A 57,671-nucleotide genomic window follows, 5' to 3' on the forward strand; every position below is an offset into this window, starting at 1 on the left:
AGCTTCCACGCGATGTCCGCGGCGTCGCCCGCCGCCGTGTTGCCGCCCATCCCGCCGGTCGGCGGCGTCACCTTCGCGGCGTCGCCGATCAGGAAGACCCGTCCGTCGCGGAACCGGTCGGCCAGCCGCGCGGCGACTTCCCAGGACCCGGTCCAGACGATCTCCGGCTCGAGGTCCGGCAGGTCGGTGGCGCTGCGGATCATCGCGACCAGCCGCTCGGGGGTGAAGTCGGCCGGGCTCTCGCCCTTCTCCGGGAAGTAGTCCGGCGCGAAGACGTACCGGTTCGGGACGTCGGTGTTGACCAGCCCGGCGGTGAACTCGGGGTGCTGCAGGTAGAACAGGTCGGTCACGCCGGCCTGGACGCGGTCGCCGAGGTCGGCGTCGAAGACCACGCCGAGGCAGTGGCTCAGCGCGTCCATCCCGGTGGTCCCGATGCCGAGCCGGGCCCGGATGCCGCTGCGGCCGCCGTCGGCCGCGACGACGTAGTCCGCGCGCACCACCGTCTCCTCGCCCGAATCGCGGTGCCGCAGCGTCGCGGTGACGCCGTCGTCGTCCGGCGCCAGGTCGGCCAGTTCCGTCCGGAAGCGGACGCGCGCGCCCGCCTTCTCCGCGTGCGCCAGCAAGATCGGCTCGACGACGTCCTGCCCGGCCATGCCCGCGGGCAGCGTGGTCGACGCCGAGACGTCGAACTCGCTGCCGTCCTCGACGAGCCGGTGCAGCACGCGGCCGGCCAGGCTGGTCGCGACGGTGATCCGCAGCCCTTGCGACGCGCGCGGGCTCACCGCCCGCACCTCGCGGTCGATGCCCGCCCAGTGGAACAGCTCCATCGTGCGCCAGTTCTGCCCGGCGGCCCGCGAGTGGACCGACGTCCCGGCGTGCCGTTCGACCGTCAGCACGTCCACTCCGGCCTGCGCGAGGAACAGCGACGCCGACAGCCCGCCCAGTCCGGCCCCCACGACCAGCACCTGTACCCGCTCCGTCATGACTACCTCCATGTCCGTGAATCTCCCTGGAAAAGTATCTTAGCCACAGAGAGATTAGTTTGCCAAGCCGGTGGTACTCCCAGGGCGTGGGAACGGTTGGGTGCTCCGTTCGGCCCCAGTAGCTTCGGCCTGGCAGCCCACCTGAAGCCTTTGAGCCGCAAGGAGAAACCGATGAGCGCGGACGACACCTCGGCGTGGTCCTTCGAGACCAAGCAGATTCACGCGGGCGCCGCGCCGGACCCGGCGACCGGTGCGCGGGCGACCCCGATCTACCAGACGACGTCGTACGTCTTCCGCGACAGCCAGCACGGCGCCGACCTGTTCAGCCTCGCCGAGCCCGGCAACATCTACACGCGGATCATGAACCCGACCCAGGACGTCCTGGAGCAGCGGCTCGCGGCGCTCGAGGGCGGCGTCGCGGCGCTGGCGTTCGCGTCCGGCTCGGCCGCGACCACGGCGGCGATCCTCAACCTCGCGGGCGCGGGCGACCACTTCGTCTCGAGCCCGTCGCTCTACGGCGGCACCTACAACCTGTTCCACTACACGCTGCCGAAGCTCGGCGTCGAGGTCACCTTCATCGACGACCAGGACGACCTGGAGCAGTGGCGTGCCGCCGTCCGGCCGAACACGAAGCTGTTCTTCGCCGAGACGCTGGCCAACCCGGGCAGCAACGTCCTCGACATCCGGGGCGTCGCCGACGTCGCGCACGAGGCCGGCGTCCCGCTCGTCGTCGACAACACGGTGCCGACGCCGTACCTGCTGCGCCCGATCGAGCACGGCGCCGACGTCGTCGTGCACTCCGCGACGAAGTACCTGGGCGGCCACGGCACCACGGTGGCCGGCGTCCTGGTCGACGGCGGTACGTTCGACTTCGGCAAGGACCCGGCGAAGTTCCCGGGCTTCACCGAACCCGACCCGAGCTACCACGGCCTCAAGTACTGGGAGGCGCTCGGCCCGGGTGCGTACGCGGCCAAGGCGCGCGTCCAGATCCTGCGCGACACCGGCGCGGCGATCTCGCCGTTGAACAGCTTCCTGATCCTGCAGGGCATCGAGACGCTGTCGCTGCGCCTCGAACGGCACGTGGCGAACGCGCAGGCGCTCGCCGAGTGGCTGGAGCAGCGCGACGAGGTCGAGAAGGTCTACTACGCGGGCCTGCCGTCGAGCCCGTTCTATTCGGCGGCGCAGAAGTACCTGCCGCGCGGCGCGGGCGCGGTCCTGTCGTTCGACCTGCGCGGCGGCGTCGAGGCGGGCCGCAAGTTCGTCGACGGCACCGAGCTGCACAGCCAGCTGGTGAACATCGGAGACGTCCGCAGCCTGATCGTGCACCCGGCGTCGACCACCCACAGCCAGCTGAACCCCGAGGAGCAGCTCTCCAGCGGCGTCACGCCGGGCCTGGTCCGGCTCGCCGTCGGGCTGGAGGGGCTCGAGGACCTCAAGGCCGACCTGGAGGCCGGATTCCGGGCGGCGAAGGCGGAACTGTGACGGCTGACCCCGTCACCGGGGCCTGGCGGATCGGTGATCCGCCGGGCCGCCGTCAGTTCGTCACCGGCCCCGGCGCGCTCGCGCTGGAGGCCGGTGGCGTGCTGCCGTCCTTCACACTCGCGTACGAGACGTGGGGGACGCTGAACTCCGGCGCGTCCAACGCGATCCTCGTCGAGCACGCGCTGACCGGCGACAGCCACGCGGCCGGTCCGCTCGAACCCGGGCACCCGAACGCGGGCTGGTGGGACGCGCTGATCGGGCCCGGGAAAGCTTTGGACACCGACGAATACTTCGTCGTGGTCCCGAACGTGCTGGGCGGCTGCCAGGGTTCGACCGGCCCGTCGTCGCCGGCGCCGGACGGCCGGCCGTGGGGCAGCCGGTTCCCGGTCGTGACAGTGCGGGACCAGGTGGCGTCGGAGGCGGTGCTGGCCGACCACCTGGGCATCGACCGCTGGGCGGCCGTCGTCGGCGGCTCCATGGGCGGGATGCGCGCGCTGGAGTGGGCGGTTTCGCTGCCCGAACGCGTGGCTTCGGTGCTGGTGCTGGCGTCCACCGCGCAGGCGTCGGCCGAGCAGATCGCCTGGGCGGCCCCGCAGCTGCACGCGATCCGCAGCGACCCGTTCTTCCACGGCGGCGACTACTACTCGGAGGCGTCGGGGCCGGTGGCCGGGCTCGGCGTCGCCCGCCGGATCGCGCACGTCACCTACCGCAGCGAGCCGGAGCTGGCCCAGCGGTTCGACCGGACTTACCAGGGCGACGAGGATCCCTTGCGCGGCGGGCGGTTCGCCGTCGAGTCCTATTTGGACCACCACGCCGACAAGCTGGTGCGCCGCTTCGACGCGAACAGCTACCTGGTGCTGACGGAGTCGATGAACACCCACGACGTCGGCCGCGACCGCGGTGGGGTCGCGGCCGCGCTGAGCCGGGTAACGGCTCGCGCGGTGATCGGCGGCGTCGACAGCGACCGGCTCTACCCGCTGTACCAGTCGGCGGAAATCGCCGCCGGGATCCCGGGAACCGTGGAGCCGTCGGTGGTTTCCTCACCGTACGGCCACGACTCTTTCCTCATCGAGTCCGGCCAGATCGCTTCCCTGGTGAAGGCGCTGCTGGGGTAGTCACGCGTTCTCCCAGGCGCACCAGGGTGTTCGCGACCCGCCGGGACGTCTGGGCCGCGTAGTCGCCGAGCCGTTCCGCGGCGCGGTCCGACAGCTTCGCCACCCGCCAGGCGACGTCGTCCGCGCGGTCGCCGGCCTCGTCGCCAGCGGTGGCGATGCGGTCGGCGAGCCGGCCGGTGCCGGCGGCGAGCAAGTCCTTGAGCGCCATGGCTTTCCCTTCGTCTAGAGCATCCCGGCGCGGCGCCACAGCGCCGCGCTCGGGCCGCCGATCAGGTCGTTCTCCTTGAGGAACCGGACGAGCTTCCGGGCGCCGAAGGCCAGCGTCTCCCGCCGGTGCGGGCTCGTCCGCGCGGCGGCCACCGCGACGCCGGGGTCGATCCCCGCGCGCAGGTACTGCCGCGGGCGGGACAGCAGCCGGGACATCAGCAACGCGCCGATCGCGACCACCACGCGGGCGAACTCCTTGCGCCACCAGGGCGCGCCCGCCAGTTCGCGGACCAGGTCGTCGCGCGCGTACCGGACGTGCCGGGCCTCTTCGGTGACGTGGATGCGCATCACCGCGCGCACCACCGGCTGCACCGATTCGTCGTCGAGGTGCTCGCGCTGCAGCGCGTCGAAGATCTCTTCACCGATCAGCGTCGCCACCCACATCGCCGGTCCGTGCAGGATCGTCGGCAGCGCCTGCGCGGACCGCTGCAGCCAGCGGTTGTTGCGGTACGGCCGCCCGTCGACGTGCTCGATCAGCCGGGCGAACATCGTGGAGTGCCGGCATTCGTCGGCGACCTCGGTCAGCGCGTAGTGCACGTGCCGGGTCGTCGGGTCCTGGTGGTAGGACGCGCGCAGCAGCATCTGCATGAGGATCAGCTCGAACCAGATCCCGACGCTGACGGTGTTCACCAGTTCCTGGCGCGACAGCTCGATCCGCTGCTCGCGGCTCAGCGTGTCCCACACCGGCGTGCCGTACAGCGAGACGAGCTTTTCGGGGATGAAGAACCGGTCTTCGTCGAGCGGCGCGTCCCAGTGGACGTCGACGTCCGGGTCGTAGGAAAGCCGGGCGCTCGAGCGGAGCAGCCGTTCGGCGGTGGCTTCGCGATCACCCATGCTGGCCTCCTGTGTCTTGTAACACTAGAACGCATGAAACAATCTCCGTCAAGATGTAAAGTCAGGGCATGCGCGACCTCCTGAAGCACGCGCTCGAAGCCGAACTGCCCGGCGACGAGACCTCCGAACGGATCATGGGCGCGGCGCTCACCCAGGCCGAGGACTTCGGGCTGCGCCGGTTCACCGTGGACGACGTCGCGCGCCGCGTCGGGCTGTCGCGGGTGACGATCTACCGGTACTTCCCGAAGAAGGACCAGCTGCTGGGCGCGCTGATCCTGCGGGAGATGAAGCGGTTCTTGACGAAGGTCGACGCCGTCGTCGAAGCGCAGGCCACCCCGGAGGAGAAGCTCATCGAGGGGTTGAGCTTCTCCCTGGGGTACCTGCGCGGCCACCGGCTGCTCAACCGGCTGCTGCGCACCGAGCCGGAGCTGATCCTGCCGCACCTGACGGTCCAGGCGGGCGGCCTGTTCGCGGCGGCCCGGGCGCGGATCGCGGCGCACTTCCACGCGGAGATCGCCGCCGGACGGCTCAGCCTGCCCGCCGAGGACATCGACGGCATGGCCGAGCTGCTGATCCGGATCGTGGTGTCCCTGGTGCTGACCCAGGAGACGGTCCTGCCGGTGGACGACGACGCCCAGCGCCGCCGGCTGGCCGAGCTGTACCTGGCGCCGATCGTCCGCTCACTGCGCCCGTGACTCAGCCTTGCCGGGTGGGCCGGATGGTGAGGTCGCCGATCTCGACGTCGTCGGGCTGCTCGATGGCGAACGCGATCGCCCGCGCGACGGCGTCGGGGCTGATGCCGAGCGCCGCCATCGCCTGCTGGGCCTGCTCGCGCTGCGCGGGATCCTCGACGTAGTCGACGAGTTCGGTGCGCACGTACCCCGGCGAGATCGACGTCGTGCGCAGGACGCCGTCGGTGGACTCCTGGCGCAGCGCCTCCAGCAGCGTGCGCACGGCGTTCTTGGTCCCCGCGTAGACGGCCTGCGTCGGCACGATCTTCAGGCCCGACGTCGAGACGGTCGTGACGAAGTGGCCGCGGCCCTGTGCGCGGAACACCGGCAGCGCGGCGGCGATGCCGTGCAAGACGCCGCGGAGGTTGACGTCGATCATCGCGTCCCAGGCGTCGACGTCGAGGTCGCCCACCGGGGCGATCCGGGCGACGCCGGCGTTGCCGACCAGGACGTCGAGCCGCCCGAAGCGGTCGACGGCTCGCGCGACGAGGCGCTCGAGGTCGGCGCGCCGCGTCACGTCGACGTCCAGCATCTCCGCGCGGCCGCCGTCGGCGCGGATCTTCTGCGCGAGCGCTTCCAGCCGGTCGGTGCGCCGGGCGCCGAGCACCACCGCCGCCCCGCGGCCGGCGAGTTCCCGCGCGGTGGCTTCGCCGATCCCGCTGCTCGCGCCGGTGATCGCGACGACCTTGTCCAGTCCGTTCGTCATGGGGTCCTCCGTTAAACTGACAACTGTCCGGTTAACTGTAGCGGACACTTGTCCACTTATGCGAGGAGAGTGCCGTGGCCGGTCGTGAGCGCCGTTCGGACGCCGTCGCCAACCGCGACCGGATCGTCGAGGCCGCGCGGGCGGAACTGAGCGAGTCCAACGGGGCGGCCGGCGACCTGAAGCTGCACCGGGTCGCCAAGGCCGCGGGCGTCGGACAGGGCACGCTCTACCGGCACTTCCCGACGCGCGAGCACCTGCTGGCGGAGGTCTACCGGGCCGAGCTGACCCAGCTCGTCGACACGGTGGCGCCCCTGCTGGCGAAGCATTCCCCGCTCGAGGCGCTTGCCCGCTGGCTGGAGCGGCTGGTCGAATACGCGCGCGTCAAGCGTGGTGTGATGGCGGCGATCGAGGTGCCGGCGTGGCAGGACCTCTACTCGAGCCAGCACCACCGGCTCGACGAAGCGCTCGAAACGCTGCTGGACCGGGGAAAGGCCGAGGGCGAGATCCGCGCCGGGGTCGACGCCGCCGACGTCATCCTGCTCCTCGGAGCGCTTTCCCGGATCCCGGGAGCCGAGTGGGACGAGCGGGCGCCCCGGATCGTGGCCGTGATCGTCGACGGCCTCCGCGCCTAGTCGGAGACGGCTTCCGAGATCCAGGGGGCCACCGGCAGGTCGCGGTCCAGGCATTCGACCGACAGCCGGATCGTCCAGCGCAGAGCCTGCAGCACCAGGCTGTCCACCTCGTCGGGCGCCGCGTTGGCGAGGGCGATCTCGACCTGCTCCTGCGCGGCCTCGGTGTTGCCGTGGACCTCCGCCAGCAGCGTGCGGACCGCGGTCCGCACCGGCGGGTCGGCCTGGTCGATCGAGACCTCTTCGCCGTCCTCGTCGAAGACCTGGACCTTGACGGGCGCGCTGCCGCCGTCGCCGAGGGTGGCGACCATCGTGCTGCACTCGCCGAACAGCAGCAGCATCAGCGCCTTGGTCTCGTCCGCGCGGGCCTGCGGCTCGGCGGCCGTCGGCGCGACCTCGACGAGGGCTTCCGCGTCGTCGCCGAGGCTCAGCGCGGTCAGTGCGCGCTGTGCCTTCTCGACGAGCTTTTGCTCGTTCCAGTCCGCTTCCACGTGCCCCATCAAACACCAGCCGCGCCCCTTGTGGGGATACCTTGATCCGGGACGGTCATCCCACCGCGCGAAGGGCACCCAGCGCGAGCCGGGAGAGCAGTTCGGCGAGTTCGCCGTCACCGAGATGGCGGTTGTACGGGGTCGAGTTGATCAGGCCGAACACGGCGTGTGCCGCCGACCGCGCCTGCCGTTCTCCCAGCTCCGGCATGGCTTCGCGGATCGCGCGGACCCACACTTCGACGTACTGGCGCTGCAGCGCGCGCACCTGCTTGCGGTCGGCGTCGGTGAGGTTCGCGAGGTTGCGCTCCTGCACGGTGATCAGCGCTGGGTGCGCGAGCGCGAAACCGACGTGGAACGCGACGAGCCCGGCCAGGATGTCGTCCGGCGTGCCGGGCCGGGCCGCCCACCTCGTGCCGCCGTCGAGCAGGTAGCGGCTGATCGAGTTCAGCATCTCGCCGAGGATCGCGTCCTTGCTGCGGAAGTGCCGGTAGAGCGCCGGGCCGGAGATGCCGACCGCGGCCCCGATGTCGTCGATGCCGACGCCGTGGAAGCCGTGGTGGGCGAACAGTTCGGCGGCCGCCGACATGATCTGTTCGCGTCTGTTCGCCTTCTCGCCGTTCACGAGCGGCGTGGAGTTGGCCGGCATCCGGCCATATTACGGCGCGAAGTTAGCGACCGCTAACACCCGTTCCATCCTTCCGACGTGGGCCGAGTGGGTTACCTACGGGTAACTAGGGGTTCCTTGTGGGGCTTCCACCTGCTGTCCTATTTGGGCTGGCCCTGTCACAAAGGAGTGACCCATGGCTGTTCCCACCCGTAACTTACGGCGATCCCTTCTACGGTTGAGCACGGCCCTGGGGGCCGTTGTCCTTGCTTCTCTCGGCGTGACGGGCCTGGCCCAAGCCGCCGGGACCGTGTACGCCGCGGTCGGCGACTCCTACTCCTCGGGAGTCGGAGCCGGCAGCTACGGCAGTTCCGGGAGCTGTTACCGCAGCTCGAACGCGTACCCGCAGCTGTGGGCCAACGCCCACAGCGGCACCTCGTTCACCTTCCTGGCCTGCTCCGGCGCCAAGACCGGCGACGTGATCAGCCAGGCGAACTCCATCCCGTCCAACGCGACCCTGGTCACCGTCACCGTGGGCGGCAACGACGCCGGCTTCAGCGACGTGATCCAGACCTGCACCCTCGGCAGTGACTCCGACTGCACCAACCGCGTCAACACGGCGAAGACGTACGTCAACAACACGCTGCCGCCGCTGCTGACCAACACCTACAACGCGATCAAGGCCAAGGCGCCGGGCGCCAGGCTCGTCGTCCTGTCCTACCCGCGCTTCTACACCGTGCCCGGCTCCTGCTGGGTCGGGCTGAGCGACACCAAGCGCTCGGCGATCAACTCGGGCGCCGACACCCTGGCGTCGGTCATCCAGTCACGGGCGTCCTCGGCGGGCGCGACCTTCGTCGACGTCCGGCCGTCGTTCGTCGGGCACAACATCTGCTCGTCGGCCGACGACTACCTGCACAGCCTGACCTGGCCGGTGATCGAGTCCTATCACCCGACCGTGGCCGGGCAGTCCGGCGGCTACTACACGCCGCTGCGTGCCGCGATCGGCTGATCTCCGGCGCGAGTTCGTGAAGGCCACCTCCGGGAAGCACAACTTCCCGGAGGTGGCCTTCACGGCATTCCGGCGACTGGACACCCACGTTAGCGGTCGCTAACATCGGGGCGGAGGTTAACGCCTGCTAACTTCGAGGGAGCCCATGGACACGCCGGCACTGGGGACGTCTGCTGCCCCGGACAGCGAGGCCTACGCCCGCAACGCGACGTCGCACGCGGAGCTGGTCGAGGACCTCCGCAAACGGTTGGGGAGCGCCCGGCTGGGCGGTCCGGAGAAGGCGCGCACGCGGCACGTCGAGCGCGGCAAGCTGCTCCCGCGCGACCGCGTCGACACGCTGCTGGACCCGGGATCGCCGTTTCTCGAGCTGTCGCCGCTGGCGGCGACCGGGCTCTACGACGACGAAGCGCCGTCCGCCGGGATCATCACCGGGGTCGGGCGCGTCTCGGGGCGCGAGTGCGTGGTCGTCGCCAACGACGCCACCGTCAAGGGCGGCACGTACTACCCGATGACGGTCAAGAAGCACCTGCGCGCCCAGGAGGTCGCCCTCCACAACAACCTGCCGTGCGTCTACCTGGTGGACTCCGGCGGCGCGTTCCTGCCGCGGCAGGACGAGGTCTTCCCGGATCGTGAGCACTTCGGCCGGATCTTCTACAACCAGGCGACGATGTCCGCGCGCGGCATCCCGCAGATCGCCGCGGTGCTCGGCTCCTGCACGGCCGGCGGCGCGTACGTCCCGGCGATGAGCGACGAGGCCGTGATCGTCCGGAACCAGGGCACGATCTTCCTCGGCGGCCCGCCGCTGGTGAAGGCCGCGACCGGCGAGGTCGTCACGGCCGAGGAGCTCGGCGGTGGCGACGTCCACGCGCGCCAGTCCGGCGTCACCGACCACCTGGCCGACGACGACGCGCACGCGCTGCGGATCGTCCGGCAGATCGTCTCGACGCTCGGCCCGCGCACGCCGCGCCCGTGGGACGTGCTGCCGACCGAAGCTCCGGCGGTCGACCCCGCGGAGCTGTACGGCGTCGTCCCGACCGACCCGCGCACCCCTTACGACGTAAGGGAGGTGATCGCGCGCATCGTCGACGGGAGCCGCTTCGGCGAGTTCAAGAAGGAGTACGGGTCGACGCTGGTCACCGGCTTCGCCCGGATCCACGGCCACCCGGTGGGGATCATCGCGAACAACGGCGTGCTGTTCGCCGAGTCCGCGATGAAGGGCGCGCACTTCATCGAGCTGTGCGACAAGCGCTCGATCCCGCTGCTGTTCCTGCAGAACATCACCGGCTTCATGGTCGGGCGCGCGTACGAAGCCGGCGGCATCGCCAAGCACGGCGCGAAGATGGTCACCGCGGTGGCCTGCGCGCGCGTGCCGAAGTTAACCGTCGTTATCGGCGGCTCCTTCGGCGCCGGCAACTACTCGATGTGCGGCCGGGCCTACTCGCCGCGGTTCCTGTGGATGTGGCCGAACGCGCGGATCTCGGTGATGGGCGGCGAGCAGGCGGCGTCGGTGCTCTCGACGGTCCGCCGCGACTCGATCGAGGCCCGCGGCGGCGAGTGGTCCGCCGAGGACGAAGAAGCGTTCAAGGACCCGATCCGCGAGCAGTACGAAGCCCAGGGCAGCCCGTACTACTCCACCGCGCGGCTGTGGGACGACGGCGTCATCGACCCGGCGGACACCCGCACGGTGCTCGGGCTCGCGCTCTCGGCCGCGGCCAACGCACCCCTTTCCGATGTCAACTACGGCGTCTTCCGGATGTGATGATGTTCGACTCAGTACTGGTCGCGAACCGGGGCGAGATCGCGGTCCGCGTCATCCGCACGCTGCGGGCGCTCGGCATCCGCGCGGTCGCGGTGTACAGCGACGCGGACGCCGAGGCCCGGCACGTCCGCGAGGCGCACACCGCGGTCCGCATCGGGCCCGCCGAGGCGGCGAAGAGCTACTTGTCGATTCCCGCCATCGTGGACGCCGCCGTTTCGTCCGGGGCGCAGGCCGTGCACCCGGGGTACGGCTTCCTGGCGGAGAACGCCGAGTTCGCGCGTGCCTGCGAGGCCGCCGGTCTCGTGTTCATCGGCCCGCCGGTCGCCGCGATCGACGCCATGGGCGACAAGATCCGCGCCAAGGCCACGGTGTCGAAGGCCGGGGTCCCGGTCGTGCCCGGCGCGTCCGATGTGGACATCCCAGAAGGCGGCTTCGCGGAGGCCGCCGCGAAGGTCGGCTACCCGCTGCTGCTCAAGCCGTCCGCCGGGGGCGGGGGCAAGGGCATGCGGCTGGTGCACGAAGAGTCCGAACTGGACGCCGCCATCGAGTCGGCGCGGCGCGAGGCCAAGGGTTCCTTCGGCGACGACACCCTGTTGATGGAGCGGTTCGTCACCACGCCGCGGCACATCGAGATCCAGGTGATGGCCGACCGGCACGGCAACGTCATCCACCTCGGCGAGCGCGAGTGCAGCCTGCAGCGGCGGCATCAGAAGATCATCGAGGAAGCGCCGTCGGTGCTGCTGGATCCCGCGACGCGCGAAAAGATGGGCTCCGCGGCCGCCGAGGCCGCGCGGTCGGTCGGGTACGTCGGCGCGGGCACGGTCGAGTTCATCATGTCGGCGCACAACCCGGACGAGTTCTTCTTCATGGAGATGAACACCCGGCTGCAGGTGGAGCACCCGGTCACCGAGCTGGTCACCGGCCTCGACCTGGTCGAGTGGCAGGTCCGGGTCGCGGCCGGGGAACACCTGACCGTCAAGCAGGAAGACGTCGTCCTCAACGGACACGCCGTCGAAGCGCGGGTGTACGCCGAGGACCCGGCGCGCGGGTTCATCCCGACCGGCGGCACGGTGCTGGCGGTGCACGAGCCGTCCGGCGACGGCGTCCGCGTCGACTCGTGGATGACGCGCGGCGCGGTGATCGGCTCGAACTACGACCCGATGCTGGCCAAGGTCATCGCGTGGGGCCCGGACCGCGCGGCGGCGCTGCACCGGCTCGACCTGGCGCTGGCGGACACGGCACTGCTGGGCGTCGGCACGAACACGGCGTTCCTGCGCGGACTGCTGGCGGACGCCGACGTCCGCGCCGGCAAGCTCGACACCGAGCTGGTCGACCGTCGGCTGTCCACTTTGGTCTCTTCGGACGTGCCCGCGGAGTTCTTCGTCGCGGCCGCCATGGACCGGTTCCTGGAACTGCAGCCGTCGGGCCCGGTCGTGGACCCGTGGGACGTGCCGGACGGCTGGCGGATGGGCGGCTCCGGCGGGGTGACGTTCCGGCTGAAGTCCGGTGCCGCCCGCGCGGTGGTCCGGGTGCAGGGCACGCCGGCCGCGGCGACGGTGTTCGTCGACGACGCCGAGCCGGTCGAGGTCTCGGCCCGGCGCGACGGCGACGTCCTGGAGATCCGGCACGACGGCGGCTTCCACCGCTACCGCCAGGCCTGCGGTCCGGACCGGACGGTCTGGCTGGCCCGCGACGGCCTGAGCTTTCCCTTCGGGGAGCAGGAGTTCGTGCTCTCGTCCCGCGGCGAGGCCGCCGGGGCCGGGCCGGTCACCAGCCCGATGCCGGGCACGGTGCTCGTCGTGAAGGTCGCCGCCGGCGACGTCGTGAAGGCCGGGACGCCGCTGCTGGTCGTCGAAGCGATGAAGATGGAGCACACGGTCACCGCGCCGGTCGACGGCGTGGTCAGCGAACTCCCCGTCCGGGCCGGCCAGCAGGTCGCGCTGGACGAAACCCTTGCCGTAGTGACGCCCCAAGAGGAGCAGCAGTGATCGACTTCCGCCTGGACGAGGAGTACGAGGCCCTCCGCAAGACCGTCGAGGACTTCGCGCACGCCGAAGTCGCGCCGGTGATCGGCGAGCTGTACGAGAAGGAAGAGTTTCCGTACGCGATCGTCGCGAAGATGGCCGAGATGGGCCTGTTCGGCCTGCCGTTCCCGGAGGAGTTCGGCGGGATGGGCGGGGACTACTTCGCGCTGTGCCTGGCCTTGGAGGAGCTGGCCCGGGTCGATTCGTCGGTGGCGATCACCCTGGAGGCCGGGGTTTCGCTGGGCGCGATGCCGATCTTCCGGTTCGGGACGCAGGAGCAGAAGGAGAAGTGGCTCCCCGATCTCTGCGCCGGCACGGCGTTGGGCGGCTTCGGCCTGACCGAGCCGGGTGGCGGTTCGGACGCGGGCGCGACCCGCACGCGCGCCACCCTGGACGGTGACGAGTGGGTCATCAACGGCAGCAAGGCGTTCATCACGAACTCCGGCACGGACATCACGCGGCTGGTGACGGTCACGGCGGTGACGGACGTGATGGAGAACGGCCGCAAGGAGATCTCGGCGATCATCGTCCCGTCGGGCACGCCGGGCTTCGAAGTGGCGCCGAAGTACTCGAAGGTCGGCTGGAACTGCTCCGACACGCACGAACTGTCCTTTTCGGACGTCCGGGTGTCGGTCGAGAACCTGGTCGGCACCCGTGGCCGCGGGTACGCGCAGTTCCTGTCCATCCTGGACGAAGGCCGAGTCGCGATCGCCGCGCTGTCGGTGGGTCTGGCGCAGGGGTGCGTGGACGAGTGCCTGAAGTACGTGAAGGACCGGGTCGCGTTCGGCAGGCGGATCGGGGAGTACCAGGCGATCCAGTTCAAGATCGCGGACATGGAGGTCCGCACGCACACCGCGCGCCTGGCGTACTACCAGGCGGCGTCGAAGATGCTGCGCGGCGAGCCGTTCAAGAAGGAGGCGTCGATCGCGAAGCTGGTCGCGTCGAACGCGGCGATGGACAACGCGCGCGACGCGACCCAGATCTTCGGCGGGTACGGCTTCATGAACGAGTTCCCGGTCAGCCGCTTCTACCGCGACGCCAAGATCCTCGAGATCGGTGAGGGGACGAGCGAGGTGCAGAAGATGCTGATCTCCCGGCACCTCGGCGTCGCCTGACGTAACGCGCGGGTCGTCGCCGGCGAAGTCCCCCACGGGAGCGAGGGGGTCCGGTGAAACGGTTCGCGGTGATCGTGGCGGTTCTGTGCCTTGCGGCGGGGTGCTCGCCCGCCGCGCCGGTCGACGACGGCTCGGAGTTCGACGAGCCGTCGCCGCCGGTCACCACGGTCACCCTGCCCTCACCCAGCCCCACGCCGACGGCTTTCCCGGCCGGCTACCCGAAGGTCGTGGCCGTGGCGTCGCTCCCGCCGCGGCTGCGGGACAAGTACCGGGCCGACGGCGCCGCCGAAGCCGTCCAGGTCGCGCCCGGTGTGTGGACGCCGGTGCAAGCTGCCGCGGCCGTCGTCGAACCCCGCGTGCTCGACGGCTACTGCGCCTCCGTCAAAGCGTTCGAACAGCGGTACCGGGCCGGCCTCGAGTACCCCGGTACCTGCTGGTGACCGCTACTGCTGTGGCTGCTGCTGTTGCTCCTTCTTGTCTTCCTCGGCCCACGCGGCTTCCGCCTGCATCTGGATGTCGGTGAGGCCGCGGTCGACCTGAACGATGTCCTTGCCGGCCCAGCCCACGAAGTTCTTCGAGCTCTTGGCGTCGGAGAGGGCCTTCAGCATCGGGTAGTAGTCCGGGTGCTTGGCCTTCAGCCAGTCGTCGACGAACTTCATCTTCTTGTAGCTGTCGCCGAACTTGGTCTTCAGCCAGTCCTCGTGCTTCTTGATGGTCGAGATGTCGTGGTCGCTCAGGTGCGACTTCGGCGGCGTCGGCTTCGGCGGCTCCGGTGGCTTCGGCAGCGGCCTCGAGAAGTTGGGCGTGGTGCCGTCGCCCGGGGGCCGCGTGCTCGGTGTGGCCCCACCGCCCGGGCCGTCGTGCGTGATCGCCGTGCCCGGCGGTGGTAGCGGCCGGGAGAAGTTGGGGGTCGTGCCGTCGCCCGGCGGCCGGGTGCTGGGCGTGGCGCCGCCACCCGGGCGGTCGTGCGTGATCGCCGTGCCCGGCGGCGGCATCGGCGTCATCTCGTGCCCCGCGCTCGAGGAGGAGCCCGGCTTCCCCTTGACCAGCTTCGAGAGCCCGGTGAGCCGGGCCAGCGTGCGGCCGGCGTAGGCGACGACCTTGGCGAGCTTCGCCATCATCGCCGCGACCTGCACCGAGACGGTCGCGACGCACTTGGTCACGCCGACGGCGATCGACGCGCCGAAGGTCGGGATGGCGAGCGCGAGCGCGATCAGCATCGTGGAGATGATGTCGCCGAGGATCGTGGTGATGATGTCGCGCAGCAGCGAGCGGACCGCGCCGATCAGCGCCCCGGTGGTCTCGACCATGTAGCCGGCGACGTCGGCCGCCTTGGCGTTGGCGTCGATCCAGCCCTTCCGGTCGTTGATCGACTTGAGGAAGCTGTCGTACCCCTTGCCCTGCCACTGGGTGATCGTCGACTTGAGGGTCTCGTCGAGCTCGGTGCCGGTGTTGCGCAGCGACTCGCCGATCTTGTGCAGCTCGTTGGCGACCTTCGTGACTTCGGACGGGTTGCCCGCCACCTGGTCGAGCGGCCACTTCAGGAACGAGACGTGCTCGATCAGCCAGCCCAGCCCGGCCGCGATCAGCTTCGCCAGCGGGTCCATGGCGAACGCGACGGTGTCGAGCACGGCGCTGATGACGTTGATGCCCAGCTCGACGCTGACGGCCGCGAGGTCACCGCCGTGCTCGGTCTGGACCTTGCCGATCGAGTCGCCGACCTGCTTCCAGCTGTCGAAGACGCCCGCGCCCGTGGTGGAGTTCGCGGACGTGATGGGGACGGTCACTTGCCCAGCTCCGTTTCGAAGGTGCTCAAACCCTGCGCCGTGTTGGTGTCGTGGGTCGCGTACGTCTCGGCGGCCTTCTTCACGTCGGCCGCGGACTTGCCGATGTCGCCGACGAGGTTGTTGATCTCGCCGGTGATCGCCGCCATCGTGATCCGCGAAGGCACGGCGAGGACCTGGGCGAGCAGGATGCCGAACGCGGCGTTGTCGAACCCGTTCGCGGCCTGCATCCGGTTCGCGGCCTCCTGCACCGCCGGCTGCGTGGTGCCCGACAGGAACTGGCTGAACTTCTGCAGCTCGGCCGGGTCGACCGAGAAACCTTCTCCGGTAACCACCGGTTCTCCTCCGTACTACCAGGGGTTGCTTTCGCCGTCGTCCTCGTCCGGCGCGGGCCGGGGACGACGGCGTGGCGGACCTTGCTGAGGCGGCGCCGGCGGTGGCGGGCGGTGCGGCGGCCGCGGCGGGCGGTCGTCGGCCTCCTGCTCGGGCATGAACACGTCGCTCTTGCCCGGGGGCGGTCCCTCGTCCGGCTCGGGGGCGGGCAGGAACTCGTCCAGCAGTTCGCGGGCGGCCGAGCTTTCGCCGACCATGCCCTCGAACGCACTGGCGACCTGGGCCGAAACCTTCTGCTGCGCCTTGCCGATCAGCTGCAGCACCAAGCCGGACAAGGCTTGCGGCGGCCGTTCGTACGCGCGGGGGCCGAACCGGAGGTCCTGCAGCACGCCGCTGGGGCCGACGGTCACCGAGACCGCCCCGTCCGGCGACTGCACGCTGGCGGTGGCGGACCGCAGCGTTTCCTGTGCTGTCGCGGCTTTTGCCCGGATTTCTTCGAGTTCGACGGTGAACGCGGCCAACGGATCGCCCGGGGGCACTGACTGAGTCAATTGGTCCTCGTCGCGCGAGAGAGGTGGGGAACGGACGAAGTCAATCAGCGCTCTTTGAAGCTCGGATGACACGAAGCGAGCCGCCGGCTTAACGCGGTGTGGATCGGCGAAGTCGGCCCGCGCGTACCCGGTGTGCGGTAAACAGGGGCATGGACAACACCGTCATCCGATCGGGCGATTCCGGGGACGTCGACATCCTGCTGGGTTTCTTCGACGAAGCCGTCGAATGGCTGGTCGCGCGAGGCAGCTCGAAGCAGTGGGGAACCGAGCCGTGGAGCCGCGTCCCGAAGCGCGTCCAACGCGTCAAGGGCATGGCCGCCGACCCCGGGCTGCGCATCGCGGTGGTCGACGGCGAACCGGCCGGTGCGCTGATCGTCTCCGAGGAGCGCGACCCGCACGTGCCCGCGGTTAACGAGCGTGAACTGTACGTCCGGCTGCTGATCGCGTCCCGGCGGTTCACCGGGCGGCGCGTCGGCGGACGGCTCATCGAGTACGCGCTCGACGAGGCGCGGCGGCGCGGCATCGACCTCGTGCGCGTCGACTGCTGGGCCGGCGGCGACGGCGCCTTACAACGTTATTACGAGAGTCAGGGCTTCAAGCCGACCGAGCGGTTCCACGTCGAGGAGTGGGTCGGGCAGGTTCTCGAGCAACGCGTGGGGTAGCGCGATCGCGGGCCAGGGGTGACACTGTTGACGCCGTGCCAACAGACGAAGGAGTCGCCATGGCCGAGGAGCTCGCGGGCAAGGTCGTCGTCATCACCGGCGGCGGGCAGGGGATCGGCGCGGCGACCGCGTCGGCGCTGTCCCGCCTGGGCGCGAAGGTGGTGATCGGAGACCTCGACCAGGTCAGGGCCGAAAAGACCGCCGGCGAGCTCGACGCCGAGGCGCTCCCGCTGGACGTCACCGACATCGCCGGCTTCACCGAGTTCCTCGACGAGGTCGAGCGCCGCCACGGCCGCATCGACGTGCTGATCAACAACGCCGGGATCATGCCGCTCGGCGAACTCGAGACCGAAAGCGACGCGACGACCCGGCGGCAGCTCGAGATCAACCTGCACGCGGTCATCCACGGCACGCGCGAAGCGATGAAGCGGATGCGCCCGCGTCGGTCCGGGCACATCGTCAACGTCGCTTCCTTCGCGGGCAAGGCGGGTTTCCCGGGCGCGGCGACGTACTGCGCGACGAAGCACGCCGTCGTCGGGTTGTCCGAGGCGGTGCACCTGGAACTGCACGGGTCCGGCGTGCACGTCTCGTGCGTGATGCCCGCGATCGTGCGGACGGAACTCGCGAGCGGCCTCGGCGAAGCGAAGCTGTTCAAGTCCTCGCGGCCGGAAGATGTGGCCGACGCCATCGTATCCACGCTGCGCAAGCCTCGTTTCGAGGTCTTCGTGCCCCGGTCCGTGGGAACTATGGGGAAGCTCACCCGGCTGCTCCCGCGGCGAGCCGGCGAAGCGATCGCCCGTGCGTTGAAAGCGGACCAGCTTTTGGCTTCAGCGGCCCATTCCCCGGCTCGCGCGGAGTACGAGGCGCGCGCCGCCGAGAGTGCCCCCGGAGCGTCCCAGGAGTAACTCGGACGGCCTAGCGACTGTCCGATTTGGACGTGGGCGGTGTTGAGTCCACCGGCCTGACCGGGCAAGATTGACCGGAAGTGCCCGGGACGTCGCAGGAGGCTCGAGGAAATGGTTTCACCGCCCGCACGGCTGGCCGCCGCCGCGTCGAACGTGGTCGGCAAGGTGCTGCACGGCGGTGTCGCCGACCTGCGCCCGATGCCGCGGGTGCTGGTCGACCAGGGCCCCAACCGTTCGCTGTACCGGATGACGCACAGCAGCCGTCCGGTGTCCGGGCCGCCGGTCCTGCTGGTGCCCCCGCTGGCCGCGCCGGCGATCTGCTTCGACCTGCGCCGCGGCTGCAGCCTGATCGAGCACCTGGTCGAGGGCGGCCGCAACGCCTACCTCGTCGACTACGGCATGGTGGCGTTTTCGGACCGGCGCCTGGGCATCGAGCACTGGATCGACGAGGTGCTGCCGCGCGCGATCCGCAAGGTGAGCCAGGATGCGGGTGGCCAGGACGTCCACCTGGTGTCGTGGTCGCTCGGCGGTATCTTCTCGCTGCTGGTGAACGCCGACCAGCCGGACCTCCCGATCGCGTCGATCACGGCGATCGGCTCCCCGGTCGACTTCACGGCGATCCCGATCGTGGCGCCGTTCCGCCCGCTGGTCGACCTGACGAACGGCCACCTGCTGACCCCGATCTACCGCGCGTTCGGCGGCGCACCGTCCTATTTGGTCAGCCGCGTGTTCCGCGCGACGGGCATCAGCAAGGAGATCACTAAGCCGATCGCGATCCTGAAGAACCTCGACGACCGCGACTACCTCGCGCAGATCGAGGCGGTCGACCACTTCATGAGCAACATGTACGCCTACCCCGGGCGCACGTTCGGGCAGCTGTACCACCGGCTGTTCCGCACGAACGACCTGGCCGAGGGCAAGGTCGACCTCAACGGGCGCATCATCTCGCTGTCGTCGGTGCGCGTGCCGACGCTGGTGGTGGCGGGCGAGAACGACACGATCGCGCCGCGCCCGTCGGTGGAGCGGGTGGTGGAGCTGCTGGACGGCGCCCCGGAGGTCCGCTTCAAGACCGCGCCGGGCGGCCACCTCGGGGTCTTGACCGGCCGCAAGGCGCGCGGCACGACGTGGCGCTACCTGGACGAATTCCTCGACGACCAGGCGTCAGCCGACTAGGTCGATCTCGAACGGCTCGGCCGCGCTGTACCGGACGTCCGCCCACACCGCGCCGGGCACGCCGTAGCGCCGGTGCGTCGTCAGCTTCGGGTCGTAGCCCGGCAGCTGGCGCGGGTTGTAGCCGATGCCGGTCCGGTCGGAGCCCCACGCGAAGATGTCGGGCACCCACAGGGGTTTCGCGGAACCGTCGCCCGCCAGCCGCGGCCGGACGACGATCGCCGCGCCCGCGCTGCCGGACAGGAAGACGCGAACGGTGTGCTCGCCGTCGTCGGGCGGGGTGACGGTGATGCGTTCGAGGATTTCGACTTCCGCGCCGGATGTTCCGGCGCCGGCCGGGTTGGCGGCGCGCTCGCGCAGCCACCCGGTGTCGATGCCGACCGGGTCGATCTTGCGGCCGGCGGGCAGGCAGACGTCCTTGTGCCCGGCGTACCGCTCGACCCCGCGCGACATGTACCGCAGCAGCGCGGCGACGAGCTTCGGGTAGGCGTCCCGCTGCGCGTCCGTCCAGCCACCGGCACCGGCGGACTCCGCTTCGATACCGAGGAATTCGTCGTTGATGTCGAGGAAGTCGAGCCAGCGCGACGCACCGGCGTGGTAAGCGCACCCGGCGGCGACGACGTAGACGGTCCCGCCGCGCCCGAGCCCGAGGTTGCACAACGGCCCGGCGAGATCGGCACGCCCGTTGGTGACGATGTCGAGCGAGGGGTAGTCCCCGGGCGCGGAATCGGCGGTGGCGGTGTGGTGCCCGACGACGCCTTCGACGACGCGCATGCCGCCGTGCCCGCGGGTCTGCCAGCCGGGCACCTCGACCACGGGATAACCGGTGCTGCGAGCGGCGTCGACGAGCCAGGGAACGTACACCGCTCAGCCCTCCGCGACGTCGTCGTAGGCACCGGCTTCGGCTTCGGTGTCGGGCGCGTGGGGATCCGCGATCCGCCCGGCGAGCGAGGCACGGGCTTCGTCGACGTTCTTCGGGCCCTGCCGATCGGCGTCCCAGCCTTCGGCGTCCCATTCCTCGGGTGACTTGATGGGCGTTTCATCGCCGGGCCTGTGCACGACGGCGCCGGCGAGGAGCGTGGTCTCGATGTGTTCGGTCACGATCGGCCTCCGGCACCCGAGGGTACCGGAGACCGACCGCCGGTGACCTACTTCAGTTCGGCGCTGGACTTGCCGAGGATCCGCCTCGCGACAATGAGCTGCTGAATCTGCTGTGTCCCCTCGAAAATGTCGAGGATCTTGGCGTCCCGGGCCCACTTTTCGAGCAAAGACTCTTCGCCGTACGCGCCGGTCAGCTCGACGCACTTCAGCGCGATCTCCACCACCGAACGCCCGGCCTTCGCCTTCGCCATCGAAGCCTGCAGCGAATTCGGTTTCCGGTTGTCCGCCATCCACGCGGATTCCAGCGTCAGCAGGTACGCCGACTCGTAATCCGCTTCCAGGCGGAGGAATTCCGCCGCCGCGGCGTGCTGGGTGTTCGCGGGCCGGTCGTAGTCGATCGCAACGCCGGCCTTGGTCAGGATCTCGCGGGTCTCGTCCAGTGCCGCCCGCGCCACCCCGATCGCCATCGCCGCGACCAGGGGGCGCGTGTTGTCGAACGTCTGCATGACGCCCGCGAAGCCCTTGGCCGTGTCGATTTCCGGGCTGCCCAGCAGGTTTTCCGCCGGGACGCGGCAGTTCTCGAAGCGCAGCACCGCGGTGTCGGAAGCGCGGATGCCGAGCTTGTGCTCGACGCGCACCACCTCGAAGCCCGGCGTGCCCTTCTCCACCACGAACGACTTGATCGCCGCGCGGCCCTTGGACTTGTCCAGCGTCGCCCAGACGACCACCGCGTCCGCGCGCTCGCCCGACGTCACGAAGATCTTCTCGCCGTTGAGCACGTAGTGGTCGCCGTCGAGGCGGGCCGTCGTGCTGACCGCCGCGGAGTCCGAACCGAACGCCGGCTCGGTGATCGCCATCGCCGCCCACATGCCGGAGAAGCGCTCCAGCTGCTCGTCCGTCGCGACCGAGCCGATCGCCGCGTTGCCGAGGCCCTGGCGGGGCATCGACAGCAGCAGGCCGACGTCGCCCCAGCACATCTCGATCGTGCCGAGGACGACGTTCAGGTTGGCGCCGTTGCGGTTGCCCTTCTCCTCCTTGTCGGAGCCGGAACGGCGGACGCCCGCCGCGCCCGCGCCGCCCTCGCCGGAGGAGTTGAGGCCGTCGAGCAGCGCCGCGAACATGTCCAGCTCGGCCGGGTAGGTGTGCTCCGCGCGGTCGTACTTGCGCGAGATCGGCCGGAACACCTCGGCCGCGGCCTGGTACGCCTGGTTGATCAGGGCGCCGGCCTTCTTGGGAGCTTCCAAGTTAATCATCGTTAACGCCTTTCGCGAAGCTTAGAGAAGGACGGCGCCTTCCATGACGCCGATGGCACGCAGGTCGCGGTACCAGCGCTCGACCGGGTGCTCCTTGACGAAGCCGTGCCCGCCGAGCAGCTGCACACCCGCGTTGCCGATCTGCATGCCCTTGTCCACCGCCAGCTTCCGCGCCAGCGCGACCTCGCGGGCGTAGGACTTGCCCTGCTCGGCCCGCGCGGCGGCGCGCAGCGTCACCAGGCGCAGGCCCTCCAGCTCGATCGCGATGTCGGCGACCGAGAACGCCACCGCCTGCCGGTGGCTGATCGGCTCGCCGAACGCCACCCGCTCGTTGACGTAGGGCACGACGTAGTCGAGGACGGCCTTCGCGGTGCCGGCGGCCAGCGCCGCCCAGCCCAGCCGCGAAAGCCGGACGAGGTCGGTGAAGACGTCGAGCTTGCCGCCGCCGAGCAGCGCGCCCGCGGGCAGCGACACCTTCTCCAGGTGCAGCTTGCCGGTCGCGGCGCCGCGCAGGCCCATCGCCGGCTCGGCCTCGATGGTCACGCCGGCGTTCGACGACTCGACCAGGAACAGCGCCGGGCCGCGGCCTTCGAGGTCGGCCGACACGATGAACAGCTCCGCCTGCGCCGCGCGCGGGACCAGCGACTTCACGCCGTCGAGCTGGTAGCCCTTCGGCGTGCGACGCGCCTTCGTCGCGGGCTTGAACGGGTCGTAGAGCGCTTTCTGCTCCTGCAGCGCCAGCGCCGCAGCAGGGACGTTCTCGCCGACGAACGCGGGCAGGTAGTCGGCCTGCTGCTGCTCGTCACCCCAGCTGACCAGCGCGGTGCTGACCGCGGACGGCGCGAGCACGGCCACGGCCAGGCCGAGGTCGCCGTGCGCGAGCGCCTCCGCGACGAGCGCGTTGGTCACCACCGAGCGTTCGGTGCCGACGCCGCCGAGCTCCTCGGGGATGCCGACCAGGCTGATGCCCAGCTCGGCGGCCCGGCTCAGCAGGCCCTCCGGCGCTTCGAGCTTGGCGTCGGCGTCCGCGGCGGCCGGCCGCAGCTGCTCGGCGGCGAACTCCGTCACCGTCTCGACGATGAGCTGCTGGTCCTCGCTCGGCGTGAGGTCGAACAGCCCCGTGTCGGCGGACGGCGCGAGCCGGGCGGGCTTGCCCAGCTTCTGCACCGACTTGAATGACCGGGTCGCCGCGCCGGCGACGCGGAAGCCGTTGCGAGTCCCCGCGGTGACCAGGTCCTCGAGGGGCTTGCGCAGCCCCGCGCGGTCGACGACCTTGCTCCCGGCCAGCCGGGTCAGCGCGGACAGGCCCCAGCCCATCGCGTCCCGTTTCCTTGGCGCAGCCATGTGGCCCTCCATCCCGTTACCTACTCGCCAGTAGGTTAACCCGGGATGCCGCGCCGCGCCAGTGCGGGGGCTGACCTTACGACGTAAGGCGGGTTGAGAGCTCCCACAGCTCTCGCGCGCCGGCGTGCGCCTTACGCCGTTCCAGCCGGGGCCGCTCGCCGTTGCGGCCGCCCGGCCCGACGTAGGCGTTGCCGGGAACGTCCTCGGTCGCGGCGAAGAGGATCGGCAGCGCTCCATACTCGGGCTTCTTCTGGGTGATCAGCGGGTAGAGGGCCTTCAGCGCGACGGCCTGGACGCCGCCGAAGTGCCGGTCGATCCCGGTGCGCGCGACGCCGGGGTGGGCGGCGACGGCCAGGACGGTGCTCCCGGACTCGGTCAGCCGCCGCTGCAGTTCCTGGGTGAACAGCAGGTTCGCCAGCTTCGACTGGTTGTAGGCGCCGAGCGCGGAGTAGTGGCGGTGCTCCCAGTTCAGGTCGTCGAGACGGAGCCGTCCCGTCCGCGCCAGCCCGGACGAGACGGTGACGACCCGGCCGGTGAGGTGCGGCAGGAGCAGGTTCGTCAGCAGGAACGGGCCGAAGTGGTTGACGGCCAGGTGCGTCTCGAAGCCGTCCGCGGTCTTCGCGTACGGCACGGCCATCACGCCCGCGTTGTTGATCAGGACGTCGAGTTCGTCGGACCAGCCGGCGGCGAACTCCCGCACCGACGCCAGCTCGGCGAGGTCGAGACGCCGGACTTCGGTGTCACCCGGCGGCGGCGTGACGCGGGCGGGGTCGCGGACGGCGAGGACGACGCGGTTGCCCCGGGCGGCGAGTTCGCGGGCGGCGAGGGCGCCGAGGCCGCCGCCGGCGCCCGTGATCAGATAAGTGGTCATGGCGTCGAGCGTCGTTGTGCCGGCGGGGGCGCGGCAGAGCGCGCCGATCGGGGGATCGGCGATCCCTGGGTACGCGTGCCCGGACCGTCGATAATCGGCCGGGTGAACCGCGCCGAGCTCGCCGACTTCCTGCGCCGCCGCCGGGAGGCCCTGCGCCCGGACGACGTCGGGCTGCCGCCCGGGCAGCGCCGTCGCACCGCCGGGCTGCGCCGCGAGGAGGTCGCGACGCTCTCGGGGATGTCCACCGACTACTACACGCGGCTGGAGCAGCAGCGCGGGCCGCGCGCGTCGGAGCAGATGCTCGCCGCGATCGCCCGCGGCCTGCGCCTGACGCTCGACGAGCGCGACCACCTGTTCCGACTGGCCGGGCACACCGCGCCGAGCCGCGTGTCGCGCGCCGGCCACGTCAGCCCGGCGCTGATGCGCGTGCTGGACCGGCTGCACGACACGCCCGCGCAGGTGATGTCGCACCTCGGCGAAACGCTCGTGCAGAACCCGCCGGCCCGGGCGCTGCTCGGCGACGAGACCGGCCACACCGGACCGGCGCGCAGCGCGAGTTATCGATGGTTCACCGACCCGGCGGAGCAGCTGCTCTACCCGCCGCCGGACCGGGCGCGCCACGGCCGGTTCCTGGTCGCGAGCCTGCGCGCCGCCAGCGCGAGCGACACCCGGGCCGCCGACCTGGCGCGCCTGCTCGCGGCGAAGAGCGAGGACTTCGCGCGGCTCTGGGACGCGCACGAAGTCGCGGTGCCGTTCGAACGCCGTAAGACGCTCGTGCACCCGGGCCTCGGCGAGATCGCGCTCGACTGCCAGCTGCTCTTCACCGACGACCTCGCGCAGCTGCTGCTGGTGTTCACCGCCACGCCCGGCACCGAGGACGCCGAGAAGCTGCGGCTGCTGTCCGTCGTCGGCCCGGAGCTACTGTGAGTGCGCGGCGTGCACCTGCTTGCGCCACTCGGCGAACCGCAGGCGCTCGAAGGCGATGAGCCCGAGCACGACCCCGGCGACGATCAGCAGCAGCACCGCGGCGGGGACGTGCTCCAGCAGCGGCGTCGCCGCGACCAGCAGCACGCCGACGACCAGCCGCTGGTGGTTCCAGCTGCCCAGGTTGCGCTTGCGCAGCGCGCTCAGCGCGATCAGGTAGAGCCCGAGCCCGCCGGTCAGCGTCCAGATCGGCACCCCGTGCAGCGCTTCGCCGGGCGAGTGCTGCTCGGTGTCGGCGAGGTAGAGGAAGGCTTTCTTCAGACCGAGCGCGACGAGCACGATCCCGGCGATCAGCGGCAGGTGCAGGAACGTGTAGGAGTCGGTGGCGAGCTTCGTGCGCTCGGTACCGGTGGCCTGGGTGAGCCGGTGCTCGGACACGCGCGCGACGACGTCGAAGTAGGTCCACCACATCCCCGCCGCGAGCGCCAGCCCGCACACGGCCCCGCCGGCGACGAGCCACGACATCGGCAGCGACCCGATCCCGATGCCGATCGCGACGATCGACTCCCCGAGCGCGATGATCACGATCAGTCCGAACCGCTCGGCGAAGTGCGCGGGCGCGTTCAGCCGCCACCCCTCGGGCCCGGCGAGGTAGACGTTCAGGTAGTCGGCCAGCAGCGCGGCGACCCACAGCCCCAACTGCCACGGCCCGTTCAACGCCGTGCCGACGGCGAGCAGCCCGACTGAGGGCAGCAAGCCGACGAACATCTTCAGCAGGACCTTGCGCAGCCCGGGGTCGTGCTGCGCCGCGCCCAGGTAGGCGACGAGGTGCAGCAGCCGCACGAGCGCGTAGCAGACGACGAACAGCACGGGCGCGTACAACCCGCCGGGGCGGTCGGTGAAGGCCTCGGGGATGGTCAAGGAGACAAGGAACATCACGGCCATCGCCCCGAACATCGCGAGCCGCGCGATCCCGTGGTCGACGTGGATGGTGTTCCCGAGCCAGGCGTAGCTGCACCAGCACCACCACAGGACCGCCAGCATGGCCAGCCCCTGCCCGACCCCCACCGGGCTCAGGTGGTCGGCCATCAGCTGGGTGGTCTGCGTGATGGCGTAGACGAAGACCAGGTCGAAGAAGAGCTCGATGGTCGAGACGCGGTGGTCCTCATCCGCGCTCACCAGGTGCAGGCGTCTCGTGGGCACGCCGAATTATGGACGTCGGGACCCCGCGAGCGTCGCGTTTCGGGGTAACGCCCTGCGCGAACATGGCCGAGCGTGCATGTGTCTGGGACAATGAGCGAGGGACGTGGGGAGGTGGGTCGTGCATTCCTATGCGGCCGCGCTGCACCGGACGATCATGGCCGTGGACGTCGCGGGGTACAACAACCCGAGCCGCACCCTGGCCCACCTGCGCGAAGTGCACGACGGCCTCTGGCAGGTCCTGCGCACGACGTTCGCCGAAACGGGCATTCCGTGGGACTCCTGCTACGTGGAGAACACCGGCGACGGCGCGATGTTCCTGCTGCCCCCGGACATCGCGAAGGCGGACCTGGTCGCCCAGTTCCCGGCCCGCATGCGCGACGAGCTCCGCCGCTACAACCACGTCCACGCGGAGGAAGCCCAGATCCGCCTCCGCCTGGCCATCCACGCGGGCGAGGTGGCGGAGGGCAGCCACGGCCGCGTCAGCAAGGCGGCGAGCTTCACCTTCCGCATCCTCGACGCCCCGGAAGCGAAAGCCGCGCAGCGGGAGGCGCAGGCCGACCTGGTGCTGATCACGTCGGAACTGCTGTACGAAGACGTCGTCGTCCAGGACGCGGCCGCCGATCCGGACGCGTTCCGGCGGATCCCGGTGAAGGTCAAGGCGGGGGAACACCCCGCCTGGGCGTGGCTGCGCGTGTTCGGCCGAGTGAACGGCGTGGTGGCCGCCGCACCGAAGGTGCCAGCGCGGGGAACGTTCCCGGCGCTGATCGACGCGCTGCTCGCGGTGCCCTGCGTGCGCAAGCCCGAAAGCCGGCGGCTGCTGCTGGAACTGTTCCCCCGTCGGGAGATCGCCGACGTCGTGCCGTACCACGCCGAGGACCGCCTGCATGTCATCGCGCTCGCCCGCACCTGCCAGCGCTTCGACCGCGGCTTGGTCGACCTGCTCGACGCGGTCCGGACCATCGAGCCGGAATCCCCGCAGGTCACCGCTCTGGCCGCGATCATCGGCGATTGGCCGGAACAGCAAGCGCAGTAGTGCTTGTCCAGCTTTTGCCCCTTTTTCCCCCGGATCCGGTCGGTAAACTCACGTTCCCGAGCCACGCGCACGCCGGGGGAGGTGGTTCGTCACGTGTCGGCCGGTGAACGGGTTTACGGGCCCGGACGCGAGTTCCGCTACCGGCCGGGCATCACGGTCACGGTCCGGGAAGCGATCGTCAACGTCCTCGCCGGCGCCGGCTTGGCCGTCGATCCGGCTGGGCGCGCGTTGCTGCTGGAGCTGATCCACGACAACCTCGGCTTCCCGTTGACCGTTCCGGATCAGGTGACCGGCCGCGATCACCTGATCGAAGTCGTCAGTGCCTGCGCGAAAACCGAAGGCGGAATGCTCGCGCTCGCCGATGCCGTCCGGATGATGCGGCCGGAATCGCCGGAATCGGATCAGGTGCGGCGGCTCGTGCACCGGCCGCGCATGCACGATCTGCTCCCCGAGCCGGAACTGTGGTGGCTGCGCGCGAGATTGGCCGGTGTCGTCCCGCCCCGGCTGACCGCCTTGCTCCGGAAAGCGGCCGGACCGGCGGAGCCACCGGCCGACGTCCGCGACGCGTGGGACGGTTTTTGTGCCCTTTCGGACTTCAACACCGCGGCGAACGGCCTGCCGCCCGCGCTCGCTTTCGTCGAGTTCGTGGCCGCGAAATGCGCGCCGGCGCTCGCCGGTGAACTGCGGCACTGGAACTCCGGGCAAGCGCGGCGGCTGCAGGCCGAAGCGGCTTTGGAAGCGTTGCGCGCGGAGCGGGAACCGGATTCGCCCGAGCAGGCGCGGCTGCACCTCATGATCGTCGTCCAGCCCGACGGCATCGACCCGGGCCGGCACCTCGTTTCCTATTGGCGCCAGGACGATCCGGAAGAATGGCCACCGGCGCGCGGCGGTCTCGACACGGTGACCGGGGACGAGCTGGAGCGCCACGTCGACATGCTCGTCGTCGAAGCGGAAAACGCGTGGGCGGAGTACCGCGGTGAAGTCCGCCTCGAGTTCGTCCTGCCAAGATCGCTGCTGAACCTGCCGGTGCACCTCTGGTGCAAAGAACACGAAACCGGTGACCCGCGGCCGTTGTTCCTCGATTATCCGATTGTCGTGCGGTCGCTGGAACGGATGCGGTCGCGGCATTGGCACCGGGCCTGGCGGCTGCGGTGGGAAGCGATGATGACCGATCCCTCGGCCGAACGGGTGTATTTCTGCACGGCCGAAGACACCGGTGAACGGCATCGGCTCGACGCGATACTCAGCGAAGACCAATGGGTGGTCATGGTGCTCGCGGCCGCGCCGGCATCGCGGCCGAGACCGGGGGAAGACGAACTCGCGGCGGGATTGCGGTCCGGGCTCCCCGCACTACTATGGCATCCCGAGGCGTCGCTGGATCTCTTGCGAGAGGTGGTCACGTGGCTGGTCGACGGCGGTGCTCTCGGAGATCTCCCCGCCCGGGTGCAGAAATCGCGGTGCGCCGCATTCCGGAAAATGACCATCCCGGTGGACCTGAGCGTCGTCCGGAATCTGGTCGTCCTCTGGGACGACCCGGCGCGCGTGGTTTTCCTGGACAGCCCGCCGTTCCGGCGGGGCCCGCCGCAAGGGAGCGCCGATGAACGAGGTCGAGCTTCCTGAACAGCGGCCGGACTGGTGGGTTTACCTCGGTACCGGAGTTCCGCCGGGCGGGCAGGCGAAGCCGCTTCCGCCACCGCCGCCGTGGCGGGAATTCGACGGCGGGCCGTTGCTCGACGACGTCCCGGTACCGCCCGAAGACGGGGAGATGAAGCGGCGGCTCGGCGCCGCCAGCACCGAATCGGTACCGCGGGCCGACGTCCACGAAGTCGACATGGTCAACGCGGCGATCTACCTGCGCCGCCCGCTGCTCGTCACCGGACGGCCGGGCAGCGGGAAGTCCAGCCTCGCGTTCCGGATCGCCCGGGAACTCGGCTTGGGGCGGGTCCTCCAGTGGCCGATCACTTCGCACACCACGCTGAAAACGGGGACGTACGGGTACGACGCCATCGGCCGGGCGCAGGCCGCCGGTTCGCGGTCGGCGGCCGCCGGCCACGGGGCCGGGGACGCGGCGGAACCCCCGATCGGCGAGTTCGTGCGGCTCGGTGAGCTGGGAACCGCGTTCCTGCCCCGAAAGCGGCCGCGGGTGCTGCTCATCGACGAACTGGACAAGTCCGAAGCCGACCTGCCCAACGACTTGCTCAGCCTCTTCGAGGACGGCGAGTTCGAAATCCCCGAGCTGGTCCGGATGGCGCGGCGGACGCCGGTCGTCGAGGTCTTCACCGCGGATCCCGATGCGACGGCGGAGATCGCCGGCGGCCGGGTCCGGTGCCACGCGTTCCCCATCGTCGTGATCACCAGCAACGGCGAACGGGATTTCCCGCCCGCGTTCCTGCGTCGCTGCCTGCGCTACGAAACCAAGGACCCGGACGTCGACCAGCTGGCCGCGATGGTCGCCGCGCACATGCTCGACCCGTCCGACGCGCACCGCTCCCGCATCATCGGGGAGTTCGTCAGCCGGAGCGAAGCGTTCGGCGGGTTGCCGGTCGACAAGCTGCTCGAAGCCGTGTTCCTCGCGACCTCCGGGGCCTACCGGGAGGACGGCACTTCCTGGGCCAGGCTGGTGGACGCGCTGTGGCGGCAACTGAATTCACTGGTCCCCTGAGGTGGTCCAAGAGCCGCACGACGTACCCACCGTCTCCGGGCTGAGCTGGAGCGAGGTCGGCGACGCGGTGTGGCTCGCGATGGCGATCGGGGACTCGGCACCGCGCGTCCACCCGGAGTTCGAGTCACCCGAAGCCGCGGCTGACGACGACGAGCGGGCCCACGGTTTCCCGGAGCCGCCGGAAGAACCGGCCGGGCCGGTGACGCCGCCGTTCGGCCGCGCCCCCGACCGGATCGTCACCGCGCTGGCCAAGAGCGCGGAGCTGCTGGGGACGGGCGGCGGAACGGTGCTCGGCCCGTCCCGGTTCCTGCCGGAGGCCGCCGCGATCGTCCGCGCGCTGCGTCCGCTCAAGCAGACTCGCCCTTCGGGGCACGAAGAAGACGTCGTCCTCGACGAAGAGGTGACCGCGGAAGACGCGGTGCAGGACCACCTCTGGCTGCCGAGGACGAAACCGGCCATGGTCCGCGGGCTGGACCTGACCGTCGTCGTCGATTCGAGTCCCTCGATGGCGTTGTGGCAGCCGACCGTGACCGCGTTCCTCACCCTGCTCCGGCAGCTCGGCGCGTTCCGCTCGATCCAGGTGCGCTTGCTCGAAACCGACAAGCGCGGCGCCGACGGCGTGCCCGGTCCGGTGTTGCGGGGCGGCACGCCCGGTGCGCCCGAGCGGCAGCCCGCCGAGCTGCTCGACCCGTCGGGCCGCCGGCTCTTGATCGTGCTGACGGACGGGATGGGCGAGTCCTGGCACCAGGACTCGGTCGCGCCGCTGTTGGCCCAATGGGGGCGAGTCATGCCGGTGGCGATCGTCCAGGTGCTCCCGCAGCGGCTCTGGGGCCGCGCCGGGCCGCAGCTGCACCAGGCGAGGCTGACGACGCCGGGCCCGTTCCGGCCGAACCGGCGCTACGGCCTCGAACTCCCGGACGCGTGGCTGACCGGTGAAGACCCGGAGACGGCGGGCGCGGGCGCGGTGCCGATCCCGGTCGTCGAACTGGATCCGCGGTGGCTCGGCTGGTGGGCGCGGATGATCAGCCGGGCGCAGCCGGACCCGGTGCAGGCGGTCGTGCTGCTCGCCCGGACGCAGCCGCAGCCGGCCGAAGCGTGGGACGGGCCGGTGCTGTCGGCACAGGACCAGGTCAAGCACTTCCACGGCGTCGCGTCGCCGCCCGCGTTCCGGCTGGCGACGTTGCTGGCGGCGGTCCCGGTCAGCCTGCCGATCGCCCGGTTCGTCCAAGCCGAAATGGTCCCCGAGGCGGGCACCGCCGACCTCGCGGAGGTGCTGGGCAGCGGCCTCCTCGACGCGCCGGCGAGCGTCGAAGCGGGCCACGCCTGGGACGAGATCGTCTACGAGTTCCCGCTCGCCGTAAGGGAAGCGCTGCTGGCCGCCGGCCGCCGATCCGACACGGTCCAGGTCGTCCGCGCCACCGGCGGCCGGTTCGGCGACCGGCACCCGGTGCTGCTCCGGGTCGCCGAGGCACTCGACGACCCCGAACGCGCGCCCCTGCCGGCGGCCGACACCGGCCTGGCCGACGGCGTCGCGCTCGAACGCGCCGTGATGCGTGCCCTGTCCGGACCGTACGCGGGACGCGCGGAACGCTTGCGGCGCTGGGAATCCGAGCTGGGCGAGCCGGCCCCGGCGGAAGAGCCGGCGGACAGCGGGTCGACGACCGAGAACCTGGTCGCCGACGTCCACGAAGAAGCAGCGGACTCCCGCCAGCGGGTCCGCCAGCTGACGACCGACGCACCGACGGTCTGGGGCGCGGTACCGGCCCGCAACCCGGACTTCACCGGCCGCCACCGGCTTTTGGCCGCACTGGCCGCCGACCTCCACGAAGGCGGCCGCGCCGTGCTCCACGGCATGGGCGGGCTCGGCAAGACCCAGATCGCGACCGAGTACGTCTACCGCCACCTCGACCGCTACGACTTGGTGTGGTGGGTGAGCGCGGCGCAGGAGACGCAGATCCGCGCGTCCCTCACGGAACTGGCACGGCAATTGGGGTTGCCCGGCGCCGCGGAGACGGTCACCGCGGTCCCGCAGGTTCTCGAAGCACTGGGCGAAGGCAAGCCCTACCGCCGCTGGCTGCTGGTGTTCGATTCGGCGGACGACCCCGCAACGGCGCTTCCGTTCCTCCCGGACGAGGGACCGGGCGAGATCCTGGTGACGACCAGGAATCCCGGGTGGCCGGACGTCTTCCCCCGCCCCATCGAGGTGGGTTCCTTCACACGCGAGGAAAGCACGGAGCTGCTGAGCCTGCACGACCCGCAGCTCGACGCGGACCAGGCCGACCGGATGGCGGCGCGGCTCGCGGATCTGCCGCTCGCGCTCGCCCAAGCGGCCGCGCTGCGAACGGAAATCGCGTTGCCGGTCGACGAATACCTGCGCCGATTCGACGAAAAGACCACGGAAATCCTCGAAACCGCGACCCCGACCGAGTACGAGGTGCACGTCGCCGCCGCGTGGAACGTCTCGTTCGACGAGCTCGGCACCCGCAACCGCGCCGCGCACCAGCTGTTGCAGGTGTGCGCCTTCTTCGCACCGGAGCCGATTTCCCGCAGTCTCTTCACCGGAGTCCGGCGGTTGTCGATCGCACCGGAGCTCGACTCGGCGATGCGCGACCCCACCCAGCTCGACCAAGCGCTGCGTGACATCAACCGGTGGGGACTGGCGAAAGTCGACCACCGGTCCGACACGATCCGGCTGCACTGGCTGGTCCAGCAGGTGCTGCGCAACCGGATGAGCGAACAGCACCGCCGTGACATCCGGCACGGCGCGCACCTGCTGCTCGCGAACCGGGACCCGGGTGATCCGGCCGCGGCCCGCCTCTGGCCGCAGTACCACCTGGCCCTCCCGCACATCGACGCCGCGGAGCTGATCGACTGCGGCGACAGCGAGGTGCGCGCGCTCGTCATCAACCTGTTCAAGTTCCTCTACTTCTGGGGTGACCACACCGGCGCGACGGTGCTCGCCCAGCGGGTGGTGGACGCGTGGACGGACCGGTTCGGCGAAGCGGACGCGTTGACGCTGGAGGCGTCGGAACGGCTCGGCATCTTCCTCTGGGCACTGGGCCGGTACGAAGAAGCCGAGGTGATCAACAACCGCACCCTCCGCCTCTACCAGCAGAAGGAGACCACCGGACAGCGGTCGGAACAGACCCTGAACGCTCAGTTGGCCGTGGCCGCGGTGCTGAAGGCCCGTGGCGACTTCGCCGGTGCGCGCGAGCTCAACCTTGCGACCTACCACGAGGCCGCCGCCATTCTGGGCGGGAACGAACCGAAGACCTTGACCGCGGCCCACGACCTGGTCGTGTGCCTGCTCCTGACCGGTGAGTACGACGAAGCCCGGCGAATCGGCGAAGACACCTACGCGCGTCGCGCGGAAATCCTGGGGCCGGACAACGCCGCCACCATCAGCACCCTGAACATCCTGGCGATCTGCCGCCGGGAGATCGGTGACTACACCCTCGCGCGGCTCGAGCAGCAGAAGATCGTCGAGCGGGTCCGCCGTCTGGTGCGGGACGAGAATGCCGGGGTGGTCCGGCGGGAGCACCACCTCGCCGTGGCGCTGCGGAAAGACGGGCAGTACGAGGCCGCGCTGACCCTGTCGCGGAGCACGTTGGAACGCTTTCGATCCCGCTACGGCCTCGGCAATCCGAACACCTTGCCGTGCGTGCTGGCGCATTCGATCGATCTCCGTTGCGTCGGGGACCTCGATGCGGCGAGGAACCTCGGACAGCAGGCGGTCGACCTCTACCGGGCGAGCCTCGGTGACCGGCATCCGCACACCCTCGTCGCGCAGATCGACCTCGGCGTGACCCTCCGGCTGCTGGGCGCCGTGCCGGCGGCGCGAGACCGGGACCAAGCCGCCTTCGGCGAGCTGCGGAAGGCGCTCGGTGCCGACCACCCGCACACGATCGCCGCGGCCATCGACCTCGCGAGCGATCACGCCGCCATCGGCTCGCCGAGGTCGTCGGCCGCGCGGCTGCTGGCCACGGACACCGAATGCCTGGCGCGGGCCCGCCGCGTCCTGGGCGAAGACCACCCGGTCACCCTGGCGGCCCAGCTCAACCGGGCGCTCGACCTGCGCGCGGCCGGACGGAGCCGGGAAGCCGCGCTGCAGCAGCAGGACGTCGTGGCCCGCTACCGCCGGGTGCTCCGCGCGGACCACCCGGTGACAGTGGCGGCCGAGCACGGGGTCCGTGCCGTGTGCGACATCGACCCGACGCCCCTCTGACCGGTCAGCGGGCCTCGGCGAGCCAGCGCGCGACTTCTTCCGGAGCGGGTTCCGGCGCCGGCCGCCGCCGGATTCCGCGGAGGACGGCGCGGACGACCTCGGGCCGGTCGAGCAGGACGGCCGCGGCCGCCGGATCCCCGGTCGTCCGCAGGGCGAGGCCCAGTCCGATCAACGCCGCCGGTGCGTCCGGGTCGGCGCGCAGGGCGGTCCGGTACAACTCGATGGCGTCTTGACCGCGGCCGTCCACGAGGGCGAAATCCGCCTCGGACGCACCGGGCACTTCCCGCCAGAGGGCCGTGGCGCGGCGAGCACCGTCTTCGCCGAGGCGGACCCGCAGCAGATCGGCTCGCGCGTTGGCCCAATCGCCGTCCGGCTCGGTGACCAGTTCCGTGCCCACGCCGTCGATGCCCGGCCCGGGCGTTCCGCGCAGCCAACTGTCGACGAGCAGCTCGATCGCTTCCGGTTCCGGCCGGAGGTGACGGAGCCGGAAGCCCGCGTAGTGGTCGGCGGCCACCAGATCCGACCAGTGCGCGGCGGTCGCGAGGACCTCGTCGTTCTGCCACGTTCCGGCGCGTTCGGCGACGAGCGCGAGGAACCGCTGTCCCGGTTCGGTCAGTGCCTTGTCCGCGCGGACCGTGTCGAGGGTCCGCGCGACCTGGTGCCGCCAGTGGGCGTACTCGAACGCCGCCAGTTCGTCGTCCGGCTGCCGGGTGCTCAACGCCCGGTAGAACTCCGTGACCGCGAAGAAGGCGTAGATGCCGTGGACGACTCCGCCGAGCGGACGGGGATCGTCACGCCACGGGGCGTAGAGCCGCTCGGTCCGGTCCTCGGTGTGGAGCCGCACCAACTGCAGCAGACCACCGAGCCGGATGTGCTGGAACTCGTGCACCAGCGCCGCGGCCAGTGTCACGGGGTCTTCGGGCTGGCAGATGAGCGCGCTGCCGAACGCTTCGCCGCTCGACGCGCTCGGCAGCCGGAACGGGAAGCGCGGTCTCGGCACGATCGTGTCGAGACCGGCGGGCAGGGCGTCCGCGAACTCCGGGAGCAGCCGGACGATCAAATCCCAGGCCTGGGCGAGCAGACCGCGCCAGGTGTCCAGGTCCGCCGGGGCCAGCCGGTCGGGTGCCGACGGGCCGAAGAGGCCGCGATACGGGTCGACGTCGTCGAGCCGGACCGAGAACCGCCGCCGCCCGGTGCCCAGTTCCGCGGTGCGGATGCCTCGCCAGCCGGGTGCGTCGGCGGAGGGGTCGGCCGGGAGGACGACGACGTGATCGCCGGTAACGATCTCGATCCGGCCGCCCGCGGACTTCAGCTCCGCCGTTTCGGCCTCCGGGGCACTGCCCAGCTGCGCGAGGCCGAGGGTGGGCAGCGCGACGTCACCGCGCCAGACCGGCACCCGCACCTGGAAGGTGTCGATTCTGGCCCGTACCGCGGCGGCCGCGGCCAGGGCGTGGACGTGTCCGATGTGGACCCACAGCGGCCGGGGATCGGTGGTCAACTGCCGGAGCAGGCGCGTGGTGTGCCCTGCCCAGCTGCCGGTGTACGGGTGGGCGAGCACCTCGTCGAGCGCGTCCGGGTCGGTCTCCTGGGCGAGCACGAGCAGGTCCCACGCCTGTTCGGGGGACGGCAGCGGACCACGGAGGGCCGGCGCCGCCGCCACCTTGTCGATGATGTCGCGCAGGAGGAGCAGCCGCCGGCTGCGATCCGCCGTCCGCAATCGCCGCACCAGGTCCGGGCCGCCTTCGGAACGCGCCAGAAGGTCGAACTCCGTCCAGGAGAAGGTGTGCATGACGGGTTCTGGTGTGTTGCTTGAGGGGAGCACGGTCAGTCCTTCGGGAAGCGGCTTACTCGACCCGTTTCGCTTCACTCCCGCTCGCCGTTACCGGGATGTGCGCGGCTCGGTCGGCGGCGTGACGCACCGACTTGCGCAAGGCCGCGGAGTCGAGTTTCCGCAGCCGGGACAGCGGAACCGCACTGAGGTCGAGGAGTTCGGACTCGATCTCCGGTCGCCTGGTGCCGCCCGGTGATCGCATCGCGATTTCCCCTCTCTCGAGAACCCGCTTGGAGGCGCGCGTAAGCTAGCACGCCCCTTCGAGCCCCCTCGCGAGGTGGCCCCCGAACGTCAGCTTACTCCGGACGGCGGAGGGGATCCGGCGATTTTCGCTGTGCGGGACGCCGGACCCGGGAATGACGTGAAGTGGTTGCCCGGAGCTTCCGATTCCCCCGGCCGGGACACCTGAAGCTCGCTCGTGTGGTGGTCAGGCACGCGCTGTGTCATGTTTTTGCCCTTTTACGGTTAAGCCGAACAGGTAAACTCACGATCTTCGGTGCGCTTCTCGGGGGTGGGAGGTGGTGCGGCAGGTGGTGGCGAGGCAGGGACAGCCCGGCCCGGGTATCGCGGTCCGCAGGGCGGTGGTGGACGTGCTGGTGGTGGCCGGCTTCGCCGATGACAAATCCATCCGCACCCTGATGGTCGGTGAACTGCGTGAGGCACTCGACCACCCGTTCACCTTTTCGGACCAGCTGACCGGCCGTGACCAGCTGATCGAAATCGTCTCCGCGTGCTGCCGCCTCCGCGAAGGCCTCAACGTGCTGGCGGGCGTGATCGAGTTCCTGCGTCCCGGCAGCAAGGAATGCGCCGAGGTGCGCGCTCTCGTCTCTTCGGTGCGGATGCACGAAGTAGTGCCCGAAGCGGAACAGGAAAAACTGCGTGAACGGCTGGCGGGGTTCGCTCCGCCGGGACTCGCGAAGGCCGTGCGCCGTGCCGCCCGTTACGTCTCTCCGCCGCCGCGTTACGAAGACGCGTCGGCGGCCTTCTCCGGTCTTGCCGACTTGAACGCGGGGCCCGGGGAATTGCCGCCGCTGCTGATGTTCGTCGAACTGATCGCCGCCGAGTGCGACCGCGCTCTCGCCGCGGAACTGCGCGCGTGGTCGGACGGGCAGGTCCGGCGGTTGCGCTTGCGGGACGCCCTCGACCAGCTGCGCGCTGAACTCACGGCGCCCCGGCCCGCCGCCGCGGGCCGGCTGTACCTCGTCGTCCTCGTGCGCCCGGATCCCCTCGAAGACGACCTGTACGAGTTGTCTTCGTGGCGGCAGGACGATCCGGCGGACTGGCCGCCCGCGCGCGGGGAAACGGTGCTGGTCCGGCAGAACCAGCTGGAGCGCCACGTCGACGTGCTGGTCGGTGAAGCCGAAGAAGCCTGGTCCGAGGTGGCGGCCGACGTCGTGGTCGAGTTCGTCCTGCCGCGGGAGCTGCTGAACCTGCCCGTGCACGCGTGGACGACCGAGCGCGCTTCCGGCGCACCGAAGCCGTTGTACCTCAGCTACCCGACCGTGGTGCGTTCGCTGGAACGGATGAGCTCACCGCGCTGGCACCGCGTCTGGCGGCAGCGCTGGGAGTCGTGGACCCGTGATCCTTCGTTCGAACGGGTGTATTTCTGCGGTGCCGGTGACAGTCCCGATCGACTCCGGCTCGAGGCTGTTTTGAGCAATCGGCAATGGGCGATGACCGTGCTCACCGAATCGCCGCCGGTCAGGGCGGCAGCGGGCGAGGACGAGCTTTTGCCCGCGTTGCGCGCGGGGGTCCCGGTCATCGTCTGGCACCCATCGGCCCCTTCGGAACTCGTTCGCGAAGTGGTAGCCTGGCTAGCCGAAAGCCGTGGCGGATTGGGGGATTTGCCCGCGCTGGCGAGGGAGTCTCGACTGGACGCTCTTCGGAATCCGCCGTCGTCGGGCGATGGTGGTGTACTCACGGACCTGGTGGTGCTATGGGACGACCCGAATCGGTTGCTTCCCATCGGCGAAACCGGGATCATCGGGCACCTCGAAGGAGGTGCCGATTCGCGTGACCGAGCTTCCTGACACCCGGATCGGAGCGTCGCAGCATCCGGACAGTCCGCCCGATTGGTGGATTTACCGTGGTACCGGCCGCCCGTTGCACGACATCAGGCTGGCCGACCGGTTGCCGGACCCGCCGCCGTGGCGCACCTTCCGCGGCGCGACGCTCCCCGAGCGGGACGTCTTCCCGCCCGACGACGGGGAAATCGAGCGCAAGCTGGGCATCGAACTCAGCTACTCCGCGCGGAACGTCGACGAGCACGAAGTCGAGATGGTCAACGCGGCGCTGTACCTCCGCCGCCCGTTGCTGGTCACGGGCCGGCCGGGGAGCGGCAAGTCGAGCCTGGCGTACCGGATTTCCCGCGAACTCGGGCTGGGCCGGGTACTCCGCTGGGCGATCACCTCGCAGACCACGCTCAAGTCCGGCCTCTACGACTACGACGCGATCGGCCGGGTCCAGGCCGCCGCCGCGTGGAAGGAACTGGCCGCCTCCGGCGTGGGGACCCCGGGCGAGGTCCCGATCGGCGAGTTCGTCCGGCTGGGTGAGCTGGGCACGGCGTTCCTCCCCCGGCGGCTGCCGCGGGTGCTGCTGATCGACGAGCTCGACAAATCGGAATCGGACCTGCCGCACGACCTCCTCGGATTGTTCGAGGACGGCGAATTCGCGGTCCCCGAGCTGGCCAGGGACGCGCGCCGCTCGGTGCGGGCCGAGGTGTTCACCGCGGATCCCGGGTACACCGCCGAAATCGAGCACGGCCGGGTCCGGTGCCACGCGTTCCCCATCGTCGTCATCACCAGCAACGGTGAACGTGAATTCCCGCCCGCGTTCCTCCGCCGGTGCCTGCGGCTGGAAACCCGGGATCCGGACGCCGGCCAGCTCGCGGCGATGGTCGCCGCGCACGCCATCGACCCGGACGGCCGCCGGGCCGCGCTGATCGAAGACTTCGTCACCCGCAGCGCGGGGGTGGGCGGGCTGCCGGCGGACAAGCTGCTCGACGCGATCTTCCTGGCCACCTCGGGCGCCTACCGGGCCGAGGACGACGCGTGGCCGCGCCTGGTCGATTCGCTGTGGCGACAGCTCAATCCGCAGGGGCCCTGAAATGGCGGACCCCACCGCGGGCGAGCCCGACCTGACGTGGACCGAACTCGGCGACGGCCTGTGGCTCATGGCGGCGATCAACGCGTCCGCCACCCCGGGCCCCGCCCCGGCGGAGCGTCCGGCACGGCCCGGCGGAACGCCGCCGGATCCGGTCGAGGACCGGCGGGACGGTCCCGCACCGGTGTCCCGCGACAGCGAGGAACCCGAGCTCGTACCGGCCGCGGGCGGGGGCGGTCCCGCCCCGGGCACACCGCCGGACGATCGGGAATGGCTCACCGAGCAGGCCGCCGGAAACGGCGGTCTGCTCGCACCCGAGCCGGGTGCCGGCCGGGCGGACGCGGAACTCGCCGGAGTGGCGACCGCACCGGTCCTGCCCGGCGCGGCGCAGCTCGTCCGCGCGTTGCGGCCGTTCAAGCGGAAAGTCGCGTCCAGGAGCGAGGCCGACGTCGAACTCGACGAAGACCGCACCGCGGAGGAAGCGGCGCAGAGCGGGATGTGGTTGCCGGTCACCCGCCGTCGGCGCGACCGATGGCTCGACCTCACGCTCGTGATCGACTCGACGCCGTCGATGGCGCTCTGGACCCCGACGGTGAACGCGTTCGTCCGCTTGGTGGAGCGCGTCGGCGCGTTCCGGTCCGTCCGGGTCCGGCTGCTGGAAACCGGCAAGACCGGCCCCGCGGAAGGGGGCGCGGTCGTCGGCCCCACCCTGCGCGGTGGGACGGCCGACGCCCCGGCCAGGGGTGCGGGAGAGCTGATCGGCTCGGCCGGCCGGAGCCTGCTGCTGCTGGTGACCGACGGCGTGAGCGACGCGTGGCACCGGGACCTGGTTTCCCCGATGCTCGCCCGCTGGGGGCGGGCCATGCCGGTCGCGATCGTGCACCTGCTGCCGCACCGGCTCTGGTCGCGCGGCGGGATGGGCATCTGCCAGACGGTGCTGACCCCGCCGGGACCCCTGCGGCCCAACGGAAGCTACGACGTGCGTTCGGCCGACGTGCTGCTGGAACCGGGCGAAGCCGAAGAGCTCACCGCGGGCGCGGTGCCGGTGCCGGTGTTGGAGCTGCAGGACCGGTGGCTCGGCTGGTGGGCGTCGCTGGTGACGGGAGTGGGCGGCGTGCCGCGGAAAGCCGCGGTGGTGCTCGCCCGCGACGAGCCGCGGCCGGCCGACGCCGACACCGGGACGCGGGTGGAATGGTCGGCACGGGAAAAGGTGCAGCAGTTCCACAGCTCCGCGTCGCCACCGGCATTCCGGCTGGCGACGCTCCTCGCCGCGGTGCCCGTGGACGTCGGCGTCGCCCGGACCCTGCAGGCCGAACTCGTCCCGGGCTCCGGGCCCGACCACCTCGCCGAGGTGTTCACGAGCGGGCTGCTCGAGCGGGCTCGCGACGGAACACCGTGGGATCGCGCCCAATGGGAATTCGCCGGCCACGTGCGCCAGCTGCTCCTGCGCGGCGCCCGGCGCTCGGACACGGCGCACGCGGTGATCAGCGCGTCGCGGCGCTTCGGGGACCAGAAGCCGGTACTGGTGCGGCTGCAGGCCGCACTGGCAGCCCCGGACGCCACCCCGGACCCCGTGCTCCCGGCGACGACGCCCGAGGAGATAGCACTGGAACGCGACCTGATGCGTGCGTTGTCCGGTCCGTATTTGTCCCGGGCGGATCGGTTGGAGAGTAGAATCGCGGGCATTGGTCAACTCGGCGACCGAACGTCCACTAGCATCCCGGCGGTGAGTGACACGATGTCGCAGGAACTCAAGCCGATGGGTTCCTCGAGTGAACCTGAATCCGTTGTCCGTCCCGATGCCGGGACCGTGGACATATCTCCGTCGTCGAGCGAGGCGCCTCCGGCTCTGCGCACGAAGGTCGTCCGCGATGTTGCCGACATGACCAGTCGAAGCGTACGCCGTTCTGGTGATGAAGCACCACCCGTTTGGGGTGTTGTTCCACCCAAAAACCCCAATTTCACCGGGAGGCGTGAACTACTCGATCAATTGGGTGAGCGGCTGGGCGCGGGCACCACCGCTGTCCTGCCTGCGGCGTTGCACGGAATGGGCGGTATTGGCAAGACGCAGATGGCGGTGGAATATATCTACCGGCACTTGCAAGACTACGACATCGTGTGGTGGATCCAAGCCACCCAGCCCACGCAGATCCGCAAGTCGCTCACCGAACTGGCCCAGCACCTGCGGCTCCCGGGTGCCGACGAAGCCATCACTGCAGTCCCGGCGGTCCGCGAGGCGCTGCGGCTCGGCCGCCCTTACCGGCGCTGGCTGCTGGTCTTCGATTCGGCCGAAGACCCGGAGATGGTCCGCCCGTTCTTCCCGGTCGACGGGCCCGGCCAGATCCTGGTGACGTCCCGCAACCCCGGCTGGGCCGGTATCGCGCGTCCGCTGGAAGTCGCCGTCTTCCAACGCGACGAAAGCAAGAACCTGCTCAGCCTTCGTCGCTCCGGGCTTGCCGACGAGGACTCCGACCTGATCGCGGAGAAGCTCGGGGACCTGCCGCTCGCCGTCGAGCAGGCGGCCGCGTGGCTCGCCGAGACCGGCATGCCGGCGCAGGAGTACCTGAGGCTGTTCGACGAGAAGGTCACCGAAATCCTCGACACCTCCGCCCCGAGCGACTACGAAGTGTCGGTCGCCGCCGCGTGGAACGTGTCCTTCGACGAGCTGAGTTCCCGCAGCCCGGCCGCCCACCAGCTGCTGCAGGTCTGCGCCTTCTTTGCTCCGGAACCGATTTCCCGGAGCTTGTTCGCCGGGGTCCGTGGAATCTCCGTCGCGCCCGAACTCGACTCGGCCCTGAGAGACCCGATGCGGCTCAGCCGCGCGATTCGCGACATCAACCGCTACGGCTTGGCCAAGATCGACCACCGTAGTGACACCCTCCTGCTGCACCGGCTGGTCCAGCTCGTACTGCGCAACCGGATGGGCGAACAAGACCGCATGGAACTGCGCCACGGCGCGCACCTGCTGCTCGCGAACCTCGACCCGAACGACCCGGCTTCCCCGCAGACGTGGCCGCGGTACCAGGAGATCCTGCCGCACATTTACGACACCGAACTGACCCAGTGCACCGATCCCTGGGTGCGACAGCTCGTCATCAACCTTTTCAAATTCCTCTACCACTGGGGTGACCACCAAGGAGCGCTCGCACTCGCCGAGAGGGCGGTCAAGGCGTGGGCGACGGATCGGGAGGAACGGCTTGCTCGAGGCGATGAGCCCGTTGAAGATCCGCCTTTGCTGGAGCTCGCCGCATCCGAGCGGTTGGCCTTCTTCTACTGGGTCGTCGGGCGGTACGACGAAGCTGAAAAAGTCGCTAAGGAGACGCGGCGGCGCTACATCGAGGCAGTCGGCCCGGAAAGTGAAGAGACGCTGGCCGCGCAGCTCACATACGCACTGATTCTGAAGGCGCGCGGTGATTTCGCGGAGGCGCGGAACCGCAACGGGGAAATCTTCGAACAAACCCGAGGGCTGTTCGGCAATGACGATCCGACCACTTTGTTGTCCGCGCACGAGTTCATCGTCGCCCTCCTGTTGACCGGCGAGTACGAAGCTGCACGTGAACTCGCTGGGGAAACGTACAGCCGTCGATCCGAAATCTTCGGTTACGACAACGAAAATACGATCTTCACTCAGGTGGTGTTCGTGCTCGCCCGGCGTGAACTGGGACACTACCAGTGGGCTCGGATCGAAATGGAGCGTATCGCCGCGCGAGCTGAGCAGGTTTACGGTCGTGACAGCGTCGGCACGCTTCGACGTCGATACTTCGAGTCGGTGGCTTGCCGCAAGGACGGCGACCACGCGGCAGCATTTGAGCTTTCGAGTGATGCGATGGTGAAGATCCGGGGTCGCTACGGCAATGACCACCCGAACGCGATGGTCTGTGCGCTGGGGCATTCCATCGACCTCCGGCACGCGCGGAGGTTCGCCGACGCCCGCGCTCTGGGCGAAGAAGTTTACGACCTCTATCGCCAGAACCTCGGGGAAAATCACCCGCATACCCTGTCGGCTCAGCTCGACCTCGGGGTGACCCTTCGACTCGGTGGTGATCCGGCCAGTGCCCGGGTGGTCGATGAGAAGGCGCTGGCGGGATTGCGGGAAACGCTCGGCGAGGACCACCCGCACACGATCGTCTGCGGGATCGACCTGGCGAGCGACCTTTTCGCGCTGGATCGGATCACCGAGGCGGCGGCTCTGGATGCCGACCTGCTGGACCGTGCCCGCCGCGTCATGGGTGAAGATCACCCGACCACCTTGGCCGTGCAGCTCAACCGTTCGCTGGACCTGCGAGCCCTGGGCGAAACAACCGAGGCGGACGCGCTCTACGACGATGCGCTCCGGCGGTACCGCTTGGTGCTCGGCGAGAACCACCCGGGTACCGAGTCGGCGGTGCGCGGTGTCCGAGCTGACTGCGACATCGATCCGATGCCGCTGTAGGCGGTCCTTTCTCGCGAAATTGTTCCCAGCCGATCACTCAATGAGTGAACCGGCCCAGCCAGCCGGCGATCGCTTCGACCGACGGAGCCGATCCCTGTTCATCACGCAGGAGGCGATGCACCGCCCGGACCAGTTCCGGGCGGTGCAGCAGTGCCCGGGACGCCGGCCCGGTACTCCTGGCCGCGAGAGCCAGTCCCAGTCCGGTCAGAGCGGCGGGGTCGTCCGGGTTGGCGGCCAGGAGTTGCCGGTACCCGGTCGCGGCTTCGTCCGGCTCCCCGGCTACGAAATGCAGATCGGCTTCCGTCGCGCCGGGAACTGCGGACCCGTGTGCGGCGAACCGCGCACGACCGTCCGTGCCGAGGCGGAGCCGGATCAGGTCCGTGCGGGCGTCGTGCCAGTCCCCGTCCGGTACCGGAGTCGGCAAGGGGTCCGACAAGGCCGCGGCAGCGGAATGCGGTCGCGCGATCCCGGCCCGCCAAGCTGCTGCCAATTCCGCCACAATGCCGGGGTCGGGCCGTAAATGCCTGGTCCGCCAAGCCGCGTAGTGATCTTCGGCGGCGAAACGCGCCCATGTCCGAGGGGCACCTGCGACCGATTCCTTCTGCCACGGGAGGAGCTTCGCGGCAACACCGTCGAGGAACCGGCGGCCGGCGGCAGTGAGGCTTTCATCGGTGCGGACCAAGGTCAGGGTGCGCCAGACCTGTCCGCGCCACAGCGCGAATTCGAATGCGGCGAGTTCGTTGTCCGGCTCCGCCGCGGCAAGGGCCCGCCAGAAAGATGCCACCCCGAAAAAGGCGTAGATGCCGTGCAGCACACCGCCGACGGGGCGTGGGTCGTCCCGCCACGGTGCATACAATCGCTCCCGCCGGTCATCGTGGTTCAGGCGCACGATATGGAGCAGGCCGCCCAGCCGGATGTGCTGGAATTCGTGGACCAGTGCGGCAGCGAGCGGCGCGGGATCCTCGCCGTACGAGATGATCGCGCTGCCGAAAGCCTCGCCGGTCGACGCACTCGGCAGCCGGAACGGCACAGCGGGCTCGGGAACCAGGGAGTCGAGGCCGACCGGCAGCGCTTCCGCGACCGCGGGCAGGTATCCGGTGAGCAGCCGCCACGCGTCGGCGAGCACCGTTCGCCAGGATTCGACTTCGACGGGGCTCAGCCGTTCCGGCTGAATCGGCTCGTACAGCCCACGATACGGATCCAGGTCGTCGATGCGAACGGAGAGCCGTTGGCCGTCGGACCACGCCACGGCTTCGCGGACTCCGTGCCAGCCTGGCGCGTCGGCGGACACTTGCGTCGGCAGGCGAACTCGTGACCGCGGGTTGCTGATCTCGACGCGCCCGCGGCTTCCCCGGATGTCGGCGACCGAAAATGGCGCTTCGGTCCGCAGTTGCGCGAGGCCGAGTGTCGGCAGAGCTACTTTTCCTTGCCACACCGGCAGCTGTGCCTCGAAAGGGATTCCACCGCGCACTGCGGCCGCCGCGGCCAGGCAGTGCAGGTGGCCGAGGTGCACCCAGAACGGGCAGACTCCGGTGATGTCCTGCCGGCAAAGCCGCGTGGTGTAGCCCGCCCACGTCCCGGTGTAGGGATGGGCGAGGATCGTTTCGAGCGCGCGCGGCGCCGTTCGTTCGACTCGCGCCAGCAATTCCCACGCGATTTCGGGCGACGGCAGCGGCCGGTATGAGTCTTCGGACTTCGCCGAAACTTCGACCAGGCCGCGCAGAAGCAGGAGGCGACGGCTCCGTTCGGCGGCACGCAGCTTGCGGACCGGTTCGGGGCCGCCCTCGCCGCGTGCCACCGCGTCGAAATCCGCCCAGGGCAATAGGTGACGAGACAAGCCGCCGGCGGAGTCGATCGTTTCGTCGGCTGCCTCGCTGCGCGACATCAGTCGACCCGCTTGGCCTGACTGCCGCTCGCCGTGACTTGGATGTGCGAGACCCGTTCCACCGCATGCCGCAATGACTTGCGCAGTTCGCCGCCGTCCAGGGTGCGCAGTCTGGTGAGGGAGACGCCGCCGAGGTCGAGGAGTTCGGATTCGATTCCGTCTTCTGTGCCGGAACGAGCTGCTTGCATCGCGCTTTTCCCCTTCCGCAGGGAGAGCGGACCCCGTCGGCCCGTTTCGATTGTCCCGCATTCCGGGCCGTTTCGACAGGGACGGACGCCGTGCGCCGATCAGGTTACGTCCAGCACCGTGTGCAGGAGGGTCGTCAGCTCCGCGGCGAAGTGGGGGCGGGCCGCCACCCGGCGGGTGCGCGCGAGGTCGTTTGCGATGGTCAGCGCCGCGTGGACGGTGATCTTCGCTTCCCGGGGCGGCAGCGAAGGACGCACCGTGGAAAGCAGCGTGACCCACTGGGCGACGTAATCGCGTTGCACGCGCAACAGATCCGCTTTGTCGCGGTCGGGCATCGTGACGCGGTCCGCCGAGAACGACACCAGCAGTTCCGGCGTGTGCAGAATCGTGTGCACGTACGACTCCGCCAGGCGGCGCAGGGCGGTCCGTTCGTCCGGGGCCTGCAGCGCGCGCTCGGCCGCGAGGGCGAGGCGGTCCGCCGCGCGGTGGCCGATCGCCACCATCAGGGCCGCCTTGCTCGGGAAGTGGCGGTAGACGCTCGGGCCCGCGATGCCCGCCGCCGCGCCGATGTCCTCCATGCTCACGTCGTGGAAGCCGCGCTGCGCGAACAGCGCCGTCGCTTCCGCAAGGACCTGCTCACGGCGAGACGGCGTGCCCAGGCTCAGCGCCGAAGGCACCGGGGGCGCGGACGGCGAAGGGAGTGTGGCGTTCAGCACACCCATCGCCAGTTCGACCAGCAACTGGGCGAAGCGGCGGCGCGCCACCGACGTGTGGTGCACCGACACGCTGCCGAACACCGACAGCGCCGCCCAGCACAGCAGTTCCGCGTCCTCGCCGGGCAGATCGGGGCGCCGGGCGAGCAGGGCCTTCGACCACGCCGCCAGCGCCAGCGCCGACCGGCGCGCGATCTCCCGCTGGTCCTCCTTGGGCAGGTGGCGGCCCTCCCAGCGCCAGAGCGCCGCGATCTCCCGGCGCTCGACAGCCTGCGTCGCGAGCCGGCGGAGGAGGGATTCCAGCTGGTCAGCGGGCGGAACGGCGTCCGACAGCGCTTCCGCCGTCGCCGCCTCCAGGTCCTCGAAGCCGCTGAGGACGACGTACGCCAGGATCGCCTGCTTGTCCGCGAAGTGGCGGTACAGCGCGGGGCCGGTGACGCCCGCCGCGTCCGCGATGTCCTTGATGCCGACCCCGGGGAAGCCGCGCGCGCGGAACAGCTCCGCCGCCACCGCGGCCAGCTGGGCCTTGCGGTCGCGGGGGCGCGCGGTGCGCTCGACGTCGGTCATGGTGAGTGAACGATAGCGGCTAACGGCACACCTGCAACCCATTGACACCATGGGGTTATCCGGCGATATGTTAATGGTCATTAGCCCTACTGGCCGGTATCATCGGCCACGGTACGAAGACGTCCCACACGCTCGCGAGGAGTTGTTCTGTGAGTAGCGAGGCCTACATCTACGAGGCGATCCGCACGCCTCGCGGCAAGAACAAGGGCGGTGCCCTGCACGGCACCAAGCCGGTCGACCTGGTGGTCGGCCTGATCAACGAACTCAAGGTCCGCCACCCGAACCTCGACCCCGCGGTGATCGACGACGTCGTACTCGGCGTGGTCTCCCCGGTCGGCGAGCAGGGCGCGGTCATCGCGCGCACCGCCGCGCTGAACGCCGGTCTCCCCGAGACCGTCGCCGGCGTGCAGCTCAACCGCTTCTGCGCCTCCGGCCTCGAAGCCACCAACACCGCCGCCCAGAAGATCCGCTCCGGCTGGGACAACCTGATCATCGCCGGCGGCGTCGAGTCGATGTCGCGCGTGCCGATGGGCTCCGACGGCGGCGCGCTGTTCATGGACCCGGCCACCGCGTACGACAACTACATCGTCCCGCAGGGCACCGGCGCCGACCTGATCGCGACCATCGAGGGCTTCTCCCGCGAGGACGTCGACCGCTGGGCCGTCCGCTCGCAGGACCGCGCCGAGGCGGCCTGGTCCGGCGGCTACTTCGCCAAGTCCGTCGTCCCGGTCAAGGACATCAACGGCGTCACCGTGCTGGACCACGACGAGCACCGCCGTCCCGGCTCCACCGTCGAGGGCCTCGGCAAGCTCAAGCCGGCCTTCGCGGGCATCGGCGAGCTGGGCGGCTTCGACGCCGTCGCGCTGCAGAAGTACCACTCGGTCGAGAAGATCAACCACGTCCACACCGGCGGCAACTCCTCCGGCATCGTCGACGGCGCCGCGCTGGTGCTCGTCGGCTCCGAGCAGATCGGCAAGACCTTCGGGCTGACGCCGCGGGCCCGGATCGTGGCGACCGCGTCGATCGGCTCCGAGCCGACGATCATGCTCACCGGCCCCACGCCGGCCACCGAAAAGGTCTTGAAGACCGCGGGCCTCAAGCCCGAGGACATCGACCTGTGGGAGCTCAACGAGGCGTTCGCGTCCGTCGTGCTCAAGTGGATCAAGGACCTGCACCTCGACGAGGACAAGGTCAACGTCAACGGCGGCGCGATCGCCATGGGCCACCCGCTCGGCGCCACCGGCGCGATGCTGGTCGGCACCGTGGTCGACGAGCTCGAACGCCGCCAGGCGCGCCGCGCCCTGGTGACCCTGTGCATCGGCGGCGGCATGGGCGTCGCGACCATCATCGAGCGGGTGTGAGGAAAGAAATGGCCGAGAGCAAGACCATCCGCTGGGAACAGGACGGCGACGGCATCGTCACCCTGACCCTGGACGACCCGAACCAGTCGGCGAACACGATGAACGCCGACTTCCGCGAGTCGCTGGGTGTCACCGTCGACCGCCTGGAGGCCGAGAAGGACTCCATCACCGGCGTCGTCATCACGTCCGCCAAGAAGACGTTCTTCGCGGGCGGCGACCTGAACGACCTCATCCAGGCCAAGCCGGAGAACGCGGTCGAGCTGACCGAGGGCAGCACCCTGATGAAGGGGCAGATGCGCCGCATCGAGCAGCTCGGAAAGCCGGTCGTCGCGGCGATCAACGGAGCCGCGCTCGGCGGTGGCCTGGAGATCGCGCTGGCGACGCACCACCGCATCGCCGCCGACGTCAAGGGCAGCCAGATCGGCCTGCCCGAGGTGACGCTGGGCCTGCTGCCCGGCGGCGGTGGCGTCGTGCGCACCGTGCGCCTGCTCGGCATCCAGAGCGCGCTGCTGAACGTGCTCCTGCAGGGCCAGCGGCACCGCCCGGCCAAGGCGCTCGAGCTCGGCCTCGTGCACGAGCTCGTCGGCACGGTCGAGGAGCTCGTCCCCGCCGCGAAGGCGTGGATCAAGGCGAACCCCGAGGGCGGCGTCCAGCCGTGGGACGTCAAGGGCTACAAGATCCCGGGCGGCACGCCGTCCAACCCGAGCTTCGCGGCCAACCTGCCGGCGTTCCCGGCGAACCTGCGCAAGCAGATCAAGGGCGCGAACATGCCGGCGCCGCGGGCGATCCTGGCCGCCGCGATCGAGGGCGCGCAGGTCGACTTCGACACCGCGATCACGATCGAGACGCGCTACTTCATCCACCTCGCCACCGGCCAGGTCTCGAAGAACATGACGAAGGCGTTCTTCTTCGACCTGCAGACCATCAACTCGGGCGGCTCGCGCCCGGACGGTTTCGAGAAGTACACGGCCAAGAAGGTCGGCGTGCTCGGTGCCGGGATGATGGGCGCCGCGATCGCGTACGTCTCGGCGAAGGCCGGCATCGACGTCGTCCTCAAGGACGTCTCGCAGGAGGCGGCCGAGAAGGGCAAGGGCTACGCGGAGAAGCTGGAGCAGAAGGCCCTTTCGCGCGGCAAGACCACGCAGGAGAAGTCGGACGCGCTGCTGGCGAAGATCAAGCCGACCGCCGACCCGGCCGACTTCGCGGGGGTCGACTTCGTCATCGAGGCCGTGTTCGAGAGCGTCGAGCTGAAGCATAAGGTGTTCGGCGAGATCGAGAGCATCGTCAACGCCGACGCGGTCCTGGGCTCCAACACCTCGACGCTGCCGATCACCACCCTCGCCGAGGGCGTGCAGCGGACCGAGGACTTCATCGGGATCCACTTCTTCTCGCCGGTGGACAAGATGCCGCTGGTCGAGATCATCTGCGGCGAGAAGACGTCGCCGGCGACGCTGGCGAAGGTCTTCGACTACACGCTGCAGATCAAGAAGACCCCGATCGTCGTCAACGACAGCCGCGGCTTCTTCACCTCGCGTGTGATCGGCACGTTCATCAACGAGGCCGTCGCCGCGCTGGGCGAGGGCGTCGAGCCGGCGTCGATCGAGCAGGCGGGTTCGCAGGCGGGCTACCCGGCGCCGCCGCTGCAGCTGATGGACGAGCTGACGCTGACCTTACCGCGTAAGATCCGCAAGGAAACGCGCGAGGCGATCGAGGCCGCGGGCGGCACCTGGAAGGCGCACGCGTCCGAGGCGGTCATCGACCGGATGCTGGACGAGTACGACCGCAAGGGCCGCTCGACCGGCGCGGGCTTCTACGAGTACGACGCCGAGGGCAAGCGCGTCGGCCTGTGGCCGGGCCTGCGTGACGCGTTCAAGTCCGGCTCGACCGAGGTGCCGTTCGAGGACCTCAAGGAGCGGATGCTCTTCGCCGAGGCGCTCGAGACGGTGAAGTGCTTCGACGAAGGCGTGCTGACGTCGGTCGCGGACGCCAACATCGGCTCGATCTTCGGCATCGGCTTCCCGGCGTGGACCGGCGGTGTCATCCAGTACATCAACCAGTACGAGGGTGGCCTGCAGGGCTTCGTCGACCGGGCGCGTGAACTCGCGGCCCGGTACGGCGACCACTTCGAGCCGCCGGCCTCGCTGGTCGAGAAGGCCGCCAAGGGCGAGATCTACGAATAGGCAGCAGTGACTCCGTGAAGGCCACCTCGTGTTTCTCGAGGTGGCCTTCACGGCGTTCAGAGCGTGACCGCCACCTCGGCGTGGCTGACGTGATCGTCCCAGCGGCTCAGCGCTCGCCGTGCGGCATCCTCGAGGACGGCTTCTTCGTAGCTGTCGCCGGCGAAGCCCCGCACGGCGTCGAGGTCGGTGAAGAACGTGATCGAGGTGAACTCGACCTCATGGCGATCCGGGCGGCGCAGCAACCGGGCGCCTCGGAAACCGGGCACGTCACGCAGGTGCTCCGCCACTTCGGTCTCATAGTGCCGTTGGTAGTCGTCAGCCGTCGCGGCGGGCGCCCAGCCGCGCCAGGTGCGTGCGATCATGCCCGGTTCCCCAATCCGTCGAGGGGCTCGACGGTACCCGCGGTGTCCGAGCGGAAGCTGTGCCCGAGTTCCGCGCCCAGGCCGAGTGGTAGATCGGACTGTCCGACGGTTTGTCCGCTTCCGTTCGCCCGGAATCCACCGAAGGCGGGTTAATCTCCGCCCATGCGCCGTCCCGTCACGGTGGCACTGGCCGCCGCCTTGTTCGCCTCCGCGTTGACAACGATGTCGGCAGCCGCCGACCTGAGTCCCGCCGACTTCGTCGATCCGCTGATCGGCTCCGCTGGGGACGGCAACACCTACCCGGGCGCGACCGCGCCGTTCGGGATGCTCTCCTGGAGCCCGACCAGCACGCGCGGCGACCAGACGTCGACCGGCGCCGCCAACGGGTACCAGTACGACACCACCCGCGTCCGCGGTTTCGCGTTAACGCACGTTAACGGCGCCGGCTGCAACCCCGGTGCCGCCGGGGACGTGCCGATCCTGCCGTTCGCCGGCGACGTCACCTCCTCGCCGACCGCCGACACCACCGACGCGGTCTACGCGAGCAACTTCAGCCACGCCGACGAGAGCGCGTCGCCGGGACGGTACCGTCTCGGCCTGGCCAACGGCGTCACGACCGACGTCGCGGCGACCGAACGCACCGCGATCGGCACACTGGCCTACCCGGAGGGCAAGCCCGCCAGCCTGCTGTTCCGCACGTCGAACTCGCTCAACGGCAGCGAGGACGCCGAAACGCACCTCGACCCGGCGAACCGCCAGGTCACCGGGTCGGTGCTGACCGGCGCGTTCTGCGGGCGCCGCGCGAACGGCGGGGTCAACAACCGCAAGTCCTACTACCGCCTGTACTTCACCGCGCGGTTCGACCAGCCCTTCACCGGCACCGGGACGTGGAAGGATGCGACCCTCCAGCCCGGCGGCACGGACCAGACCGGCGGCGAAGGCTACGCGACGGGCAAGGACCGCGCGGGACGCGGCTCGGGCGGTTACGTCACCTTCGCGCCCGGCAGCAAGGTCACCATGCGGCTCGCGATCTCGTACGTCTCCCTCGACGGCGCCGAACGCAACCTGCGCGCCGAGCAGCCGCCGAAGTCCACCGTGGACAGCGTCGCCGGCGCGACGAAGCGGGCCTGGAACGCCGAACTGAGCCGGATCGGCGTCGGCGGCGGCACCGCGGGCCAGCGGATCGTCTTCACCACCGCGCTCTACCACAGCCTCCAGCAGCCCAACCTCGTCAGCGACGTCGACGGCCGGTACCTCGGGATGGACCGGCAGGTGCACCGCGTCGAACCGGGGCAGGACGCGCAGTACTCCAACTTCTCCGGCTGGGACCAGTACCGCGCCCAGATCCAGCTGCTGGCGCTGCTCGAACCGCGCGTCGCCGGGAACTTCGCGCAGTCGCTCTACAACTACGCGAAGCAGAACGACGGCGTCTGGGACCGCTGGGTGCACGTCAACGGCGCGACGCACGTGATGACCGGCGACCCGTCGGCGGCGACGCTCGCGACGTTCTACGCGATGGGTGTCCGCAACTTCGACTACCGCGGCGCGTTCGACTCCCTGTACAAGCAGGCGACCGTCCCGCGACCGGAAGGTCTGCAGGACGGCGGCTGTCCCGGACAGTGCGTCGGGCAGCGGCCGAACCTTACGCAGTACGTCACGTCGCACTACGCGCCGAACGACGTCTGCCACTGCTGGGGCGGCGCCGCCGAGACGCTCGAAGACGCGATCGCGGACTCTGCAATCGGACATTGGGCGGAACAGCTCGGGCGGACGAGCGAAGCCGCGGAGCTGCGCGCACGCGGCGCGTACTGGCGGAACGTCTTCAACCCGGAGACCGGCTACGCGCAGGCTCGCAATCTCGACGGCAGCTGGGTGACGCCGTTCGACCCGGCGAGCGACCGCGGGTTCGCGCAGGGGAGCGCGGCGGCCTACACGTGGATGGTCCCGCAGGACGTCTCCGGTCTCGCGGACGCGATGGGCGGCAAGACCAATGCGGTCTCCCGGCTCGACGGGTTCTTCCACGACGCGAACGGCAATTGGCAGCTGAAGGGCGGCGGGCCGCTCAAGTACGACCCGACGAACGAGCCCGACATCCACGCGCCGTGGCTGTACAACGAGCTCGGGCAGCCGGCGAAGACGCAGGAGACCGTCCGGCAGCTGGTGAACTCCGTCTACACGACCGGCCCGGCCGGCCTGCCCGGCAACGACGACCTCGGCACGATGTCCGCCTGGTACGTCTTCGCCGCGCTCGGGATCTACCCGCGCACGCCGGGAACGGGCGAGCTGCTGCTGTCGAGCCCGCTGTTCGCCTCCGCCGTCGTGCGGCCGGCGGGCGGGGCGCCGATCCGGATCACGACGTCCGGGAGCGGGAAGTACGTCGCCGACGTCCGGCGCGGCGGACGGCCGCAGCGGGAGTGGAAACTCGACGCGTCGTTCCTACGCACCGGCGGCACGCTCGAATTCCGCTTGGCCGAGACACCGACGACCTGGGGGCGCTGATCACCCGATCGGGTTTACCGCCGCCGCGGGTACGGTCTGCGGGGTGGTTTCGCCCGTTCACAGAACGATCTTCTTGATCGACGTCGAAAAGTACGGCGCCGCGGAGAGAACGACACCCGACCTGCTCGCGTTGCGGAGCGGTCTGTACGGGGCATTGGAAAGGGCCTTTCTCGACTGCGGCCTGCCTTGGCAGGAGTCACGGCTCGACGACGCGGGGGACGGCCTGTTCGTCCTCGTGCCCGCCACCGTGCCCAAATCGGCTTTCGTGGAGCGGTTTCCCACCGCGCTCGCCGAGGCCGTGCGCGCGCACAACGCCCGGCACCCGAAGCAGGCGCAGATCCGCGTGCGGGTCGCTCTGCACGCCGGGGAAATCGCCTACGACGAGCACGGAGTGGCGTCGCGGGCGATCATCAAGGCCTATCGGCTGCTCGACGCGAAGGTGCTCAAGAAAGCACTCGCCAAATCGGACGGCGTGCTGGCGCTCGTCATGTCCGAATGGTTTTTCGAAGAGGTGGTGAAACAGAGCCCGCACGCGAAGCCCGACACCTACCGGCGGGTGAAGGTGAAGGTCAAGGAAACCCACGAAACCGCCTGGATCGCCCGGCCCGACGACCCCTATCCACCGCAAGCCCGGCGGACCTGGCTGCGGTGGCTGGGCGCGGTCGTCGTGACCGCGCTCGTCGCCGTCGGCGTGGTCGTCCTGTGGCCCGGCGACGACACGTTCCTGGGCGACCCCCGCACCGCGGACCCGTGCGCGCTGACCTACGCCGAAGCGCTCAACGCCTACGGGATGGTCGAGACGTCCGAGGACTACGGCAACTTCGACCGCTGCGACGCGCTCGTGTACCTGACGCAGGACCGCAAGCAGTTCGTCGACGTCCGCGTCGAGTTCGCGAAGGGCGTCTCGGACCCGAGCCTGCCGGTGCACCGGGAAGGGACGCTGGGGATCCAGCGCCCGCCCGCCCGGCCGGACAACTGCGTCCGGCTGGTGCTCCTGCCGGACGACGAACAGGTGGTCTTCCAGGCTCGCGAGACCGGCGCGCGGCCGGTCGACCTGTGCGGGATGACCGAGACGGTGCTGGCGAGCGCACTGCTGAAGCTGCAGCGTGGCGACATCGCCCGGCGCGAGCTGCCCGCCGGATCGCTCGCCGGGAAGGACGCCTGCGCGCTGATGGACGCCACCGCTGTGACGTCCGCCGTCGGCGCCGGGCCGCTGGAGCGGACGCCGGACTTCGCGAACTGGGGATGCGACTGGGACTACACCGACCGGCCCGGGGTGGTGAAGGTGCTCTTCGACCGGAGCGAAGCCGAGAACCTCCACGGCACTCCGGTCGAGCTGCCCGGCTTCGCGGCGCGGGTGCGGGCCGCGATGCGCAGCGACACCAGCTGCACCGTCTCGATCGTCTACCGCCAGTACACCGACCCGAACCACGTGCTGACCGACGAGCTCGTGCTCGTCGACGTCGAGAAGAGCGACGAGCCGCCGGACCGGTTGTGTGCCCCGGCCCGGCAGCTGGCGGACACCGTCGCGCGGCGGCTGCAGGCCTAAGGCTCGAGCGCGAAGTGCGGGAGCCGCCGGTCCAGCCACTTCGGCAGCCACCAGGCCCGCTCGCCGAGCAACCGCATGATCGCCGGCACGACCAGGCAGCGGATCACCAGCGCGTCCAGCAGCACCGCGACCGCGAGGCCGAGACCGAACTGCGCCAGCATCCGCGACGGGTCGAGCAGGAACGCGCCGAACACCAGCACCATGATCGCGCCGGCCGCGGTGATCACCCCGCCGGTCGCGGCGAGCCCTTCGCGCACCGCGAGCCGTGCGTCGCCGGTGCGCCGCCACTCCTCGTGCATCCGCGACACCAGGAACACCTCGTAGTCCATGGACAGCCCGAACACGATCGCGAAGATCATCACCGGCACGAAGGCCTCGATCGGGCCGGACTGCGCGCCGAACCAGCCGTCGCCGAACACCAGTGTCATGACGCCGAGCGAAGCGCCGATGCTCAGCAGGTTCAGCAGCGCCGCCTTGAGCGGGATGAGCACCGACCGGAACAGGACCATCAGCAGCAGCGCGGACAACCCGACGACGACCAGCACGAACAGCGGCAGCCGAGCGGCGACGGCGTCCGCGAAGTCCGTCGCGGCCGCGACCTGCCCGCCGACCAGGTAGTGGCCCGGAAGCGACGGCAGGACCTCGGTCCGCAGCCGCGTCACCAGCTCGGCGGTCGCCGCGTCCTGCGGTGACGTCGCCGGGAAGGCGAGGACGGTCCGGCCCGCCGGGGGTAGCGCTCGGGCGATCCCCGGCGTCGACGCCAGCCGGTGCTGCAACGCGACGGCGTCGCCTTCTTCGGCGACGACCGCGAGCGGGCCGGTGAAGCCCGGGCCGAAGCCCTCCGCCAGCAGGTCGTACGCCTTGCGCGTAGTCGACCCGGCCGGGTCGGTGCTCGCGTCGGCGAACCCGAGCCGCATGCCCAGCGCCGGGATCGACAGTCCGATGAGGAGGAGCAGGCCGATCGTCAGCGGTGCCGCGGGCCGTCGCTGGACGCCGTCCGCGAGCCGGCGCCACGCCCGTCCGTGCTCGCGCTTCTCCGCGTGCCGCCGGATCCCGCGTTCGAGCCGCTTCCCGAACAGCGAAAGCAGCGCCGGGAGCAGCGTCACCGACGCGAGCATCGTCATCAGGACGGTCAGCGCGACCGCCAGCGCGACGCCGCGCAGCCCGCCGAGCCCGAGCGCGAGCAGGCCGAGGAGCGCGATGATCACCGTCGTCCCGGCGAACAGCACCGAGCGGCCGGCGGTGTCGAGCGCGCGCCTCGCCGCTGCTTCGCGGTCGAGGCCGTTCAGGATCTCCGTGCGGTAGCGAGAGAAGACGAGCAGCGCGTAGTCGACGCCCACTCCGAACCCGACCAGCATCATCAGCGGCGAGGTGTAGCTCGCGATGTCGACGCAGTGCGAGACGACCGTGATGACGCCGAGCGTGCTGCCGACGGCGAAGACCGCGGTGATGACCGGCAGCCCGGCCGCGAGCAGTGAGCGGAACAGGAACACGAGGATGACCAGTGCGGCGAGCAGCCCGACGCCTTCCGCGGGCCCGCCGCCTCCGGAGATGCGCTCGACGGGATCCCCGGCGAGCGCGGCCTCGACGGGACTGTGCCCGACGACGTCGGCGAACCGCACGATGTCGTCGTAAGGCAGGTCGGTCGAGGCCGCGTCGAAGGTGACGGTCGCGTAGCCGATCCGGCCGTCGGCCGACAGCGTCTCGAACGGCCCGGTCACCGACCGCACGTGCGGCTGCAATCGGACATCGTCCAGAACATGTCCGATTGCGGCGCGCTGTGTCTCGAGCCCGCTGTCGGACTTGAACACGATCTGCGCGCTCGTGCCCGATTGCGCGGTGTTCCGCAGCAGGTCGACGACCTGCTGGGACTCGGTTCCGGGCAGCGAGTTGTCGTCGTGGAACGCGGCTCCGGTAAGCCGCGAGGTGAGCGTGACGCCGATGAGGACCAGCGCCCAGAGTGCGACGGCGAGCCACCGGTGGCGCTGCGCCCAGCCCGCCAGCTTCGCCAGGCTTCCCCCGGTGGAGCGAGTGATGGTGTCCATGGCGGACAAGGATTCGCGTTCGGGGGCCTGCTCCGCGTCGAGCACGGGAGGACACTTGCGCTCCTCCCGGCGGAGTCCCTTAAGGTTCGTCCCGTACTCCCGGGGGAGTACGGCTCAGGGATTCACCCAGCGCGGCGTCACGGCGCCGGACTCGTAGGCGAGCACGACGAGCTGCGCCCGGTCGCGCGCGCCGGTCTTGGTCATGATGCGGCTGACGTGGGTCTTCGCCGTCGCCGGGCTGAGCGTGAGCTCGCGCGCGATTTCGTCGTTCGACAGGCCCGCCGCGACCAGGGACAGCACCTCGCGTTCGCGGTCGGTGAGCCGGTCCAGCGCCGGGGACGGTGCCGGGCGGGTGCCGCGCGAGGCGAACTCCGAGATCAGCCGCCGGGTGATCGACGGCGCCAGCAGCGCGTCGCCGCGGGCGACCACGCGCACCGCGTGGATCAGCTCCGCGGGCTCGGTGTCCTTGACCAGGAACCCGCTCGCGCCCGCGCGCAGGGCGCCGTAGACGTCTTCGTCGAAGTCGAACGTCGTAAGAATGACGACCTTACTGTGTACGGCGGGGTCTTCGAGGAGGTGCCGTGTCGCGGCCAGGCCGTCGAGCACCGGCATGCGGATGTCCATCAGCACGACGTCCGGGCGGTGGTCGTGCGCGGCCTGCAGCGCCTCGCGGCCGTCCGCGGCTTCGGCCACGACGGTGATGTCGTCCTCACCGTCCAAAATGGACCGGAAGCCGGCCCGCACCAGCCGCTGGTCGTCGACGAGCAGGACCCGGATCATCGGCCCATCATCGCACCGGCAGCCGCGCGCGCACCCGGTAACCGCCGCCTTCGCGCGGCGCGGCGGTCACCTCGCCGCCCAAGGCCCGGGCGCGTTCGGCCATTCCGCGGATCCCGTTGCCCGCCGGCGCGTCCCCGCCGCGGCCGTCGTCGTCGACCTGCACGGACAGCTCGTCGGCGTGGTACCCGAGCCGCACGACGACGGTCTTCGCGCCGGCGTGTTTGGCGACGTTGGTCAGCGCCTCCTGCACCACGCGGAACGCGGCGTGCTCGACGTCCGGCGGCAGGTCCCGGGCGACGCCGTCGATCTCGGTGCGCACGGTCAGCCCGGACGCCCCGACCGACTCGGCCAGCTCCGCGACCCGGTCCAGCGCGGGGCGGGCGGTCCGGAGCATGCCGAGCGTCGCGCG

Annotated in this window: 47 protein-coding genes (2 of these 47 only partly in view); 24 read left to right on the plus strand and 23 right to left on the minus strand. The window is 70.4% G+C overall.

Features of this window, described 5'->3' with window-relative positions; all coding sequences use genetic code 11:
- Positions 1-983, minus strand: the 5' portion of a protein-coding gene (gene rdmE, locus H4696_RS41310) for an aklavinone 12-hydroxylase RdmE (RefSeq protein WP_086856926.1). The gene continues 550 nt to the left of window position 1, outside the view; 983 of the gene's 1,533 nt are visible here — the first part of the coding sequence; the start codon lies at positions 981-983; its stop codon lies off the left edge, out of view.
- A 171-nt stretch (positions 984-1,154) separates the two neighbouring features.
- Between rdmE and H4696_RS41315 the strand changes: the two genes are divergently transcribed.
- Together H4696_RS41315 and metX are read left to right on the plus strand one after the other, a co-directional pair.
- The gene (locus H4696_RS41315; RefSeq protein ID WP_192782808.1) at positions 1,155-2,465 is read left to right on the plus strand and encodes a bifunctional o-acetylhomoserine/o-acetylserine sulfhydrylase; all 1,311 of its coding nucleotides are present in this window, start codon (positions 1,155-1,157) and stop codon (positions 2,463-2,465) included.
- Positions 2,462-3,580, plus strand: a complete 1,119-nt coding sequence (metX, locus tag H4696_RS41320) for a homoserine O-acetyltransferase MetX (RefSeq protein ID WP_086862762.1) — start codon at positions 2,462-2,464, stop codon at positions 3,578-3,580. The genes H4696_RS41315 and metX overlap by 4 nt, the downstream gene beginning before the upstream one ends.
- Here metX and H4696_RS41325 read toward each other — a convergent pair.
- Positions 3,531-3,788 (minus strand): hypothetical protein, encoded by a 258-nt coding sequence (locus tag H4696_RS41325; protein ID WP_143265242.1) that lies wholly within the window; start codon positions 3,786-3,788, stop codon positions 3,531-3,533. The two genes, metX and H4696_RS41325, sit on opposite strands and share 50 nt — an antisense overlap.
- Positions 3,789-3,802: 14 nt before the next feature.
- Complete coding sequence (locus tag H4696_RS41330) at positions 3,803-4,681, minus strand: AurF N-oxygenase family protein (protein ID WP_086862763.1); 879 nt, start codon at positions 4,679-4,681, stop codon at positions 3,803-3,805.
- Positions 4,682-4,749: 68 nt separating this feature from the next.
- Between H4696_RS41330 and H4696_RS41335 the strand changes: the two genes are divergently transcribed.
- Positions 4,750-5,376, plus strand: coding sequence for a TetR/AcrR family transcriptional regulator (locus tag H4696_RS41335; RefSeq protein WP_086862764.1), 627 nt, complete (start codon positions 4,750-4,752; stop codon positions 5,374-5,376).
- 1 nt (position 5,377) lies between these two features.
- Here the strand turns inward: H4696_RS41335 and H4696_RS41340 are convergent, their stop codons facing one another.
- Complete coding sequence (locus H4696_RS41340) at positions 5,378-6,118, minus strand: SDR family oxidoreductase (RefSeq protein WP_086862765.1); 741 nt, start codon at positions 6,116-6,118, stop codon at positions 5,378-5,380.
- 74 nt (positions 6,119-6,192) lie between these two features.
- On the opposite strand from H4696_RS41340, the gene H4696_RS41345 reads away from it, so the two are divergent.
- Positions 6,193-6,750: a TetR/AcrR family transcriptional regulator gene (locus tag H4696_RS41345; protein ID WP_086862766.1), complete on the plus strand. Its 558-nt coding sequence runs from the start codon at positions 6,193-6,195 to the stop codon at positions 6,748-6,750.
- Here H4696_RS41345 and H4696_RS41350 read toward each other — a convergent pair.
- Together H4696_RS41350 and H4696_RS41355 are read right to left on the minus strand one after the other, a co-directional pair.
- A complete protein-coding gene (locus tag H4696_RS41350) occupies positions 6,747-7,247 on the minus strand; it encodes a hypothetical protein (RefSeq protein WP_086862767.1) in 501 nt (166 codons plus the stop codon). The genes H4696_RS41345 and H4696_RS41350 overlap by 4 nt on opposite strands.
- A gap of 46 nt (positions 7,248-7,293) precedes the next feature.
- A complete protein-coding gene (locus H4696_RS41355) occupies positions 7,294-7,884 on the minus strand; it encodes an SACE_7040 family transcriptional regulator (protein ID WP_169735081.1) in 591 nt (196 codons plus the stop codon).
- Positions 7,885-8,080: 196 nt separating this feature from the next.
- Here H4696_RS41355 and H4696_RS41360 point away from each other — a divergent pair, with 196 nt between their 5' ends.
- The 5 genes from H4696_RS41360 (at position 8,081) to H4696_RS41380 (ending at position 14,189) form a co-directional block, all read left to right on the plus strand.
- A complete protein-coding gene (locus H4696_RS41360; RefSeq protein ID WP_086862768.1) occupies positions 8,081-8,851 on the plus strand; it encodes an SGNH/GDSL hydrolase family protein in 771 nt (256 codons plus the stop codon).
- A 145-nt stretch (positions 8,852-8,996) separates the two neighbouring features.
- Positions 8,997-10,610, plus strand: a complete 1,614-nt coding sequence (locus H4696_RS41365; RefSeq protein WP_086862769.1) for a carboxyl transferase domain-containing protein — start codon at positions 8,997-8,999, stop codon at positions 10,608-10,610.
- A gap of 2 nt (positions 10,611-10,612) precedes the next feature.
- Positions 10,613-12,598, plus strand: a complete 1,986-nt coding sequence (locus H4696_RS41370) for an acetyl-CoA carboxylase biotin carboxylase subunit (protein ID WP_086862770.1) — start codon at positions 10,613-10,615, stop codon at positions 12,596-12,598.
- Positions 12,595-13,749 (plus strand): acyl-CoA dehydrogenase family protein, encoded by a 1,155-nt coding sequence (locus H4696_RS41375; protein ID WP_086862771.1) that lies wholly within the window; start codon positions 12,595-12,597, stop codon positions 13,747-13,749. Before H4696_RS41370 ends, H4696_RS41375 begins: the two co-directional genes overlap by 4 nt.
- A 53-nt stretch (positions 13,750-13,802) precedes the next feature.
- On the plus strand, positions 13,803-14,189 hold the full coding sequence (locus tag H4696_RS41380; protein WP_086862772.1) for a hypothetical protein: 387 nt from the start codon (positions 13,803-13,805) through the stop codon (positions 14,187-14,189).
- A 3-nt stretch (positions 14,190-14,192) separates the two neighbouring features.
- Here the strand turns inward: H4696_RS41380 and H4696_RS41385 are convergent, their stop codons facing one another.
- The 3 genes from H4696_RS41385 to H4696_RS41395 are packed head-to-tail and all read right to left on the minus strand — an operon-like array spanning position 14,193 to position 16,417.
- Positions 14,193-15,536 (minus strand): hypothetical protein, encoded by a 1,344-nt coding sequence (locus H4696_RS41385; RefSeq protein ID WP_086862773.1) that lies wholly within the window; start codon positions 15,534-15,536, stop codon positions 14,193-14,195.
- Entirely contained in the window at positions 15,533-15,868 is a 336-nt protein-coding gene (locus H4696_RS41390) for a hypothetical protein (RefSeq protein ID WP_086862774.1), read from the minus strand. The genes H4696_RS41385 and H4696_RS41390 overlap by 4 nt, the downstream gene beginning before the upstream one ends.
- Positions 15,869-15,883: 15 nt before the next feature.
- Positions 15,884-16,417 (minus strand): YbaB/EbfC family nucleoid-associated protein, encoded by a 534-nt coding sequence (locus H4696_RS41395; protein ID WP_225955953.1) that lies wholly within the window; start codon positions 16,415-16,417, stop codon positions 15,884-15,886.
- A 149-nt stretch (positions 16,418-16,566) separates the two neighbouring features.
- Between H4696_RS41395 and H4696_RS41400 the strand changes: the two genes are divergently transcribed.
- From H4696_RS41400 to H4696_RS41410, 3 genes are all read left to right on the plus strand, one after another.
- A complete protein-coding gene (locus tag H4696_RS41400; RefSeq protein WP_086862776.1) occupies positions 16,567-17,079 on the plus strand; it encodes a GNAT family N-acetyltransferase in 513 nt (170 codons plus the stop codon).
- A 59-nt stretch (positions 17,080-17,138) separates the two neighbouring features.
- Positions 17,139-17,984, plus strand: coding sequence for an SDR family oxidoreductase (locus tag H4696_RS41405; RefSeq protein ID WP_086862777.1), 846 nt, complete (start codon positions 17,139-17,141; stop codon positions 17,982-17,984).
- A gap of 111 nt (positions 17,985-18,095) precedes the next feature.
- Positions 18,096-19,157 carry an alpha/beta hydrolase gene (locus tag H4696_RS41410; protein ID WP_192782810.1) on the plus strand — a complete coding sequence of 354 codons (1,062 nt, stop codon included), beginning with the start codon at positions 18,096-18,098 and terminating at the stop codon, positions 19,155-19,157.
- Here the strand turns inward: H4696_RS41410 and H4696_RS41415 are convergent.
- The 5 genes from H4696_RS41415 to H4696_RS41435 form a co-directional block, all read right to left on the minus strand.
- The gene (locus H4696_RS41415; protein WP_192782811.1) at positions 19,146-20,018 is read right to left on the minus strand and encodes an N-acetylmuramoyl-L-alanine amidase; all 873 of its coding nucleotides are present in this window, start codon (positions 20,016-20,018) and stop codon (positions 19,146-19,148) included. The genes H4696_RS41410 and H4696_RS41415 overlap by 12 nt on opposite strands.
- A gap of 3 nt (positions 20,019-20,021) precedes the next feature.
- Positions 20,022-20,255: a hypothetical protein gene (locus H4696_RS41420; RefSeq protein ID WP_086858621.1), complete on the minus strand. Its 234-nt coding sequence runs from the start codon at positions 20,253-20,255 to the stop codon at positions 20,022-20,024.
- Positions 20,256-20,302: 47 nt separating this feature from the next.
- Complete coding sequence (locus H4696_RS41425) at positions 20,303-21,508, minus strand: acyl-CoA dehydrogenase family protein (protein WP_086858620.1); 1,206 nt, start codon at positions 21,506-21,508, stop codon at positions 20,303-20,305.
- A 21-nt stretch (positions 21,509-21,529) separates the two neighbouring features.
- Positions 21,530-22,825 (minus strand): acyl-CoA dehydrogenase family protein, encoded by a 1,296-nt coding sequence (locus tag H4696_RS41430; protein ID WP_086858619.1) that lies wholly within the window; start codon positions 22,823-22,825, stop codon positions 21,530-21,532.
- 103 nt (positions 22,826-22,928) lie between these two features.
- On the minus strand, positions 22,929-23,723 hold the full coding sequence (locus tag H4696_RS41435) for an SDR family NAD(P)-dependent oxidoreductase (RefSeq protein ID WP_086858618.1): 795 nt from the start codon (positions 23,721-23,723) through the stop codon (positions 22,929-22,931).
- A 102-nt stretch (positions 23,724-23,825) separates the two neighbouring features.
- Here H4696_RS41435 and H4696_RS41440 point away from each other — a divergent pair, with 102 nt between their 5' ends.
- Positions 23,826-24,650, plus strand: coding sequence for a helix-turn-helix transcriptional regulator (locus tag H4696_RS41440; RefSeq protein ID WP_086858617.1), 825 nt, complete (start codon positions 23,826-23,828; stop codon positions 24,648-24,650).
- Here H4696_RS41440 and H4696_RS41445 read toward each other — a convergent pair.
- Positions 24,642-25,850, minus strand: a complete 1,209-nt coding sequence (locus H4696_RS41445) for a low temperature requirement protein A (RefSeq protein ID WP_086858616.1) — start codon at positions 25,848-25,850, stop codon at positions 24,642-24,644. The two genes, H4696_RS41440 and H4696_RS41445, sit on opposite strands and share 9 nt — an antisense overlap.
- A gap of 118 nt (positions 25,851-25,968) precedes the next feature.
- Between H4696_RS41445 and H4696_RS41450 the strand changes: the two genes are divergently transcribed.
- From H4696_RS41450 to fxsT (H4696_RS41465), 4 genes are all read left to right on the plus strand, one after another.
- Positions 25,969-26,883: an effector-associated domain 2-containing protein gene (locus H4696_RS41450; protein ID WP_086858615.1), complete on the plus strand. Its 915-nt coding sequence runs from the start codon at positions 25,969-25,971 to the stop codon at positions 26,881-26,883.
- Between the two features lie 174 nt (positions 26,884-27,057).
- Positions 27,058-28,503, plus strand: coding sequence for a VMAP-C domain-containing protein (locus H4696_RS41455; RefSeq protein ID WP_338078737.1), 1,446 nt, complete (start codon positions 27,058-27,060; stop codon positions 28,501-28,503).
- On the plus strand, positions 28,481-29,545 hold the full coding sequence (locus H4696_RS41460) for an AAA family ATPase (RefSeq protein ID WP_086858614.1): 1,065 nt from the start codon (positions 28,481-28,483) through the stop codon (positions 29,543-29,545). Before H4696_RS41455 ends, H4696_RS41460 begins: the two co-directional genes overlap by 23 nt.
- 1 nt (position 29,546) lies before the next feature.
- Positions 29,547-33,770, plus strand: coding sequence for an FxSxx-COOH system tetratricopeptide repeat protein (gene fxsT / locus H4696_RS41465; protein ID WP_249026950.1), 4,224 nt, complete (start codon positions 29,547-29,549; stop codon positions 33,768-33,770).
- A 4-nt stretch (positions 33,771-33,774) separates the two neighbouring features.
- On the opposite strand, the gene H4696_RS41470 is transcribed toward fxsT (H4696_RS41465), so the two are convergent.
- Positions 33,775-35,559, minus strand: coding sequence for an aKG-HExxH-type peptide beta-hydroxylase (locus H4696_RS41470; RefSeq protein ID WP_086858613.1), 1,785 nt, complete (start codon positions 35,557-35,559; stop codon positions 33,775-33,777).
- Between the two features lie 563 nt (positions 35,560-36,122).
- Here H4696_RS41470 and H4696_RS50460 point away from each other — a divergent pair.
- The 3 genes from H4696_RS50460 to fxsT (H4696_RS41480) are packed head-to-tail and all read left to right on the plus strand — an operon-like array spanning position 36,123 to position 43,135.
- Positions 36,123-37,631, plus strand: coding sequence for a VMAP-C domain-containing protein (locus H4696_RS50460; protein WP_338078713.1), 1,509 nt, complete (start codon positions 36,123-36,125; stop codon positions 37,629-37,631).
- Positions 37,615-38,706 carry an AAA family ATPase gene (locus tag H4696_RS41475; protein ID WP_420831537.1) on the plus strand — a complete coding sequence of 364 codons (1,092 nt, stop codon included), beginning with the start codon at positions 37,615-37,617 and terminating at the stop codon, positions 38,704-38,706. The genes H4696_RS50460 and H4696_RS41475 overlap by 17 nt, the downstream gene beginning before the upstream one ends.
- A gap of 1 nt (position 38,707) precedes the next feature.
- Positions 38,708-43,135, plus strand: a complete 4,428-nt coding sequence (fxsT, locus tag H4696_RS41480) for an FxSxx-COOH system tetratricopeptide repeat protein (RefSeq protein ID WP_086858610.1) — start codon at positions 38,708-38,710, stop codon at positions 43,133-43,135.
- Between the two features lie 37 nt (positions 43,136-43,172).
- On the opposite strand, the gene H4696_RS41485 is transcribed toward fxsT (H4696_RS41480), so the two are convergent.
- The 3 genes from H4696_RS41485 to H4696_RS41495 all read right to left on the minus strand — a co-directional run bounded on the left by H4696_RS41485 (position 43,173) and on the right by H4696_RS41495 (position 46,486).
- On the minus strand, positions 43,173-45,020 hold the full coding sequence (locus tag H4696_RS41485) for an HEXXH motif domain-containing protein (protein WP_086858609.1): 1,848 nt from the start codon (positions 45,018-45,020) through the stop codon (positions 43,173-43,175).
- The gene (locus H4696_RS41490) at positions 45,020-45,208 is read right to left on the minus strand and encodes a hypothetical protein (RefSeq protein WP_086858608.1); all 189 of its coding nucleotides are present in this window, start codon (positions 45,206-45,208) and stop codon (positions 45,020-45,022) included. Before H4696_RS41490 ends, H4696_RS41485 begins: the two co-directional genes overlap by 1 nt.
- Positions 45,209-45,307: 99 nt before the next feature.
- A complete protein-coding gene (locus H4696_RS41495; protein ID WP_086858607.1) occupies positions 45,308-46,486 on the minus strand; it encodes a TetR/AcrR family transcriptional regulator in 1,179 nt (392 codons plus the stop codon).
- 149 nt (positions 46,487-46,635) lie between these two features.
- Here H4696_RS41495 and H4696_RS41500 point away from each other — a divergent pair, with 149 nt between their 5' ends.
- Both H4696_RS41500 and H4696_RS41505 read left to right on the plus strand, forming a co-directional pair.
- On the plus strand, positions 46,636-47,847 hold the full coding sequence (locus tag H4696_RS41500) for an acetyl-CoA C-acetyltransferase (RefSeq protein ID WP_086858606.1): 1,212 nt from the start codon (positions 46,636-46,638) through the stop codon (positions 47,845-47,847).
- An 8-nt stretch (positions 47,848-47,855) separates the two neighbouring features.
- On the plus strand, positions 47,856-50,027 hold the full coding sequence (locus H4696_RS41505; protein WP_086858605.1) for a 3-hydroxyacyl-CoA dehydrogenase NAD-binding domain-containing protein: 2,172 nt from the start codon (positions 47,856-47,858) through the stop codon (positions 50,025-50,027).
- 56 nt (positions 50,028-50,083) lie between these two features.
- On the opposite strand, the gene H4696_RS41510 is transcribed toward H4696_RS41505, so the two are convergent.
- Positions 50,084-50,389, minus strand: coding sequence for an antibiotic biosynthesis monooxygenase family protein (locus H4696_RS41510; RefSeq protein WP_086858604.1), 306 nt, complete (start codon positions 50,387-50,389; stop codon positions 50,084-50,086).
- 162 nt (positions 50,390-50,551) lie between these two features.
- Between H4696_RS41510 and H4696_RS41515 the strand changes: the two genes are divergently transcribed.
- Both H4696_RS41515 and H4696_RS41520 read left to right on the plus strand, forming a co-directional pair.
- Complete coding sequence (locus tag H4696_RS41515) at positions 50,552-52,888, plus strand: GH92 family glycosyl hydrolase (protein WP_086858603.1); 2,337 nt, start codon at positions 50,552-50,554, stop codon at positions 52,886-52,888.
- A 73-nt stretch (positions 52,889-52,961) separates the two neighbouring features.
- On the plus strand, positions 52,962-54,437 hold the full coding sequence (locus tag H4696_RS41520; RefSeq protein ID WP_086858602.1) for a DUF3558 domain-containing protein: 1,476 nt from the start codon (positions 52,962-52,964) through the stop codon (positions 54,435-54,437).
- Here the strand turns inward: H4696_RS41520 and H4696_RS41525 are convergent.
- The 3 genes from H4696_RS41525 to H4696_RS41535 form a co-directional block, all read right to left on the minus strand.
- Positions 54,434-56,482 (minus strand): MMPL family transporter, encoded by a 2,049-nt coding sequence (locus H4696_RS41525; protein ID WP_086858622.1) that lies wholly within the window; start codon positions 56,480-56,482, stop codon positions 54,434-54,436. The genes H4696_RS41520 and H4696_RS41525 overlap by 4 nt on opposite strands.
- A 114-nt stretch (positions 56,483-56,596) precedes the next feature.
- Complete coding sequence (locus H4696_RS41530) at positions 56,597-57,262, minus strand: response regulator (RefSeq protein WP_086858601.1); 666 nt, start codon at positions 57,260-57,262, stop codon at positions 56,597-56,599.
- A gap of 7 nt (positions 57,263-57,269) precedes the next feature.
- Positions 57,270-57,671 carry the end of a sensor histidine kinase gene (locus H4696_RS41535; RefSeq protein WP_192782812.1) on the minus strand. Its footprint extends 663 nt past the window's final position, so the window shows 402 of its 1,065 coding nt (coding positions 664-1,065); the start codon falls outside the window, past its right edge; the stop codon is at positions 57,270-57,272.

The sequence above is a fragment of the Amycolatopsis lexingtonensis genome, assembly GCF_014873755.1.
GTDB lineage: Bacteria > Actinomycetota > Actinomycetes > Mycobacteriales > Pseudonocardiaceae > Amycolatopsis > Amycolatopsis lexingtonensis.

Coding starts and splice junctions, on each gene's coding strand:
- H4696_RS41530 (WP_086858601.1), bottom strand. CDS start 57,262: ATGATCCGGGTCCTGCTCGTCGACGACCAGCGGCTGGTGCGGGCCGGC.
- H4696_RS41410 (WP_192782810.1), top strand. CDS start 18,096: ATGGTTTCACCGCCCGCACGGCTGGCCGCCGCCGCGTCGAACGTGGTC.
- H4696_RS41495 (WP_086858607.1), bottom strand. CDS start 46,486: ATGACCGACGTCGAGCGCACCGCGCGCCCCCGCGACCGCAAGGCCCAG.
- H4696_RS41515 (WP_086858603.1), top strand. CDS start 50,552: ATGCGCCGTCCCGTCACGGTGGCACTGGCCGCCGCCTTGTTCGCCTCC.
- H4696_RS41350 (WP_086862767.1), bottom strand. CDS start 7,247: ATGGGGCACGTGGAAGCGGACTGGAACGAGCAAAAGCTCGTCGAGAAG.
- H4696_RS41510 (WP_086858604.1), bottom strand. CDS start 50,389: ATGATCGCACGCACCTGGCGCGGCTGGGCGCCCGCCGCGACGGCTGAC.
- H4696_RS41330 (WP_086862763.1), bottom strand. CDS start 4,681: ATGGGTGATCGCGAAGCCACCGCCGAACGGCTGCTCCGCTCGAGCGCC.
- H4696_RS41400 (WP_086862776.1), top strand. CDS start 16,567: ATGGACAACACCGTCATCCGATCGGGCGATTCCGGGGACGTCGACATC.
- H4696_RS41370 (WP_086862770.1), top strand. CDS start 10,613: ATGTTCGACTCAGTACTGGTCGCGAACCGGGGCGAGATCGCGGTCCGC.
- fxsT (WP_086858610.1), top strand. CDS start 38,708: ATGGCGGACCCCACCGCGGGCGAGCCCGACCTGACGTGGACCGAACTC.
- H4696_RS41340 (WP_086862765.1), bottom strand. CDS start 6,118: ATGACGAACGGACTGGACAAGGTCGTCGCGATCACCGGCGCGAGCAGC.
- H4696_RS41430 (WP_086858619.1), bottom strand. CDS start 22,825: ATGGGCTGGGGCCTGTCCGCGCTGACCCGGCTGGCCGGGAGCAAGGTC.
- H4696_RS41365 (WP_086862769.1), top strand. CDS start 8,997: ATGGACACGCCGGCACTGGGGACGTCTGCTGCCCCGGACAGCGAGGCC.
- H4696_RS41490 (WP_086858608.1), bottom strand. CDS start 45,208: ATGCAAGCAGCTCGTTCCGGCACAGAAGACGGAATCGAATCCGAACTC.
- H4696_RS41355 (WP_169735081.1), bottom strand. CDS start 7,884: ATGCCGGCCAACTCCACGCCGCTCGTGAACGGCGAGAAGGCGAACAGA.
- H4696_RS41315 (WP_192782808.1), top strand. CDS start 1,155: ATGAGCGCGGACGACACCTCGGCGTGGTCCTTCGAGACCAAGCAGATT.
- H4696_RS41325 (WP_143265242.1), bottom strand. CDS start 3,788: ATGGCGCTCAAGGACTTGCTCGCCGCCGGCACCGGCCGGCTCGCCGAC.
- H4696_RS41460 (WP_086858614.1), top strand. CDS start 28,481: ATGAACGAGGTCGAGCTTCCTGAACAGCGGCCGGACTGGTGGGTTTAC.
- H4696_RS41435 (WP_086858618.1), bottom strand. CDS start 23,723: ATGACCACTTATCTGATCACGGGCGCCGGCGGCGGCCTCGGCGCCCTC.
- H4696_RS41505 (WP_086858605.1), top strand. CDS start 47,856: ATGGCCGAGAGCAAGACCATCCGCTGGGAACAGGACGGCGACGGCATC.
- H4696_RS41405 (WP_086862777.1), top strand. CDS start 17,139: ATGGCCGAGGAGCTCGCGGGCAAGGTCGTCGTCATCACCGGCGGCGGG.
- H4696_RS41335 (WP_086862764.1), top strand. CDS start 4,750: ATGCGCGACCTCCTGAAGCACGCGCTCGAAGCCGAACTGCCCGGCGAC.
- H4696_RS41470 (WP_086858613.1), bottom strand. CDS start 35,559: ATGCACACCTTCTCCTGGACGGAGTTCGACCTTCTGGCGCGTTCCGAA.
- H4696_RS41425 (WP_086858620.1), bottom strand. CDS start 21,508: ATGATTAACTTGGAAGCTCCCAAGAAGGCCGGCGCCCTGATCAACCAG.
- H4696_RS41525 (WP_086858622.1), bottom strand. CDS start 56,482: ATGGACACCATCACTCGCTCCACCGGGGGAAGCCTGGCGAAGCTGGCG.
- H4696_RS41485 (WP_086858609.1), bottom strand. CDS start 45,020: ATGTCGCGCAGCGAGGCAGCCGACGAAACGATCGACTCCGCCGGCGGC.